Annotated in this window: 60 protein-coding genes (1 of these 60 running past the window's edge); 18 read left to right on the top strand and 42 right to left on the bottom strand. The window is 53.6% G+C overall.

The genetic code is table 11. The features are described from left to right. The 4 genes from HKX44_RS18680 to HKX44_RS18665 all read right to left on the bottom strand — a co-directional run. Positions 1-72, bottom strand: the beginning of a protein-coding gene (locus HKX44_RS18680; RefSeq protein ID WP_203243478.1) for a sigma-70 family RNA polymerase sigma factor. It extends 546 nt beyond the left edge of the window; only the first 72 of its 618 coding nucleotides appear in the window; the start codon lies at positions 70-72; its stop codon lies off the left edge, out of view. A 109-nt stretch (positions 73-181) separates the two neighbouring features. Then, positions 182-592, bottom strand: a complete 411-nt coding sequence (locus tag HKX44_RS18675) for a hypothetical protein (protein WP_276152862.1) — start codon at positions 590-592, stop codon at positions 182-184. Position 593: 1 nt separating this feature from the next. Next, positions 594-1,952 carry an APC family permease gene (locus HKX44_RS18670; protein ID WP_276152861.1) on the bottom strand — a complete coding sequence of 453 codons (1,359 nt, stop codon included), beginning with the start codon at positions 1,950-1,952 and terminating at the stop codon, positions 594-596. A gap of 15 nt (positions 1,953-1,967) precedes the next feature. After that, positions 1,968-4,304 carry a copper-translocating P-type ATPase gene (locus HKX44_RS18665; protein WP_276153736.1) on the bottom strand — a complete coding sequence of 779 codons (2,337 nt, stop codon included), beginning with the start codon at positions 4,302-4,304 and terminating at the stop codon, positions 1,968-1,970. A 1,250-nt stretch (positions 4,305-5,554) separates the two neighbouring features. Here HKX44_RS18665 and petA point away from each other — a divergent pair. Next, positions 5,555-6,124, top strand: a complete 570-nt coding sequence (gene petA, locus HKX44_RS18660; RefSeq protein ID WP_188678671.1) for a ubiquinol-cytochrome c reductase iron-sulfur subunit — start codon at positions 5,555-5,557, stop codon at positions 6,122-6,124. Positions 6,125-6,372: 248 nt separating this feature from the next. On the opposite strand, the gene HKX44_RS18655 is transcribed toward petA, so the two are convergent. From HKX44_RS18655 to HKX44_RS18645, 3 genes are read right to left on the bottom strand one after another with little or no spacing between them, the layout of a single operon-like run. Beyond that, positions 6,373-6,912, bottom strand: coding sequence for a TlpA disulfide reductase family protein (locus HKX44_RS18655; protein ID WP_203243483.1), 540 nt, complete (start codon positions 6,910-6,912; stop codon positions 6,373-6,375). Continuing rightward, positions 6,909-8,189: a sialidase family protein gene (locus HKX44_RS18650; protein WP_276152859.1), complete on the bottom strand. Its 1,281-nt coding sequence runs from the start codon at positions 8,187-8,189 to the stop codon at positions 6,909-6,911. The genes HKX44_RS18655 and HKX44_RS18650 overlap by 4 nt, the downstream gene beginning before the upstream one ends. A 43-nt stretch (positions 8,190-8,232) precedes the next feature. Then, positions 8,233-8,682: a c-type cytochrome gene (locus HKX44_RS18645; RefSeq protein WP_203243485.1), complete on the bottom strand. Its 450-nt coding sequence runs from the start codon at positions 8,680-8,682 to the stop codon at positions 8,233-8,235. A gap of 135 nt (positions 8,683-8,817) precedes the next feature. On the opposite strand from HKX44_RS18645, the gene HKX44_RS18640 reads away from it, so the two are divergent. Beyond that, the gene (locus tag HKX44_RS18640; RefSeq protein WP_346348191.1) at positions 8,818-9,033 is read left to right on the top strand and encodes a cation transporter; all 216 of its coding nucleotides are present in this window, start codon (positions 8,818-8,820) and stop codon (positions 9,031-9,033) included. 74 nt (positions 9,034-9,107) lie between these two features. On the opposite strand, the gene HKX44_RS18635 is transcribed toward HKX44_RS18640, so the two are convergent. The 14 genes from HKX44_RS18635 to HKX44_RS18570 all read right to left on the bottom strand — a co-directional run bounded on the left by HKX44_RS18635 (position 9,108) and on the right by HKX44_RS18570 (position 22,302). Beyond that, positions 9,108-9,548, bottom strand: a complete 441-nt coding sequence (locus HKX44_RS18635) for a cytochrome c (protein WP_203243487.1) — start codon at positions 9,546-9,548, stop codon at positions 9,108-9,110. A 34-nt stretch (positions 9,549-9,582) separates the two neighbouring features. Continuing rightward, complete coding sequence (locus HKX44_RS18630; protein ID WP_238937158.1) at positions 9,583-10,794, bottom strand: ABC transporter ATP-binding protein; 1,212 nt, start codon at positions 10,792-10,794, stop codon at positions 9,583-9,585. Between the two features lie 36 nt (positions 10,795-10,830). Next, a complete protein-coding gene (locus tag HKX44_RS18625; RefSeq protein ID WP_238937147.1) occupies positions 10,831-11,409 on the bottom strand; it encodes a plastocyanin/azurin family copper-binding protein in 579 nt (192 codons plus the stop codon). Between the two features lie 72 nt (positions 11,410-11,481). Beyond that, positions 11,482-12,198: a copper-binding protein gene (locus tag HKX44_RS18620; RefSeq protein ID WP_203243488.1), complete on the bottom strand. Its 717-nt coding sequence runs from the start codon at positions 12,196-12,198 to the stop codon at positions 11,482-11,484. Between the two features lie 46 nt (positions 12,199-12,244). Beyond that, on the bottom strand, positions 12,245-13,603 hold the full coding sequence (locus HKX44_RS18615; RefSeq protein WP_203243489.1) for a copper oxidase: 1,359 nt from the start codon (positions 13,601-13,603) through the stop codon (positions 12,245-12,247). 11 nt (positions 13,604-13,614) lie between these two features. Continuing rightward, positions 13,615-15,078: a TolC family protein gene (locus tag HKX44_RS18610; RefSeq protein ID WP_276152856.1), complete on the bottom strand. Its 1,464-nt coding sequence runs from the start codon at positions 15,076-15,078 to the stop codon at positions 13,615-13,617. Positions 15,079-15,375: 297 nt separating this feature from the next. Next, the gene (locus tag HKX44_RS18605; protein WP_203243491.1) at positions 15,376-15,771 is read right to left on the bottom strand and encodes a hypothetical protein; all 396 of its coding nucleotides are present in this window, start codon (positions 15,769-15,771) and stop codon (positions 15,376-15,378) included. Between the two features lie 109 nt (positions 15,772-15,880). Further along, positions 15,881-16,645 (bottom strand): glutaredoxin family protein, encoded by a 765-nt coding sequence (locus HKX44_RS18600; RefSeq protein ID WP_203243492.1) that lies wholly within the window; start codon positions 16,643-16,645, stop codon positions 15,881-15,883. Positions 16,646-16,656: 11 nt separating this feature from the next. Continuing rightward, a complete protein-coding gene (locus HKX44_RS18595; RefSeq protein ID WP_203243493.1) occupies positions 16,657-17,133 on the bottom strand; it encodes a DUF305 domain-containing protein in 477 nt (158 codons plus the stop codon). A gap of 63 nt (positions 17,134-17,196) precedes the next feature. After that, positions 17,197-17,592: a Cu(I)-responsive transcriptional regulator gene (cueR, locus tag HKX44_RS18590; RefSeq protein WP_203243494.1), complete on the bottom strand. Its 396-nt coding sequence runs from the start codon at positions 17,590-17,592 to the stop codon at positions 17,197-17,199. A 10-nt stretch (positions 17,593-17,602) separates the two neighbouring features. Then, positions 17,603-20,116, bottom strand: coding sequence for a heavy metal translocating P-type ATPase (locus HKX44_RS18585; protein WP_203243495.1), 2,514 nt, complete (start codon positions 20,114-20,116; stop codon positions 17,603-17,605). A 96-nt stretch (positions 20,117-20,212) separates the two neighbouring features. Then, the gene (locus tag HKX44_RS18580; protein ID WP_238937148.1) at positions 20,213-20,947 is read right to left on the bottom strand and encodes a DsbA family protein; all 735 of its coding nucleotides are present in this window, start codon (positions 20,945-20,947) and stop codon (positions 20,213-20,215) included. Between the two features lie 112 nt (positions 20,948-21,059). Next, on the bottom strand, positions 21,060-21,635 hold the full coding sequence (locus tag HKX44_RS18575) for a L,D-transpeptidase (protein WP_203243496.1): 576 nt from the start codon (positions 21,633-21,635) through the stop codon (positions 21,060-21,062). A 76-nt stretch (positions 21,636-21,711) separates the two neighbouring features. Continuing rightward, positions 21,712-22,302 carry a L,D-transpeptidase gene (locus HKX44_RS18570; RefSeq protein ID WP_203243497.1) on the bottom strand — a complete coding sequence of 197 codons (591 nt, stop codon included), beginning with the start codon at positions 22,300-22,302 and terminating at the stop codon, positions 21,712-21,714. A gap of 332 nt (positions 22,303-22,634) precedes the next feature. Here HKX44_RS18570 and HKX44_RS18565 point away from each other — a divergent pair, with 332 nt between their 5' ends. Then, positions 22,635-22,925: a hypothetical protein gene (locus HKX44_RS18565; RefSeq protein ID WP_203243498.1), complete on the top strand. Its 291-nt coding sequence runs from the start codon at positions 22,635-22,637 to the stop codon at positions 22,923-22,925. Between the two features lie 55 nt (positions 22,926-22,980). On the opposite strand, the gene HKX44_RS18560 is transcribed toward HKX44_RS18565, so the two are convergent. From HKX44_RS18560 to HKX44_RS18540, 5 genes are all read right to left on the bottom strand, one after another. Continuing rightward, positions 22,981-23,646, bottom strand: a complete 666-nt coding sequence (locus tag HKX44_RS18560; RefSeq protein WP_276152855.1) for a L,D-transpeptidase — start codon at positions 23,644-23,646, stop codon at positions 22,981-22,983. 184 nt (positions 23,647-23,830) lie between these two features. After that, positions 23,831-24,388 carry a methyltransferase gene (locus tag HKX44_RS18555; RefSeq protein ID WP_276152854.1) on the bottom strand — a complete coding sequence of 186 codons (558 nt, stop codon included), beginning with the start codon at positions 24,386-24,388 and terminating at the stop codon, positions 23,831-23,833. Then, positions 24,381-25,286: a cation diffusion facilitator family transporter gene (locus HKX44_RS18550; protein ID WP_276152853.1), complete on the bottom strand. Its 906-nt coding sequence runs from the start codon at positions 25,284-25,286 to the stop codon at positions 24,381-24,383. Before HKX44_RS18550 ends, HKX44_RS18555 begins: the two co-directional genes overlap by 8 nt. A 206-nt stretch (positions 25,287-25,492) precedes the next feature. Continuing rightward, positions 25,493-26,278, bottom strand: coding sequence for a transglutaminase family protein (locus tag HKX44_RS18545; protein ID WP_203243502.1), 786 nt, complete (start codon positions 26,276-26,278; stop codon positions 25,493-25,495). Between the two features lie 83 nt (positions 26,279-26,361). Then, positions 26,362-26,790 (bottom strand): helix-turn-helix domain-containing protein, encoded by a 429-nt coding sequence (locus HKX44_RS18540; protein WP_188678717.1) that lies wholly within the window; start codon positions 26,788-26,790, stop codon positions 26,362-26,364. A 177-nt stretch (positions 26,791-26,967) separates the two neighbouring features. Here HKX44_RS18540 and HKX44_RS18535 point away from each other — a divergent pair, with 177 nt between their 5' ends. From HKX44_RS18535 to lnt, 10 genes are all read left to right on the top strand, one after another. Then, positions 26,968-27,576 (top strand): SCO family protein, encoded by a 609-nt coding sequence (locus HKX44_RS18535; RefSeq protein WP_276152852.1) that lies wholly within the window; start codon positions 26,968-26,970, stop codon positions 27,574-27,576. Further along, positions 27,573-28,016, top strand: coding sequence for a disulfide bond formation protein B (locus HKX44_RS18530; protein ID WP_276152851.1), 444 nt, complete (start codon positions 27,573-27,575; stop codon positions 28,014-28,016). Before HKX44_RS18535 ends, HKX44_RS18530 begins: the two co-directional genes overlap by 4 nt. After that, on the top strand, positions 28,013-28,675 hold the full coding sequence (locus tag HKX44_RS18525; RefSeq protein ID WP_276152850.1) for a thioredoxin domain-containing protein: 663 nt from the start codon (positions 28,013-28,015) through the stop codon (positions 28,673-28,675). Before HKX44_RS18530 ends, HKX44_RS18525 begins: the two co-directional genes overlap by 4 nt. A 71-nt stretch (positions 28,676-28,746) precedes the next feature. Continuing rightward, positions 28,747-29,178 carry a copper chaperone PCu(A)C gene (locus HKX44_RS18520; RefSeq protein WP_276152849.1) on the top strand — a complete coding sequence of 144 codons (432 nt, stop codon included), beginning with the start codon at positions 28,747-28,749 and terminating at the stop codon, positions 29,176-29,178. Positions 29,179-29,185: 7 nt separating this feature from the next. Beyond that, the gene (locus HKX44_RS18515) at positions 29,186-29,809 is read left to right on the top strand and encodes an SCO family protein (RefSeq protein WP_276152848.1); all 624 of its coding nucleotides are present in this window, start codon (positions 29,186-29,188) and stop codon (positions 29,807-29,809) included. A 2-nt stretch (positions 29,810-29,811) separates the two neighbouring features. After that, positions 29,812-31,152 carry a M23 family metallopeptidase gene (locus HKX44_RS18510; protein ID WP_276152847.1) on the top strand — a complete coding sequence of 447 codons (1,341 nt, stop codon included), beginning with the start codon at positions 29,812-29,814 and terminating at the stop codon, positions 31,150-31,152. Between the two features lie 20 nt (positions 31,153-31,172). Next, positions 31,173-31,625, top strand: coding sequence for a DUF411 domain-containing protein (locus HKX44_RS18505; protein WP_203243506.1), 453 nt, complete (start codon positions 31,173-31,175; stop codon positions 31,623-31,625). A gap of 2 nt (positions 31,626-31,627) precedes the next feature. After that, a complete protein-coding gene (locus tag HKX44_RS18500) occupies positions 31,628-32,419 on the top strand; it encodes a ZIP family metal transporter (RefSeq protein ID WP_203243507.1) in 792 nt (263 codons plus the stop codon). A gap of 3 nt (positions 32,420-32,422) precedes the next feature. After that, positions 32,423-32,899 (top strand): signal peptidase II, encoded by a 477-nt coding sequence (gene lspA, locus HKX44_RS18495; RefSeq protein ID WP_203243508.1) that lies wholly within the window; start codon positions 32,423-32,425, stop codon positions 32,897-32,899. Between the two features lie 3 nt (positions 32,900-32,902). After that, positions 32,903-34,441, top strand: coding sequence for an apolipoprotein N-acyltransferase (gene lnt, locus HKX44_RS18490; protein WP_276152846.1), 1,539 nt, complete (start codon positions 32,903-32,905; stop codon positions 34,439-34,441). Positions 34,442-34,628: 187 nt separating this feature from the next. On the opposite strand, the gene HKX44_RS18485 is transcribed toward lnt, so the two are convergent. The 11 genes from HKX44_RS18485 to HKX44_RS18435 all read right to left on the bottom strand — a co-directional run bounded on the left by HKX44_RS18485 (position 34,629) and on the right by HKX44_RS18435 (position 44,425). Continuing rightward, entirely contained in the window at positions 34,629-35,132 is a 504-nt protein-coding gene (locus HKX44_RS18485; RefSeq protein ID WP_276152845.1) for a L,D-transpeptidase family protein, read from the bottom strand. 62 nt (positions 35,133-35,194) lie between these two features. Then, a complete protein-coding gene (locus tag HKX44_RS18480; RefSeq protein WP_276152844.1) occupies positions 35,195-37,516 on the bottom strand; it encodes a cation-translocating P-type ATPase in 2,322 nt (773 codons plus the stop codon). Positions 37,517-37,729: 213 nt separating this feature from the next. Further along, positions 37,730-38,467 carry a cytochrome c biogenesis protein CcdA gene (locus HKX44_RS18475; protein WP_267160160.1) on the bottom strand — a complete coding sequence of 246 codons (738 nt, stop codon included), beginning with the start codon at positions 38,465-38,467 and terminating at the stop codon, positions 37,730-37,732. A gap of 2 nt (positions 38,468-38,469) precedes the next feature. Further along, the gene (locus HKX44_RS18470) at positions 38,470-38,958 is read right to left on the bottom strand and encodes a hypothetical protein (protein WP_203243561.1); all 489 of its coding nucleotides are present in this window, start codon (positions 38,956-38,958) and stop codon (positions 38,470-38,472) included. Positions 38,959-39,313: 355 nt separating this feature from the next. Then, positions 39,314-39,826 carry a TlpA disulfide reductase family protein gene (locus tag HKX44_RS18465; RefSeq protein ID WP_203243511.1) on the bottom strand — a complete coding sequence of 171 codons (513 nt, stop codon included), beginning with the start codon at positions 39,824-39,826 and terminating at the stop codon, positions 39,314-39,316. Further along, positions 39,823-40,398 (bottom strand): DsbE family thiol:disulfide interchange protein, encoded by a 576-nt coding sequence (locus HKX44_RS18460; protein ID WP_238937152.1) that lies wholly within the window; start codon positions 40,396-40,398, stop codon positions 39,823-39,825. The genes HKX44_RS18465 and HKX44_RS18460 overlap by 4 nt, the downstream gene beginning before the upstream one ends. Before the next feature lie 17 nt (positions 40,399-40,415). Then, positions 40,416-40,841: a cytochrome c gene (locus HKX44_RS18455; RefSeq protein WP_276153155.1), complete on the bottom strand. Its 426-nt coding sequence runs from the start codon at positions 40,839-40,841 to the stop codon at positions 40,416-40,418. A gap of 151 nt (positions 40,842-40,992) precedes the next feature. Next, a complete protein-coding gene (locus HKX44_RS18450; protein ID WP_257884454.1) occupies positions 40,993-41,127 on the bottom strand; it encodes a hypothetical protein in 135 nt (44 codons plus the stop codon). Positions 41,128-41,193: 66 nt separating this feature from the next. Continuing rightward, positions 41,194-41,649, bottom strand: a complete 456-nt coding sequence (locus tag HKX44_RS18445) for a DUF411 domain-containing protein (protein WP_203243514.1) — start codon at positions 41,647-41,649, stop codon at positions 41,194-41,196. A gap of 37 nt (positions 41,650-41,686) precedes the next feature. Continuing rightward, the gene (locus tag HKX44_RS18440; protein ID WP_276152842.1) at positions 41,687-43,126 is read right to left on the bottom strand and encodes a multicopper oxidase family protein; all 1,440 of its coding nucleotides are present in this window, start codon (positions 43,124-43,126) and stop codon (positions 41,687-41,689) included. Between the two features lie 711 nt (positions 43,127-43,837). After that, positions 43,838-44,425 carry a hypothetical protein gene (locus HKX44_RS18435; protein WP_203243515.1) on the bottom strand — a complete coding sequence of 196 codons (588 nt, stop codon included), beginning with the start codon at positions 44,423-44,425 and terminating at the stop codon, positions 43,838-43,840. 56 nt (positions 44,426-44,481) lie between these two features. Here HKX44_RS18435 and HKX44_RS18430 point away from each other — a divergent pair, with 56 nt between their 5' ends. Continuing rightward, positions 44,482-45,012, top strand: a complete 531-nt coding sequence (locus HKX44_RS18430; RefSeq protein ID WP_346348192.1) for a Crp/Fnr family transcriptional regulator — start codon at positions 44,482-44,484, stop codon at positions 45,010-45,012. A gap of 54 nt (positions 45,013-45,066) precedes the next feature. On the opposite strand, the gene HKX44_RS18425 is transcribed toward HKX44_RS18430, so the two are convergent. Both HKX44_RS18425 and HKX44_RS18420 read right to left on the bottom strand, forming a co-directional pair. Continuing rightward, positions 45,067-46,020 carry an alpha/beta hydrolase gene (locus HKX44_RS18425; protein ID WP_276152840.1) on the bottom strand — a complete coding sequence of 318 codons (954 nt, stop codon included), beginning with the start codon at positions 46,018-46,020 and terminating at the stop codon, positions 45,067-45,069. A gap of 8 nt (positions 46,021-46,028) precedes the next feature. Next, on the bottom strand, positions 46,029-47,609 hold the full coding sequence (locus HKX44_RS18420; RefSeq protein WP_276152839.1) for a hypothetical protein: 1,581 nt from the start codon (positions 47,607-47,609) through the stop codon (positions 46,029-46,031). Positions 47,610-47,799: 190 nt separating this feature from the next. Here HKX44_RS18420 and HKX44_RS18415 point away from each other — a divergent pair, with 190 nt between their 5' ends. After that, complete coding sequence (locus HKX44_RS18415; RefSeq protein WP_276152838.1) at positions 47,800-48,765, top strand: dihydrodipicolinate synthase family protein; 966 nt, start codon at positions 47,800-47,802, stop codon at positions 48,763-48,765. A gap of 33 nt (positions 48,766-48,798) precedes the next feature. Here the strand turns inward: HKX44_RS18415 and traA are convergent, their stop codons facing one another. Further along, positions 48,799-52,602, bottom strand: a complete 3,804-nt coding sequence (traA, locus tag HKX44_RS18410) for a Ti-type conjugative transfer relaxase TraA (RefSeq protein WP_276152837.1) — start codon at positions 52,600-52,602, stop codon at positions 48,799-48,801. 270 nt (positions 52,603-52,872) lie between these two features. Between traA and HKX44_RS18405 the strand changes: the two genes are divergently transcribed. Genes HKX44_RS18405 through HKX44_RS18395 form a run of 3 tightly spaced genes read left to right on the top strand, consistent with a single transcriptional unit; the run spans position 52,873 to position 55,221 of the window. Next, on the top strand, positions 52,873-53,100 hold the full coding sequence (locus HKX44_RS18405; RefSeq protein ID WP_276153735.1) for a TraC family protein: 228 nt from the start codon (positions 52,873-52,875) through the stop codon (positions 53,098-53,100). A 28-nt stretch (positions 53,101-53,128) separates the two neighbouring features. Continuing rightward, positions 53,129-53,410, top strand: a complete 282-nt coding sequence (locus HKX44_RS18400; RefSeq protein WP_276152835.1) for a hypothetical protein — start codon at positions 53,129-53,131, stop codon at positions 53,408-53,410. Next, positions 53,407-55,221, top strand: coding sequence for a type IV secretion system DNA-binding domain-containing protein (locus HKX44_RS18395; RefSeq protein WP_276152834.1), 1,815 nt, complete (start codon positions 53,407-53,409; stop codon positions 55,219-55,221). Before HKX44_RS18400 ends, HKX44_RS18395 begins: the two co-directional genes overlap by 4 nt. Before the next feature lie 79 nt (positions 55,222-55,300). Here the strand turns inward: HKX44_RS18395 and HKX44_RS18390 are convergent, their stop codons facing one another. Together HKX44_RS18390 and HKX44_RS18385 are read right to left on the bottom strand one after the other, a co-directional pair. Continuing rightward, on the bottom strand, positions 55,301-55,717 hold the full coding sequence (locus tag HKX44_RS18390; protein ID WP_276152833.1) for a hypothetical protein: 417 nt from the start codon (positions 55,715-55,717) through the stop codon (positions 55,301-55,303). A gap of 299 nt (positions 55,718-56,016) precedes the next feature. Next, positions 56,017-56,376, bottom strand: a complete 360-nt coding sequence (locus tag HKX44_RS18385) for a DUF736 domain-containing protein (protein WP_276152832.1) — start codon at positions 56,374-56,376, stop codon at positions 56,017-56,019. Positions 56,377-56,698 lie beyond the last annotated feature (322 nt).

Here is a 56,698-nt window from a genome sequence, read left to right as displayed (position 1 = left end):
AACAGAAAGCGCCTCAACAGAGGGGTCAGTCGTCGGTAGGACGTCGCCGGAAAAATGATCGCCATTGCTCAATTGACCGGACCTCTCTTAAAATAGAAATGTGGCCCGTGCGCTTGTCAAAAGTGGCGGCACAAGACCCACCAAGTTGTAGTCCAAAATCAGCAGAAATGCAAATACCGCGTTAGCGCCACAGGCCCCAACTGATCGCGAGCACCGCCGCCAGTATGACATCAATTATGATGCAGAACGGGACATACCACTTCGGGACATCCTTCAGGAAATGGGATTTCCTATAGTGAAGCATGTCCCAAACCGCGTGTCCCGCCAAACCAAACGGAATGATCCAAGGCGCTATGACCAATCCACCCAAAGCAAGCACCCCAAAGGTAATGGCAACGGAGACTTCTGACACGAAAGCCTGTTCCTGGCCATGTATCACAGTAAATCCAACATATATGCCCGCAATAAACGCTAGGGTTAGGGCCGCTGCCGCAACCGACCAATCCATCGGCAAAAGCAGGTGTGGGACGCTGACCGCAAGTGCGACGATCAGACCACTCCGCATCGGATGGTTTCCAATAAACGTCAGCATGTCACATGCCCTCCATGGTATGATCTTTGTCGTCGGATGGGGCCACATACCATTGTTTCAAATATATCCGCTGGAACACAAAAACGGCCCCAATAGCGATGGCTGCAATGAAAACAATAATCGGGTCCGACCCCAGTTTCATCACGGTGAATGCTGCAAGAACAACTGCGTCAAACGCCAGTGCGCACATCAGAATGATGCCGTTCGCGCCAATTTCATGCCGCAAGTGCCGGAACACGCCCCAGTGCACCAACATATCCATGACCAGGTAAAAGAACGCCCCAAATGACGCGATCCGGCTGAGATCGAAAAAGACCGCCAAAATTGATGCCATCACCACGGTATAAACCAAGGTGTGGCTGCGAACTGGACCAGACATTCCGAAATGCCGGTGCGGGATCATTTTCATGTCCGTTAGCATCGCCAACATCCGCGAGACGGCAAAAACGCTTGCCAAAACACCTGATGCAGTCGCTACGGCGGCCAAAACAACCGTGAAATAGAACCCCGCTTGACCAAACGCAGGTGCGGCGGCTTCGGCCAGTGAATAGTCTTTGGCGGCAACGATCTGATCAATGGTCAGGTTGGATCCGACCGCCAGTGCAACCAACAAATAGATCACAACACAGATCGCGATCGAGATCATGATCGTGCGCCCTGCATTGCGGTGAGGGTCCGTGATTTCCCCGCCGCTGTTCGTGATTGTTGTGAAGCCTTTGAACGCAAGGATCGACAGCGCAACAGAGGCCACAAATCCGGTCGCGTCAAATCCGGCCCCACTGCTGCTGGCATTCGGGAAACTCAACCCGCCAACCCACAATGCGACAATGCCAAACACCGCAATGCCGCCAATTTTCACGACGGCCATGATAATCGACAGCAGGCCCACTGATCTGTTGCCCGAGACATTCACAAGAAAAGCAAACAAGATCACGCCGACGGCCAAGAGAGGAACCAACGGGCCGCTGGATATGTCAAACGGGCGCAGCACATAGGTCGCAAATGTCCGTGCCACAAGGCTTTCTGAAATCACCATTGAAAGCGCCATCAACAAGGCGGCCGCCGCAGCAATCGCACCCGGCCCGTATGCCTTTTGCAAAATCATCGCGACGCCACCTGACGACGGCCACGCATTGGACATCTTGATGTAACTGTAGGCACTTAACGATGTGATGATCGCGCCCAATACAAATGACAGCGCAAAATATGGTCCTGCCAGCTGGGCGATCTGACCAGTCAAAGCAAAGATCCCTGCCCCGATCATGACCCCCGTCCCCATGCCCACAGCGCCACTGAGACTGATCGAGCCTTTGTTCAGGTCTGTATCGTTCGTATCAGCGCCGCTGTGGTCATGTTGCATTGGATATCCTTGGGTTTAGATTTTTGCACTGCGCAGCCGTAGTGCGTTGAGCACAACGGAAATCGAAGACGCGCTCATGGCGAATGCCGCGAACATTGGGCTGATCAATATTCCGAAGAAGGGGAACAGAATGCCCGCAGCGACCGGAACACCTGCAGTGTTGTAGATCAGTGCAAAGAACAGGTTCTGGCGAATGTTGCGCATCGTCGCACTTGCCAGCTTGCGCGCACGCACGATCCCGTCAAGATTCCCTTTCAACAGGGTAATCCCTGCGCTTTCAATCGCGACATCCGCACCTGTGCCCATCGCAATACCGACGTCAGCCTGTGCCAAGGCAGGTGCATCGTTCACGCCATCACCCGCCATCGCAACTTTTGCGCCAGCTTCCTGCAATTCGCGCACGATACGCGCCTTGTCTTGCGGCAGAACGTCGGCACGGATTTCGTCAATCCCCAGACGGACACCGATTGCCTTGGCGGTGCGTTCGTTGTCGCCCGTTGCCATGATGATCCGGAAGCCCAGTTCGTGCAGCGCTTTTAGGGCCGCAGGTGTGGTTTCCTTTACAGGGTCCGCAACGCTGACCAGTCCTGCAATTTTGCCATCAAGAACGACAAACATAACTGTTTCGCCTTCGTCACGGCGCAGGTTGGCCTTGTCGATCAAATCCCCGCCTTCAAGGCCCATATCGGTGATCAACGCGCGGTTACCAAGTGCTACGCGCTTGCCATCAACAACACCTTTCACACCCTTACCAGTGATGGCTTCAAAGTCGGTTGCCGTGACCATGTCAACGCCACGTTCCTGCGCACCGCGCACGATTGCCTCGGCAAGCGGGTGTTCTGACCCGCGCTCAAGTGATGCGGCAAGGCGCAATACCTCCGCTTCATCGTGGCCAGCCTCGGGCAAGACGGCAACTAAAGTTGGCTTGCCTTCAGTCAGCGTGCCGGTCTTGTCGACAATCAAGGTATCGACCTTTTCAAACCGTTCCAGCGCCTCGGCGTTTTTGATCAGAACACCCGCTTGCGCCCCGCGACCAGTGGCTGTCATGATTGACATGGGTGTCGCCAGACCAAGCGCACAGGGGCACGCGATGATCAGCACCGCAACCGCAGAGATTAGCGCATAGGACAGTGCAGGTGCCGGACCCCAAAGCGCCCACGCAGCAAAGGCAAGAACCGCCACCAAGATCACAATCGGCACAAAGTACCCTGCAACTTGATCCGCATATTTCTGGATTGGTGCGCGGCTACGTTGCGCGTTTGATACCATTTCGACGATTTGGGACAACATCGTATCGGACCCGACCCGGGTGGCCGCAATCACAAGACTGCCCGTGCCGTTGATCGTAGCACCCGTGACGGTGTCGCCTTCGACCTTTTCGACAGGAACAGGTTCGCCTGTGATCATGCTCTCGTCGATGGACGATCGCCCTTCGGTCACTGTGCCGTCCACCGGAACCTTGTCGCCGGGGCGCACACGGACGTGGTCCCCAACAAGAACATCCTCAAGTGGGATTTCTTCTTCAGTGCCATCTTCGCGAATGACACTTGCGGTTTTGGCCGCCATATCAAGCAGTGCGCGGATCGCCTTGCCTGTGCCTTCGCGTGCGCGCAATTCCATTACCTGCCCCAACAAGACCAATGTGACAATCACGGCGGCGGCCTCGAAGTAGACGCCGACATTACCGTCGACATCACGAAAGCCGCTTGGAAAAATGGACGGCACAAGAACAGCAACGATACTGAATATCCACGCGGCCATGACGCCCATAGCAATCAACGAGAACATGTTGAGGTTCATGGTTTTGAAGGAGTTCCAGCCCCGTACAAGAAACGGCCAACCGCTGTAGAGTACGACAGGCGCGCCAAGGACCAGTTCGATCCAAAGCGTGGCGCGTTCTCCAAATATGTCGCGGACAGGCAGACCCAGATACGGGCCCATTGTCAGGATCAGCAGAGGGATTGTCAAAATTGCCCCAAACCAGAACCGGCGCGTGAAATCGACAAGCTCGTGGTTGGGTCCGTCGTCCATTGTTGCCGATTCCAACTCCAGTCCCATTCCGCAAATCGGACAGGACCCTGCATGCGGCTGGCGCACGTCTGGGTGCATCGGGCACGTGTAAACAGCGCCGTCAAATCCGGCAGGAACACCATCCAAATCACCAGCGGGCACCTTTTCGGCCCCATGATGACCGTGGACTCCATACCCTGTATGTGCAGCGGCGTCTGCCTCTGCCTTTGGCACCAGATGCATACCGCACTTGGGACAATCCCCCGGCCCGTCTTGTTGAACTTCCGGATGCATGGGACAAACGTACAAGGACGTATCAGCGGGTGAATGTGAGTGTTGCATGATGCAGACGTTCCTTAAATATGCTGTCTTTGCGACAAGACGGCTTGCCGATTTCTGTTGTGATCCAATCAAGGAAACCCAACCATTTAATGTCCCACACCCTCGACCACGACGATTTGCATGGGCTCGGTTGTCGCTTGGTCAACGTTCATTCTGCAGGAGCGGCCCACGATGATACGGCAAATTCGCCGAGCTCGAGAATACTGGGTAAATGGTAGAGTTCGAGGGCGAGCGATGCAAATATAGCCAGACCCTCGGTTTTCCATACAATATCACCCAAGGCCGCATCCTGGACCGTCAGGATTTAATCCGAACCAGCATAAGCGCACGCTGTGTCTGCGTTTTCTTCCGTTTGGAAAGTAAAAGCAGATAACCCGCTGCTATGGTCAGAAAAATCAAAGTCATTGTCGTGTTCCTTCACTCAGAGAACTGGGCTTGTTGGTCCGCAATTATTTACCGCAGCAGCTGTGGGATTGATCTTTAGTTGGGTTAGATGTGGGAGCGCCTGACAAATCGGCGGTCTTCGCACGCTGGTTATCCACGGTTGCGCTGATCGTCTTAGACGACGCACAGCAACAGCCGCCTTGTGCCGGCTGAACGGTTTTTTCGTGTGGTGTTATATCTGTTCGCATGTCTCATATCCTTTGGCCAAAACGGTGTTGTATAAAGTAGACGTTCCATCCCGTAAGGCATTACAAAATTAGTTTGAGAAAATTAGTGCGGCCTGTGATAACCGCAGCTTGTCGGTCCATCCTGCGATGGGCCGACGAACAATTCGCCGATGTGTGCGTTCAGGGTCTGTCGTCCAAACTTTAGTCGCTTAACCACTTCCGTCAAACTTATCTCTAGCCTAATTGCGACGATCAGAAGTGATATTCCTTCAAGATCAATCGCTCGGACGATTAACGCCTGATCCAATGGAAGTATCGGCAATAACAAATCCAGGCAGTCGCAAATCACGACTTTCATTTCATCGTCTAACTGTGTTTCTTGATGTATGTTCATCGCATGCTCCAGCGCGGGATCTTTGTCGAAACGTAGACGTTAACAGTGCCAATCCATTACAGGTTCGCCAGAAGTTGGAGGCCTTTGGGTGGAACTCGTAGCGCTTAGCGCATTCATTCGGTCTAAAAGATTGGGTCAAAGCGCAATCCTTGTAATGTTTTCGCCCGACATGCGTCTTCTTATCAGAAGCAACGTGTTCAGCTTTGGAAACGAAGCACGGAGTGCAAAAATTTGTGGAGAAAATCATGACTGATGCGGAAAAATCAGCCGAAAGGTGCAACCACCGCAACGGGACGACTACGATTCCAGTTCGCCGCGATTTTTTGTATTTTGCTACGGCAGGAGCGGGTGCCGTAGCCACCGGTGCTGCGGTTTGGCCACTCTTGAACTCAATGAACCCAAGTGCCGATGTCACCGCGTTGTCCACGATCGATTTAGATCTGGAGGGCATCGAAGTAGGCACACGCATTACACTAACCTGGCGTGGCAAACCGCTTTTTGTAGATCACCGCACGCAAGAACAAATTGCGTTGGCGCGGGCCGATGACGGTGCTGACCTGATTGACCCGGCACTGGACTCCGAAAGGGCACAACGCCCTGAATGGCTGGTGGTCATAGGCGTTTGTACGCATCTTGGGTGTGTGCCTCTGGGTCAGAACAGCAGTGAACCGCTTGGCGACTGGAAGGGTTGGTTTTGCCCTTGCCATGGATCACATTACGACACTGCGGGGCGGATACGCAAAGGTCCTGCCCCGCGCAACCTTGATCTGCCACCTTACGAATTCGTGACCAATTCGTGGCTACGGATTGGCTGAAACGACACCAAAATCGCAGTTTGGTTGTTGGTATCGGTAGTGGCTTAGAGCATATCGAGGACCACATAAGCGCGAGCGTATGTACCGTGAGAATGTTCCATCAGATTATTTGCCGACAAATAAGTGGAAAAAATCCCATCCGAAACTTACCGTTCTTGACCGGTATTTAGGACCATCCTTCAGCATTTATTGATAAATGACAGCGCACATCTTGTTAAAAGGCTATCAAGATTAAAGATACGGCTTTGTCACTCAAACTCAACCATCTGCTCTTCAAAAAACGAAATCGCTGAATCGCTGTCCCATTCAGCTGGCCCGGGCTTGCGACCTATTTCGCGTCCCTGAGGGTCAATCAGAAGGGTTGTCGGCATCGCAAAAATTCCAAGCCTGCGCATGGCTGATCCGGTTTGGTCTATGAATATGCTGTCCTCATCGAGACCAAGTTCTTGATAGAGGCGGAGCACGCTGGCGCGTTTTCCGGCATCGGTAGAAAGGGCAACGACCTGGAATTGTTGTCCCCCGAGTTCTTGCTGCAAACCCTGCAAGTCGGGGAGTTCCTTGCGACATGGCGGACACCACGTTGCCCAGACGTTCAGGAGAAGGTATTTTCCTTCGAAATCCTCAAGCGTAAACTGCTGCCCTTCCAAATCTTCAAACGCGATTTCCGGGATTTCTTTAGGTGTCGGATGAATGCCGAAAACGAACCTTTTTCCCTCTGCGAATGTCGTATCCGGCAAGATTGCAAGCAACATCACGAAGGGAAGAAACCGCTTTATGAACTGTTTCATTTCAACTCCTCCATTCGTGCCAACACCGTGCGTATTGTCGTCCCGCCTCTGGGTTGGGTCGCGGATGGGTTTGTGGGTTCTGTCCAGGCGATGAACACGCCCCCCTTGCCAAGTGTCATTCTGGGGAAACCGACTGTTCTCCCGCTTGGGCTGATCGCCACGATTTCGGGGCGTACGCAACCTTCTTGCGGTTTAACGGAACAGATCAGAATTGCTTCACCCTGCACTGTTTGTTTGACCCAAGTCACCAGCGCAGAGCCATCTTTCAATTGTATGACGTCGACCCTACCGGACGGTGCACTGGTGTCGATTTCCAGCGCTTTCGCAAAGGTTATGCCATCATCGCTTGAAAACGCGACTTTGACCTTGGGAATATCATTTGCCGCGGTGAACCACGCCACAGCGGAGTTGCCATCTACCGTATCAATCGCGGGGCCGTTCACGGGGCAGCCTTCGATGTTCCATCCGTCTATGCTGACTGGTTGCGGGGTGGACCATCCCTGCGATGTTTCGCGCACGATTGATATGTCCCGTATCTCTTCGAGCGACCGGTCCCTGTAGACGACAAGAAGTTCGTTATCGCCGGTTACCGCAGCGGAAGTCTGACAACATGTACAGGTACGCGCGTCGAGCAATAGATCCTCTCCCATGGAGCTATCGGCCGAAAATTTGCGCATACGCAATTGCATGGCGTTATCTGCAACATCTTGTGACGCGTAGGTGTCATAGCTCTGCCCATCCAACCAGATCACCGAAAAACCGCCGCCATCGTTTGGCAGCAGTGTCGCGAAACCGTGCTGGCGTTGTGAACGATCGTCGTGAGGAATGATTGGTGTTGACCAAGTCACACCTTCGTCCTGTGAAAAGGCGATATTGATATCGTAGAAATAGTCATCATCACCATTGGCGCGAAGCCAATGCGCAACAAGCGAGCCATCTTCCAAAGCGATAGCAGATGGAAAATCTGCCCAATTTACGAAGAGATCATTCCGCTCAACCACGGTTTGTGGCCTAGACCATTCGGTACCATCAGAAATTGCGACTTTTACTACAAAACTGTCTCCTTGAGGTTCAGTCCAACTCATCAGCACGCGACCATCGTTCATGGTGGAGAGAAATGGCTCACGTGCCCCTTTGGTCACAGGCGGAGATAGTTCCTTGATAGAAGAAAAAACTCTATTTTCAGCATTGCTATCAGAAGCGCCGAGCCACAGAACGCACAACGATGCAAGCGCAGATCTCAGAAATTGGGTGAGCTGTTGGCATTTCAGTTTCATTTGTTCACGATCACTTCCCTTGGCTTCAGCACTCTTACCGTAACTATTCCACTACTTCTGGCCCAACTGAGACAAGATATGCCCAAATGTCTCTGGCATCGTCTACTTTTTTCAGCTTGAATCCCATCTTGGATTTAGCCTGCTTGTCGTCCAGGTAAACTGCCAAAAATTTCTTTGGGTCCGCAACGTAGCTCATGAAATCAGTTTCGCTCCACGCCAAACCACTTTCACCGGCCTCAACGATGGAACTGCCGTACTTGTCGCTAAAAACTGGGTCGGTTCCCGCAATGCGATTATACAGACCATAGAGGTTCGGCCCAACGGCGCCACCTTTTTGAATCACGTCGCCACTTGTATCGATAATTGAATGGCATGCCTTGCATCTCTTAAAGACTTTCTCGCCTGCGTTGGCATCACCGGTTGCATGGCCATCAGCAAATACTGGCATCCCCAAAAATGCCAACGCAAGTGTTGTAAAAAAAACAGATTTCATTCTAGCCTCTCCTTTGATTTGTTTGGTTTGGATCTTCATCCGGATTTTGGCGGGACTCAGTTTCGATCTGATTGCACGACCACTTAATGTTTTGGTTGATCTTCCGGCGCGGGAAGCTGTTAAACACCCACTGAAATGACAGTAGCAAACATGACAAAATTTTCCGTGCCACAGATGAGTTGTGGCCATTGTAAATCGTCGATCGAGAAAGCCGTTGCATCAGTGGATGCGGATGCTGTCGTCGACGTTGATTTGACCAGTCGAGAAGTCTCAGTACGACGAGTCTCCAACACTGAGATGTTGATCGAAGCCATGAAGTCTGCAGGCTATGAAGCACATGTCCTGTCCTGATCGCGGGCGTTGCCACTGAGACCAGCTGGCCCGAGAATATCTTGCGTTTAGTAAGAAGACGCGGTTGCATGACTTCAATTGATCCCATTTTCTCTTTGAAGTGCGCGCACATAGGCCACGATATTCAGAACGTCTGCCTGTGACACATTTTCAACGGTAGGCATGTTACCAAATTTCCAATGATGAGCGCGAACACCGTTTTTCGCGGCCAGCACAAAAGCCATATCACCGTGGTGGCCAGGTTCGTAGATTCTATGAACCAAAGGCGGGGCAATACCATCCCTGCCCTGTGCATTCTTACCGTGGCAGGTAGCACAAACGGCATCATAGGCGCGCTGCCCAATCTCTTCTTGGTTTGAGAACGAAGCGGGCACCTGGACAGTGACAATCGCACCGTCCGCCAGAGTCGCGGTTCCGCGTTTTTGGGTGTCTACGTTGGGGCTTGCTGACAACGTCAAATACCATACCGCTGCAGCCAGCGCGACCAGTGCAAAGAATATTGCTCCCCGCCTCATTTTTGTTCCTCCTTCGAAAACGGGTCGTTTTGTTTCATGCGCGTACCATTGCCAGTGATGGTTCTCGAATCTTAACCACTTTTATAGGTCGTGGGTTCTTCGAGAAGAACAAAGTAATCTCGTGAAACCGGATCCGGGTGTCTTCCAAGGTTTGATAGTAGCGAAAGAGTTCTTTCAAAGGCGCCGAGAAGTCTTTGTGTGCGGCCAACACAGCAACAAGCGCTCCAAGGCTGATCCGACCCTCAATCACGAAGTAGCCACCAAGAGAATAAAACAGAAACGGTGTGATCGCTGTCAGGAAGTTGTTGAGGGCTTTGATGAAAAATTTCAAACGAAAGATTTGCCGCCTGACGACCTCTAACTCCCGAAAATTCTTGCCGGCTTGCTCAAGTCCCGAATGACTGGATTGCCCGGCGCTTAGCTGATCGCTGAGTTGCTTGCCCAGCAGTCTGACTTCTTTGATCCTCTTGCGCGAAAGTATGTTGACGCGGCGTTGAAGTCTAGGGAGCAAGATCAATTGTATGGGCAGTACGGTCAGCGCTGCAGCACCCAACACCGGATCTTGCATGAACATAAACAGGAGGATGGTCAGCAACGTACCACCCTGCAAGATTGGCAATGTGATCACATCCGCGGCAAACCCTCCAACGGGTTCGACCTCTTGTGCAAGGATCGGTATGATTTCACTTTGCTTTTGCGCTTCCACATCATTGCGCCATTGCCGATAGATCAGCAGCCGGAAACGACGCAAAAATCGTTCAGCCACATAACCCTTAAAAACGTTCAGTACATATTTGTTCAGCCCATTCAGGCTGATCGCCATCAGATAAAGGCCGGACAAGACCATCAGCAGCGTGACTTGATCAAATCCATACCCGAAAAACTCAAGCGGGAAACGCTCTGCATTCAAGGCATTATTCACAATCTGTTTAGGCAGCTCCAATGTGACATAAAGGATCGGCATCGCAACCAGACTGAGCAAAATCATTAATACCTGTTGCTTTCGAGTGTACTGCAACACCGTCTTGAAAAGACTTGTATCCAGTCCACGAACTGTTTGTGGCTGTGGAACACAGACGTTTTTCTGGCTCAATCGACGAAGGATACCGGTTATGATCAAATACAAAACAACGCTGACAAGCATCGCAGGTACCACCACAAAGATTACATGGATGAAAGGGTGGATCCAGTCGGGGGCTGTTTCATCATACTGGTAGCCGACGAATGCAGTGAAATCGTGGAGCAAATCATGATATCTGTCTAAGAGAGTCACGCTTTACCTTCAGTTCTTACGCGTGGGTGCCAAATGATCATGCACGATGATCACGCCCCACATCCCTGCCTCGCGATGGCCGGGGATCAGGCAAGCGAATTCCATGTTGGTGGCATCGGAAAACTGCCAAACAAGCTCTTCTACTTCACCGCTCCTGATTGATACAGAATTTACATACTCATGTTCCATGTCTGGAAATTTCCGCATCCATTGTTGGTGTTTTGCGATTTCGTCGAAGGAGCCCAGCATGAACTCGTGATCAAGCGCTCCAGAATTGATTATGATAAACCGAACGACCGAGCCGCTCGCTATCTGGATCGCATCAGGTTCGAAGAGCATATATCCGCTCTGCGTTTCTTTGATATTCACCTTAATTATTCTATCGACTGGAACTCCGTCGTTTGGTTTTCCCATAGGTTCATGTCCGGGCGTTTCGTAAGGTCGCTCGTGTGGCTGACCCTTCGGTGCGGCCTCAGCATTCCCAGCCCACGTAGGGAGAGCGACAGAAACAAAAGAAATGCATATCAAAGTCAGCAGCTTCATAATTTGCATCGTCCCTTGAAAAACTTGGCATTTCGCCGCGCTCATCTTGTTGACCGCCGCGTGGGTAAACTGGAAGGCTAAGGGGCACTGATCCTATCAATGCCCCTCCATGCTGCTCTATTTTAGCTGCGTGACGGTCAGCTTGCCCTTGACCCGGTCGGCAACGAACTCGATGTCTTGACCTTCCGCCATCTTGGTCATCATTGCTTCGTCGGCGCGGAACACCATAGTCATCGCGGGCATGTCAAGGTTGACCAGAGGGCCGTGGATGATTGTGACCTTGCCAGCCTTTGCGTCGATTTTCTTGATGGTCCCGCTCGTGTATTCCACGTCAGCTTGTGCCATCTGGTCACCGACTGCGACCTCACGGTGCATGCCGGATTCGTAGTGGCCGGGGATCAGGCAAGCCGCTTCGAACGTACCAGAATTCGCGAAAGTCCAGACAACCTCACCCGACGCGCCCGCATCGAGACGGATACGGTTCGGGTCGTCGTGTTCCATGTCCATCTTTGCCATTTCGATCTTGTGCTCGGCATTGCGCTCGACCGTGTCGAGGACGAACTCATGCTCCAACTCACCCTTGTTGGTGATGTTGAAGCGAATGGTTTCGCCCTCCTTGATATCCATCGGCTCACTCTCGATCAGCATCTGGCCCTCATCGTTTTCGAGCAAAGTGACGTCGATTGTGCGGTCCACCTTGGCGGCGTCACCCGGCATGCCGACCATCATTGCGGCCGGCTTGGTCTCCCCATGCCCGCCGTCGTGTGTACCTGCAGCAAACGCCGGTGCTGATAGCGCGATCGCGAAGCTTGTCGTCAAAAGAAGATTTCTCATTTTATTGTCCTGTAGGTTGGTTTGGTTGGAAATGACGAGGGGCCGCTCAGCCCTTCGAGGTTGGTTTCGGTGTGAGAATGGTCCTGGAGCTGTTATTGGAGGCAAATTCGGGTAATTCGCCGGTCCATTCGTAGGCCATCTCGCCCGGAGGATTCTCGTACCAGCCGGGATCGGAGTAATCGTCCGCGTCGATGCCATCCCGCACCTTCACGACCGAAAACATGCCGCCCATTTCAATCGGTCCATACGGCCCCCATCCTGTCATCATCGGAATGGTGTTGTCTGGAAGTGGCATGGACATTTTGGCCATGTCCCCCATTCCAGACATGCCCATAGGCATGTATTCGGGCTGGAATTGCCGGATTTTCTGGGTGAGCGGTTTTTTGTTCACGCCGATGAACGTGGGCACATCATGCCCCATCGCGTTCATTGTGTGATGTGACTTGTGACAGTGGATAGCCCAATCCCCCAGATGTTCTGCCACAAACTCGTAAGCGCGCATCGCGCCTACCGGAATGTCGATGCTAACCTCGGGCCACTGCGCTTCTGGCGGCACCCAGCCCCCGTCCGTGCAGGTGACCTTGAAGTCGTAGCCATGCATGTGGATGGGATGGTTCGTCATCGTCAGGTTACCGACGCGAACGCGCACCTTGTCACCTTTGTTCACGACGAGCGGATCGATGTCGGGGAAGATCCGGCTGTTCCAGGTCCAAAGATTGAAATCCGTCATCGTCATGATGCGGGGTACATAGGTCCCCGGATCGATGTCGAAAGCATTCAGCATGATCAGGAAATCACGATCCACCGGCATGAATGTGGGATCCTTGGGGTGGACCACGAACATGCCCATCATCCCCATCGCCATCTGGGTCATTTCGTCACCATGGGGGTGATACATGAACGTACCTGACTTGATTAAGTCAAACTCATAAATAAATGTCTTTCCCGGTGGGATACTCGGATGGCTCAGCCCTGAAACACCGTCCATGCCAGAAGGAAGAATAAGCCCATGCCAATGGACCGTAGTCCCCTCAGGCAGCTTGTTTGTAACGTATATCCGAACGCGGTCACCTTCCACCGCTTCGATGGTTGGTCCTGTCGATTGACCATTATAACCCCAAAGATGTGCGATCATACCGTCTGCTAGTTCGCGCTCGACCGGTTCCGCAACAAGGTGAAATTCCTTCACGCCGTTGTTCATGCGATGCGGTAGAGTCCATCCATTTAGTGTAACAACCGGATTATAGTCGGGCCCGGAATTGGGACGCGCCGTGATCGCCGTTGCCGCACTGTCCATTTGGGCAGCTTCCGGCAGGCCCATGTTCAAGGTTTGACCCCAGGCTTTCGAAGAAACCAGCGTTGCACCTGCCGCGCCGGCTCCGAGTAATTGACGTCTATTTAGCATGTCAGTTCCTTTCAGTGTCCTGCGCCGCCACCGGCGGCAAGTGTTGCACCCTCTCCGCCAGCACCAGCGCTGCCAGAACCGCCGCCATAGATCGCGGCAGTCAGGTCAGCTTGTGCCATGAAGAATTCGCGTTTCGCGTTTGCAGCCTCCAGCGATGCGCTCAGCTTTTCGCGCACGTCTGTCAGCAGTTCAAAAGTGTTGGTGATCATGCCGTTGTAGGAGAGCAGACCTTCTTCTTCGACGGTCACGCGCAGAGGCACCAGAATGTCACGGTAATGCCGGGCGATCTTGTAGGACGCGTGATATGAATTTTCCGCCCCGCGCGCTTCAGAGCGGACGTTTACGGCACGCTCAGCGAGCACATTTGCTGCCTGAAGATACATCAGCTCGGCTTTGCGCATCCGTGCCTTACCCGTGTCATAGATCGGAATCGCAAACTCCAACTCCACCTGTGGCGTTGTCTCGGTTTCCGTTTTACCATCTTCGGCTTCGCGCTCTGTCTCAAATCCAGCGATGATTTCGAGATCTGTTACAAGTCGGGTCTGGTCAGTAAGGCCAAATGCTGCTGCCTGCGCTTCAAGGCCCAGTTTAGCGACACGCAAATCCACGCGGTTGCGCAGCGCTTTGCCTTCGACGTTCGAAACGCGACCAACAGACCGTGGCAAAGCGGGCAACGCATCTGGCACGTAGTAGTCTACTTCAGTGCCCCAAAGTCCCATGAGCTTGGTCAGGTCTTCTTTGGCGCGGGTCGCGTTCAGCCGCGCCTGTGCCAATTGCCCGGCAAGCTCAGCATTAAAAGCGTGCTCCCGCGCTTGCCCCGCATTGTTGAGAGCACCTGTCTCACCAAGTTTGCGCGCTAGTTCAGAGCCAGCATCAGAGGTGGCTTTGGCACGCTTCAGATAGCTTGCAGCTTCAAATGCGGCGACTGCGTTGATCCAAGCCTGTCGTGTTTGATTGGCGAGAGTGAGCGAGTCGTTGACTGCTGTTAATTGCGCTGCGCGGAAGTTGACGTCTGCCAGCGCCACACGCTGTTTGCGCGTTTTGGCCTCCAAGATATTTGTTGCGATCATACCCTCAATCGCGCGGTAAACACCCAATTCTGCTGCACCAATGCCTAGAATACCAATGGATACAACTGGGTTCTCAGGGGTGGCTTGTTGCCAGGCCTCGGCGGCTGACAGGCCTACATTTGCGTAGGATGCCTGTAATCCTTTGTTGTTGAGCAAGGCGACTTGCACAGCAGTGTCCGCAGAGATCGTCTTGCGATGCACCATCCCATGGACCTGTTTCTTCAGTGCGACATTCTCGGCTTGTGTCTGGGCAAACGCTGTCCGCTTGCCAATTGCAGCAGACGTTTGGTTCGATACGTTGAAGAAGCCTGCCTTAGATTCTGTGTAGGCACCTGGTATGGCCGTAGCGCAGGCACCAAGAACCAACGGAAAACCAAGGATAAGCGGGAGTTTTGAAACACGCATCAGTTGCCCTCCGTCTGTTCTTCGTTGACTGATCGCCAGTCACGCGGGCCAGTTGGGCTGCGGTGTGTGTATCCGGCCAAGGGATCTTGATATCTAATCGGAGAAGCGACTGCTGTGTTTGTAGCTGCCTGTTGGGCTGTGACGATTGGCAAAGGCGTAGGCTCGTAAGCACATGCGCCAAGTGCAAGGGCCGAAGCCCCCAAGATTATTTGAATTTTCATGAATAGTACCTGACTGATGAACTTCGGACTTACGCACAGCCGTGCGTAAAACGAAGGCTCCGCTAAGAGCCGTAGATCAGATCAAGAACTGGGGAGGCCGTAGAAAACCCGATGATTCAATCGAGTTTGTTTGAGCATGAAGCATCAGATATTCTTCATTTGTCGCTTGGTCGACCGAAAATACATCGGTGTCCGTGATCGCAACGGAGATACAAATACCATTGCAACACTCGCTTGATGCCTGTGTCTCATCAGCCGTTTCGGTTGCAGCTACAGGCATGTCATGCAGTGTCATTGCACCGTGAACCTGAATGTCGACTTTATGATCGGAGCTTTCAGTCGCAGCATGTTGACCACCGTGCATACCAGATGCAGCATGTGACGCGGAAGGAGCAGAAAACACCAGCGCAATGGCGAACGACAAACACGTCAGTGCCTTTATCCATGCTGAAATCGTGTTTTTCACTTTCATTCCACACCTTTGGGGCACCCTTTATTCCCTGTCAATCCATCCAGCGCTGGAAGGTTTCCAACTTTTTTGTGAGAGTGGCGTAGAACCGCTGACCTTACTGGCACCACGTTCAAGATGAGAACATCTTACCCAGTATCCAGAAACCCATCACGAACATCATTATGTTTTCTGTAAGCGATATGAACCCCAACGGGACGTTGCTGGCCCCACCTACGCATGCACATTTAAGCTCTCGCTTGTCGATATAGACCGCCTTTATCACCGACACCGCGCCGATGCAGCCTATGAAGATGGCAACCGGAGCCGATATCCACGTCAGCGCCCCTGCGGTCATCAGGATACCCGCGATCGCCTCACCGAATGGATAGACCTTGCCGTAAGGAACCCAGCGTTGCGCCAGCAGATCGTAATTCAAAAACATGGTCGAGAATTGTTCAACGTCCTGAAGTTTTTGGACAGCCAGCAAGCACATCGAAAGTGAGATAAACCATTCAAAAGCGCGCAGGGTAAAGACAGTATCAAAGCTGTACCAAGAAAGCGCAAGCGCCATCAGAAATGCCATCCCAAATATCGCGATGATGGGTTGGTAGGTTGTTTCAGACTCTTCGTCATCGGGCTTGTCCAATCCAAAATGGATGCGCAGTGCGTCATAGCCCCCTACCCGCTCACCATCAATGAAGGTCTGGGGCGTAGTGTCTACGCCATGTTTCTTCATGAACGCGTCAGTCTCGTCACGCGTGGTCAGATGATGATCTTCGACATCGAATCCATGACGCTGCAGCAAATCCTTTGATTTCAAACCGTAAGGACAGGTATGGTCGGTCATAACCATGCGATAGAGCTTTGCGATTTTGTCGGATTGATCCTGTGGCATAGCAGTTTCCTCTATTTTCCGTCGAGTTCCGGCGTTGCAGCAGGGCCGCCTTCCAAGTCCGCGATCAACGCTTTCATCTCTGCGATCTCAAGGCGCTGTGCTTTTATGATGCCATCCGCAAGCTCGCGCACGCGCGGGTCTGAAATATTGGCCCGTTCACTTGTCAAAATCGCTATCGAATGGTGAGGGATCATCGCCCGCATCCACGATGTATCATCCACAGTCGTCTGGCTACGCACAAGGAACACAGACACAGCAAAAACGACGGCACTGCCCACGAATATCGCGATGTTTGCGCGACGGTTGCTATACATACCCAGCATGAAGGCGAGCATGATCATGGCCATTACCGCCCCCATATAGATCGCCATGTAACTGCGCGTTTCGCTAAAGAAAACGTGATCCAGCGCATAGGTGTTCAGGTACATCAAGCCAAACATCACCACTGTCGATGTGATGATCATTGCGAAAAAACGCCAGTAGGACATGCAAAGTCTCCGTAATTTTCATTTGTTATTGTGTTAACCAGATTCCAGCGCTGGAATGTTCCGTTATTGTTTTGAAATATTTTCTAGAGTCTGCAAAATAGGGCAATCTGGACGGTCATCCCCTGCGCATTCCTTCACAAGATGGGTGAGGGTCTTTCGGATATCCTGCAGGTCCGCAATCTTGCTTTCAATTTGTGTCAGATGTTCTTTTGCGATTGCCCGGACATCCGCGCTTGCCCGATCCTTATCGTCCCAGAGTGCCAAGAGATTGCGGCAGTCTTCTATCGTGAACCCCAATGCGCGGGCGCGACTCAAAAAGGCGAGCTTGTGCATGTCGCTGCCGCGAAAACTGCGATACCCGTTGGGATCACGCAATGGGGTCACCAGACCGATATCCTCATAATAGCGGATGGTTTTTGGCGGCAACCCCGCACGCTTGGATACGTCTCCGATATTCATGTTGAGATCCCTATTCTGCGGGTGCTGAAACAAGTTTACGATTTTGGCGGGCGTTTGCGGCGGACTCAGAAAGTTCAGGCGCAACCCAACGCAAGCGGAGTGCATTTGACAGCACGAACACGCTGGACAGGGCCATGGCCCCCGCCGCAAGTGCGGGTGACAGCATCAAGCCAGCGACCGGATAGAAAACGCCGGCCGCAACCGGGATCAGCAATGCGTTATATCCAAAGGCCCAAAACAGGTTTTGGCGAATATTGCGCATGGTCCGTTGGCTGACGTGCAAAGCGTTCACCACACCCTTCAAATCGCCAGACATCAACACGACATCTGCCGATTCTATCGCAACATCAGTTCCCGTGCCGATCGCAATGCCAACATCTGCGCGGGCAAGTGCCGGGGCATCGTTGATGCCGTCACCGACAAAGGCAATCTTGCTCCCACCAGTTTGCAGCCTTTCGATCGCTGCGACTTTGCCCTCTGGCAAAACTTCCGCGACCACCTCGTCGATGCCCAGTTTTGCTGCAATTGCCTGCGCTGTGGCTTCGTTGTCGCCCGTGATCATCGCAACCTTAAGTCCCAGATCGTGCAACGTGCCAATCGCCTCGGCTGTGCTGGCCTTGATCGGGTCGGACACAGCAATGACCGCAGCAAGCTGCCCGTCAATAGCCGCGAAAAGGGGTGTTTTACCCTCCTTCCCAAGGGTTTCGCCAACACTTTTAACAGCGTCCAAATCGATCCCTTCACGGGACATCAACCGATCGGCTCCGACAAAAACTTTGCGGCCCTCAATAACCGCACTGACGCCAAATCCGGTGATTGAGCTAAAATCGTCAATTGATGCGAGTGCCAGACCGTTCTGCTTTGCATGTCGGACAATGGCCGCAGCAATCGGATGCTCCGACATAGCCTCGACAGAGGCGACAAGGCGCAGCACATCGGCCTCCTCGAACCCTTTGGTGATTGTCAGATCCGTTAACTCCGGATGACCCTCGGTCAATGTTCCGGTCTTGTCTAAAGCAACGGTCGTTACATCGCTTAACGTTTGAAGCGCGTCACCGCGCCGAAACAGCACACCCAATTCGGCGGCGCGGCCAGTGCCGACCATGATCGACGTCGGCGTGGCCAAACCCATTGCGCAGGGACAGGCAATGATCAGAACCGCCACTGCCGCCACTAATGCAAAACTGAGCGCGGGGTCGGGCCCGACCAATAACCATGTCAGAAATGTCAGCGCCGCGACGCCCATCACAGCAGGCACAAACCAAAGTGTTATCCGGTTCACGAGGTCTTGGATGGGAAGTTTTGCCCCCTGTGCCTCTTCGACCATGCGAATGATTTGGGCCAGCATGGTATCGCCGCCCACCTTTGTCGCACGAAACATAAGCGCGCCGGAACCGTTGATCGTACCGCCGACAACCTCGGCGTCCGCCAATTTTTCTACCGGGATTGGTTCTCCGGTGATCATGCTTTCATCGACATAAGACGCACCTTTGACGACGACACCATCGACGGCAATCTTTTCACCTGGACGCGCTTGGATAAGGTCACCTACAACGATATCGTCCACGGGCAATTCGACCAATTGCCCGTCCCGCTCCACCTGCGCTGTCTTGGCCCGCAGACCCACCAGTTTGCGGATCGCCTGACCTGTGCGCCCTTTCGCGCGTGCCTCGAGAAAACGACCCAGCAGGATAAGCGTCACAATCACTGCGGCCGCCTCAAAATAGACGACACGCGTGCCATCCGGCAAAAGCGACGGGGCAAAAAGCGCGACTGTGGAAAACCCCCAAGCTGCCGAAGATCCTAGGGCTACAAGCGAATTCATGTCAGGCGCGCCTTTAAAGAGCGCCGGAAAACCCTTGAGATAGAATTGTCGCCCCGGCCAAGCCAGAACAACGGTGGTCAGAACAAATTGTATGCCCCAGTTGACGCCCATCCCCAGTGAATTCATGATCCAGCTGTGAAGAGCCGGGATCAAGTGGCTCCCCATTTCGAGGATAAAGACCGGCAAGGTGAATACTGCAGCAACCAGTGTCATCCGGCGCAGATGGGCCGCTTCTTCCACTTTGCGATCGTTTGTCGCGTCTGTCGCTCCGGGATCGGTGACCAATGTCGCTGGATAGCCCGCAGCGCTCGCAGTTTCGGCAATGTCCGCAGACGATACAGCAGCGCCCAAAACACGCACTGCCGCTTCTTCCTTTGCGAGATTAACCGTAACAGAAACGACGCCAGGAATCGCAGATAGCGAACGCTCGACGCGCCCCACGCACGACGCGCAAGACATGTTTTCGATGCTGAAACGATAGGCCTTCAGTTCTGCAGGATAGCCCGCCGCGTCCAGCGCGGTGATCACGTTTTGAGCATCAAACGTGCCATCGGCGGTTATTGTGGCCGTTTCAGACGCCAGATTTACATGCGCCTGAGAGACGCCCGATACCGCGCTCAATGCTTTTTCCACACGGCCGACACAGGACGCACAACTCATCTCTTTTATGCCGAACGTGAGTGACTTTTCGCTTTCCATAGTGAGACCTCTTGCTCCGGATAACTTTAGAGATAGAGGTTCCAGCAGGTGGAAGGTCAAGGCTTATAAGGTTTGGTTTTGCAATATTCGCCCAATTCACTCGGGGACGAGGACTGCTATCTTTTCAAGAAGGGCGCCGCGCTCGATAACACCGGGGATTATTTCGTCACCCAATACGAACGTCGGCGTTCCAGTTATACCCAAGGCTTCTGCCAAACGCAGAGAGGCAGCAATGTGTTCGTTCACGAGTTCTGATTGCATGTCTGTTTTCAAAACTTCGAGATCAAGACCTACATCGCCTGCAATTTTCATAACGCTTGCTTCAACGGCTTGCCCGTTCAATGCCATCATTGCCTCGTGAAACTGCTGATATTTACCTTGGTTTCTCGCGGCAAGTGACGCGCGCGCCGCAACTTCGGAACCGGGCCCTAGGATCGGGAATTCACGATAAATAATGCGGACATCCTTGCTTGCCTCCAGTACCGCTTTGACCTCTGGTGCAGCGCGGCGACAATACCCGCAGTTATAGTCAAAGAACTCGACAAGTGTGACGCTGCCATCCAAGTTCCCGAAGATCGGGGCATTCTGTTCGAAATCATCGCGCAACTCAGACAGGGCGTCAGTCTGCGCTTCGGCGAGCGCTACATTTTCACGTTCCTGAAGGATTGAAAGCGCTTCGATCAGAATTTCGGGTTTTTCCAAGATCGCTTCAAGTGCGAGACGCTTGATATCTGCTTCATTGAGTTCTTGTGCGGCCACAATAGTAACAGGAAATGCTGCTAATACTGTTGCAAGAACAATTTTCGACAGGCCGCGTCGCGCTAATAACATCTTGAATCCTTCCTAGGATTGGGGGGTATCCGGGGGTGATTGAGTTATCTTCCCCAGAAAATCTTCTGCTGAAAAGCTATCAAAAACACGCTGATCTCGCCAAGGCAGTATTCTAAGTTGCGGGATACAGGATCACACGCGTGTCCAGCGGGACTTTATCATAAAATTGGACAATCTGATCGTTCACCAATCTGGCGCACCCGTTTGAGACTGCACGGCCGATAGTACTTGGGTCATTTGTGCCATGCACACGCAAAAAGGTATCGCCGCGACCCGGTTGAAAGAGGTAGAGGGCGCGCGCACCTAGAGGGTTGCTCAAACCGCCAGGCATTCCATTCCGTAATGGCCCATATTTCTGAGGCTCACGACGCAACATGCCCGGGGTCGGTGTCCAGCTGGGCCATTCCTTCTTTGCCCCAACATAGAATTCGCCTGCCTCATGAAGACCTGGGCGACCGATCCCGACGGTGTACCGAATTGCAGTGTTATCCGGTTGGGTCCAGAACAGGGCAAACTGGCTTGGTACAACATGAATTTCGTAGGGAGCAGCGCCCGCTGGAATGCTTACTAATTGAGGCAAGTACTCCGGCGGCAAATCATACTTTGGAAGCACTACATGAGCTGAAACCGGTTGACTGCCCAAAACGCCGACAGCCCCGGCGGCAAGGAGAAATTTTCTTCGCTTCATGAGGCTATGGCTTTCGGATAGTGGACGTAGAATGAGCCCTGGTACACGAGCTCAGACTTTAACAAGTCATGCGGAATCAAAACAGTTTCACTTGTGTTCCTACTTCGGCCAAAGCGAACAATTCTTTGATATGTTCGTTGTAAAGACCGATGCATCCGTTCGACGATTGGCGGCCAATCTTCCGCGTGTCCCCCGTTCCGTGGACGCGATAATATTGCCATGAAAGGTAGAGCGCATGCGTGCCCAAGGGGTTGTCTGGACCGGGTGGAAAATAATCCGGCCAATCAGGGTTGCGGATTTTCATCGAAGGGGTGGGACGCCAGCTCGGCCCTTCCACTTTCTTGATAACGCTGGTGTATCCCCGTTTTGTCAGTTCTTCAGATTCTGGAACGCTGGATGGATAGAGCTTATAGACGCTTTCATCCTCTGACCAATATTGCACCGCTCGGGAATCGATGTCGCAAAGGATTGCTCCGTTGTTTAGATTGTCGAAGTGATCCCTCCAGTTTGAGGTGCTGAAAGATGAAATATTGCGGCGCACTGGTGGTGAAGCAAGAGGTGCTGTGGTTTGCGCGGTTGCAACGCCTGTTCCTAGGAACACCCCACTTGCGGCCGCACCGAGCAGTGCCCCACGACGTGAAATAGAGGAGTCTTTAACTAGCTTCATGATGAATCCTTCGCTCTTGCCTGTTTTCGTTGGTTTACAACCTTCACCCACTGGAGCTTCAAACAACTTGTAATCACAAAAGCGTGAGGGGAATGATGGGGGGGCGCAGGTCAGCCAATCACATTTGTCTTATGCCCCATTATCTTGGAGGTTACACAAGCACGTCCGTGGCTATAGGATGCAGTGGTCAAAGCTTATAGTGCGATCATTCGCGCTATGATGGCTTGCATAGGTTGATCTGGTCCTAAATGAGCTGTTCAATGATGAAAGAGGGAATGCAGCTTTCGCTCGCGTTTCCAAGGAACACTACGACATCAAAAGGAACGGTAAGAATGAAATTTAGCACGAGTGGTCTTGGTTTTGCGATACTGGCGCTTGGAGGGTGCGCTGATTTTGACGGCCAAGCAGGCACCTCAACCGACGGATTCATCAAAGAATTGCCAGAAGGTGTTCTTGAAATAGCCGCGCCGTTCCAAGATTTGAACGCCGTTCAGATTGAGCCGACAGACGGATGCTTCGTTTATCGTTATGTCGGTCCCGTTGAGACAACCTATTTGCCGTTGAGATCGAAAAGGGGCAACCCAATTTGTACCAGGCCGCAAGGGGTGCCCGCGACTGGTTGATACAGCCGCAGGCATGAATTATCTCGATAATATTAGGTGCAGACCGGCTGCATGCTTAGCTCTGTGCGGTGATTCTATCTTCAGGCGGATACAAGAACGCTGTCGATCCAGTGGATACCTGATCATAAAGCCCATTGATGTGAGCCATAACCATACGCACACATCCTGAACTTGCGCGTCCTCCAATCGATTTTGGACTGGGTGTGCCGTGGATGCGCAAATACGTATCGCGATTGCCAACAAAAAGGTAAAGCGCCCGGGAACCCAGCGGATTGGTAGGCCCTCCATCCACCCCGTCGGCGACAGGACCGTAAACCGACGGTTCCCGCTCGATCATCGCAGGTGTAGGCGTCCACGTTGGCCACTGGGTTTTTCGCCGGATCAAATATGTGCCTGGCTCGTATAGATTGCCCTTAGCAATCGCAACGCCATATCTCATCGCTGTTCCGTCGTTGCGGATATGATAGATATAGCGTGCGACGGCATCGACATGGATGTCACCCGGCGTAAGGCCATCGTTTGCCTGCACGAGCTGAGGAAGAAAACGCGGGTGAAAGCCCCACGGATTGGACGTAGAAGGATCATAGTTTGCAGGCGTTACCTGAGCATCCCAAGCCGCCCACTTCGATCTGTCAGATGTTGGAGCGGCCAGCACTGCTTGAGGGATTGGTGCCGAAAACAATGCGGCGGTTGAAAGGACAAAGTGGCGTCTGGTTAACATAACAATGCAACCTCCTAGTAAATGTGTTTGGAAAACATATGCCAGTGACCTTATGAAATTCCAAGTGAAACCAATCACATGTTCGTGCAAAGGCTATGGTTGCAACGTCCTGTTTCCTGTTTAACGCTCCTTGGAGATGCGCCCAAAGGGTCCGATGTACCACCTGCCCCACTTGCGTTTTTCATTAGAAGAACCTTCTGGTCGCCATCAGATATTCTGCATAGGCGTCACCGTATTTTTCCAACAACCAAGGCTCTTCCGAAAAGGGTGCCAGAGCAAGCGCCACAATGCCTGTGAAGATCACCGGCCAAGACATAATCGAAGCAGATAGGATTCCAATCCCAACAAGGATCGCGATATCTGCCAGATATTGAGGGTTTCGGGAATACCTATAAAGGCCGGTGGTTCGCAGAGATCCTTTTGCTCCGCTCGTCGCCGCGAAGCCAAGATGAAGTACGCCAGCCCACACCACGACATTACCAAAAATGAGCAGGACCAGCCCCAATCCCCACCGCAAGAATGCAGGGACATCCAAAATGCCCCATTCGACAAAGCCTATGAAAATTGCTGAACCGAAGCCGATACAAGTGAGAGTCCAAACCGCGATCCGATGCATCGCTGTCGACTGTTCGGGCGGCCAAACACGCTGTTTTGGTCGGTAAATTGACCATGCCAAACCAAGGATCAATAAACTGTTGGCAAGGCACCCAAGTATTGCTGCAAGCACTGTGAACTCATTCATGGCCATACCGTGTGGCCTCTTCGTGCTTGTCGCATGATCGCTCGAATTCCAGTGTCGAATGAGAAATACCGAAATCCTCTTCCAGGCGGGCTTTGATTTTCTTCTTCAGAGTCTCCACATCGTCCCAGCGTGCGTCCTCGATCACCACATGGGTGTCGAGCGCCGCTTGATGTTCCTGCATTTGCCAGAAATGCGCGTGATGCAGTTCTTCGACGCCGTCGATGTCCTCAATGGCCGTAATCACTGCGTCGGTGTCCATATCCGGTGGACTGCCGAGCATAAGTGTCCGGATAGGTCCGCCGATTTCGGTAAAGGCGAGCCAAAGGATGTATGCAGCGATACCGATGGTGATGGCCGGATCAACCCAACGGATATCGTAGATCAGGATCAATACGCCGCCCACGATTACGGCGACAGAGGCCAGTGCATCACTGAGGTTGTGCAAGAACAACGCACGGATGTTCACGCTACCCTTTTGCATGGAATACGTGAGCATCGCGGTGAGCGTGTCGACCGCTAAAGCGACGCAACCAAGAATTACGACTGTCCAGCCCTCGATTTGCGGTGGATCCGCGAAGCGCATTGCACCCTCGTAGACAAGATACATCCCAATGATAATCAGCGACGTGTAGTTGATCAGCGCTGCAACGATTTCGATCCTGCCATAGCCAAAGGTCATCTTTGCATCTGCCGGGCGGCGGGCGATTTTGCGCGCGCCAAAGGCGATGACGAGTGAGGCCATATCCGAGAAGTTATGTATGGCATCGGCGATCAACGCGAGGCTTCCCGAAAGAATTCCGCCAATGATTTGAGCAACGGTCAGCAGACCGTTCGCCCAAATGGCGACTCCAACGCGACGGTCTCCCGACTGCGGGTCTATTCCGTGATCATGAGGCATCCAGTGCCCTTCTCTCAATATTCAGGACCATCCCATTGCCCCTCCCTTCGAAAACAAACTTAGGCACCTAACAAAAAGGTCGCTGGTCATGGCCAGAAGCCCCTCGGTCGCGAGTAAAATTGCGGAAACAATTGTTAGCGGAACAGCGATGATGACATGAAACATTGGAATTGCAGTTATTACCGACAAATGGACCCAACCAGCGGTCATGGCGATCCAACCCCGCCTTCACGAACAAACTGTACAGAATTGGTTTCAGCCATCGGGATCACTGGAACAACCCCACTGCGTATTCGTCGCACGCGGGCATTCATCCAGTGACGGATCAGATATCGATAAAGCAGCCCACGAAGACCTCCAAAGGATTGTTGATGCTGCGCATAAAAGTCGTCTGGCGTGTCGAACAGACCAAGATCGGCGTTAATGCCGGTTTTTTGGATGAAGGTATCTGTTCCGCTCCATTCGATGGATGGTGAAGAAAGGCGGTCTGTTCCGACCCCATAGGCACACAGACTGTCGTTATCGCGAACAAATCTGTCCTGAAGAGCAGACAAGACCGCGTCGTCCAAAATAAAGCCTTCCAGATTGATCCAACGCCCTCGATGCAAGATTTCCACCCAGCTATGAAGGATGCTCTCAGGCGCAATCGGATAGATGAGTTCTGGTACGATCCCACGCTGCAAGGATTTATGGATTGTGAAGCCGTGCAATCGACAAGGGATGTCGACCGCACGCAACAAAGCCATCAATAGCGTGGCCTTGGTGTTGCATTGACCATATCCGTCACGCAGTACTGATGAGGCTGGCATGTCGTCTGCAGCATTGTAGCCAAAAACGATTTCGTTGCGCACGTAGTCGTAGGCAGCACCAATCCGGTGGAATTCGTCCAAAGACAACCAGCTGCGCTCGCGGATCAGATTTGCGATGGCGTCCCCATCGAAATCGAGTAATGGCGAAACGCCCAGATGGGTCTTGTTGTCTTCATTCTTCATAGCTCTATCCGACGCATTGTTTGCGATATTCGAAAGATAGGAGCTACAGTGCCTAGAGGTTCAAGAACTTTCTTCCATTGTTATCACGCTCCGATTTCATCATGATTTGTTAGACATTCAGAGTGATCTCGCAGCACTTCAAGAACCTTGCATTCGGCAACGCTTTCGCCATCACACTCGGCAACCATCCGTTTCAACTCCTTCTTGAGGGCCTGAAGGCGTTTGATCCGCTGCTCAACCTGGCGAAGTTGTCGCCGCGCGATAGAATCCGCCTCTGCACAGGATTGAGACGGGTTGTCCGACAGGTCCAGAAGTTCGCGGATTGAGTCGAGCGAAAAACCAAGTTGACGCGAGTGTCGAATAAAGGCGAGGCGATCGAGATCTTTTTCATAATATCGCCGTTGCCCACCTGACGTCCGTCCGGCCTCGTTCATCAATCCAATCTGTTCGTAGTAGCGGATTGTTTGAACCTTGGTCCCAGTCTTCCGCGAGAGCGTACCAATTGCCAGCATGTGCATTCCTTTATCTAAAGTCACTGTAGCTTATCAAAGTTCTAACTCCCTTGAAAAGCCAAAGGTTTCACAAAGTCGTGACATGATATCCTACCAAGCATCTTTTTGCTTGAACCTCTATCAGCTGTAGCTTGTATCCCACCCGAGAGGTGACTTGTTTTAAGGGCGAAGCTGGCAATGACAAAAGTGCGGATAATTCTCTGGTCCATAGTAGCGGTGGCGATCGCCATTGTTGGTGGTTTTTGGATATCAGAGCGTGGCCAGCTACCGGTTGCAGCCACTCGCCTGCCTGCAGCGGAGACTGTTTTGGCTGATTTTGAATTGACCGATCACAATGGCATGGTGCAGACCGACGAAGATTTCCGTGGGCGATGGATGCTCGTCTTCTTTGGGTTCACCAACTGTCCGGACGTCTGCCCCATGGGCCTGGCAACAATCGCACAGGTAATGGACGATCTGGGCGCAGAAGGTGAAGCGGTACAGCCCCTTTTCATCACAGTTGACCCGGACCGGGACACGCCCAGTGTTCTGGCCAACTATATCCCACAATTTGGCCCCAGCATCCTCGGGCTAAGCGGCCCGCAGGAACAGACCCAACAAACTGCCAAAGCTTTCAAAGTCTATTATCAGCGCAATGAGGATGAATCTGCACCCGATGGATACACCATGGGCCATACTTCATCTTTTCTTTTGTTCGATCCGCAAGGCGAATTTGTCCGAATATACGAGTACGATTTGGATCCTTCTCAGATCGCCTCTGACCTTCAACAAAGGATTGGATCGTGACAGCGGCTTCCGATCCATCAACGCCAGACAGTCGGTCAGTAACGTTCCTGTTCGCGGCTTGGTTTCTCGCCTTGGCCGCTTCACTTTCCGTTCTGTTCATCGGTGAGGTATTGGGCCAGACCCCGTGTCATCTTTGTTGGTTGCAGCGCGCCTTCATGTTCCCACTCGCCGTCATCCTTGGTATTGCGGCATGGCGTTCCGATCTGTCCATCTGGCGATATGCGGTGCCGCTCGCCGTTATAGGCGGTGCTATCGCGCTCTATCATTGGCTGCTATATGCTGGGGTCTTGCCCGAGCCGATTACGCCCTGCACCGCCTCCGGGCCATCTTGCACGGATGACGCAATGCTGATCCTTGGCCTGCCAATTCCCGCTCTCTCCTTTTTGACCTTCGGGGTAATATCTGCCCTGCTCCTCCAACTTCGACGGATTGCCTCATGACACGCAAAACCCTTGTTCTCGTAACCCTGACCGCTGTACTGGCGCTTTTCGCCATCGGTGCCTGGTTTGTCTCTCGTCCTAACGTGACCCCGACTGCGACAGCCGCTCCTGTTGAGCAGCAAGACCAACTCGTTCGCGCCTACTCGCCTGTTTTGGGCCGCAAAGACGCTCCAGTGACGATTGTGGAATTTTTTGACCCAGCCTGCGAGGCGTGCCGCGCGTTTCACCCGATTGTGAAACAGATACTGGCGGATAATCCCGATGATGTTCGTGTGGTCATGCGCTACACGCCATTCCACGGGGAAGGGTCTGAGCTGGCAATCAAGATCTTGGAAGCAGCAAGATTACAGGATGTCTTCATGCCCGTGCTTGAAGCGCTGCTGGAAAATCAACCGGCTTGGGCATCTCATGGTGCGCCAGCCGCAGAACAGATTATCCAGATCGCGGCGACAGCAGGTTTGGACGTAAATGCCGCCGCGACCCAGATCAAATCCCCAAGTATCGTCGGTATCCTCAATCAGGATCGGGCCGATGTTAAGGCCGTCGGGATCGAGGGCACGCCGACCTTTTTCGTCAACGGAAAGCGATTGACCGACTTCGGTCCAGATCAACTGATCGCGCTTGTACAGGCAGAAGTCCAAGCTACTGCAAACAACTAACATCAGATTGGATAACCCTGACAGTGAGACATATTACAAATACCTTGCGCTGCCTGTCCTTCGGTCTACTGATGGGACTTTCCACAGTTTCTGCAGCGCAAGAAAACGCAGGCGATATCAAGATCGTTGTTGAACAGCCATGGGCGCGTGCCAGCATTGGAACTTCACGCCCCGGTGGCGCGTATCTGGCGCTTCGGAACGAAGGAGATGTACCAGTTTACTTGGTAGGATTGCGGGCCGATATCTCGGCGATGGCTTCCATCCATGAAACCCAGACGAACGACGATGGGATCAGCCGCATGTTGCCTGCAGGTGACATCGAAATCCCAGCTGGAGGAACGCTGGCACTCGAACCGGGTAGCTATCATATCATGTTGATGAAATTGCAGTCGCCACTCGTGGAAGGCGAGACTTTCCCGATGACCCTACTCTTTTCGGATGGGTTGGAGATGGAAGTTGTAGTGCCTGTCCTGCGTATCGGCGCACGCGGCCCCGAAGGCTGACGCCAACATGAAACAGATTGGTAAAATCTTGATTGCCTGCGGCTTGGCGATATTAGCCGTTCTTTTCATCGGATGGTGGCAGGTTGATGGGCCGGGTGCGGTGTCGGTGCCGGGAAAACGTTCCCTACCGCTGACAGAAATGGACTTTGAATTGACCAATCAGACCGGTGAAGCTGTCGGCCCGAAAACGCTCATTGGCCAGCCAAGTCTTGTCTTCTTTGGCTTCACCTATTGTCCGGACGTCTGTCCAACGACGCTTTCGGACATTTCCGCGTGGCTCGACGAGATTGGTCCGGACGCAGAGGCCCTTAACACCATCCTCATTTCCGTGGATCCAGACCGAGATACCGTCGAAGTGATGGCCGAATATGTCTCCTACTTTCATCCACAGATTCAAGGTTGGACCGGTTCAGATGTCCAAGTCGCCTCTGCTGCGGCAGGATTTCGCGCAGTCTATGAAAAGGTGATGCGTGAAGACGGCGACTATACGATGAACCACACAGCAGGGGTTTTCCTGTTCGACGCGACAGGTCGCTTCGTTACAACGATCGATTATCACGAACCGCGCGAATTCGCCGTGCCTAAGATCAGGCGGGCAATGCAAAGCCAAGACGAGAGGCCAGAAACTTGAGATTGAAATATTTCGTGCTGGGAACAGCTGTCAGCGCAGCTGCTATGGCGTCGCTGACCGCCAGAACCATGATGACACCGAACGCGCCAGCTCCGGAAGTGATGGTTCGGGCTGCAGAGCTTTCGCAACCACCAGCAGAACCCTTTTCTTTGGATTTTTCCAATACCTTCGCAACAGAGGTGGTTAACAGTAATGTTACTCTGGCCCCATTGCTTCATTCGTCCGATTTCACTCGGCCTGATGAGCTGATGGCAGTTACACAAGCTCTTGCTATCCCTGTTTGGGAAGCGACGGTAACTGATGGAGATACGCTTGATTCAATCCTAACCCGTGCAGACATGGACGCACCGCTGCGGGCCGAAGTAGCTCTTGCCATTGCCGCAGAATACGACTTGCGCAGATTAAGACCCGGCCATGAGCTGCGCGTCAATTTTCAGCCCAACGGGTCCCCCTCATTCGTCGCTTTAACAGTCGATGAAGGTGTCCAAATCGAAGTCACACTCGATGGTAAGGTCTTTGGTCGCACTAGACCCCCCGTCCTTACGTCTGTCGAGCAAGCAGGTCAGCTTGTCGTCAGCGGATCCATTTATACTTCCTTGGATACAGCCGGCATTCCTGCTCGTTTTGCGGTCGATCTGGCCGAAACTTTAAGTGATACAATCGATTTTAGGCGAGATCTTAAAGGCGGCGAGAAACTCAACATCCAATGGGCACAATCGGTCCTTGCTGACGGGTCGAAAGTTGGGCAACCGAAGCTAACCTACGCAGCCCTTGATTTAGCGAAGGATATGTTTGAAATCGTTTGGTCTGACGAGGATAGCGGCAAGGCTACTATTTACTTGAATGGAGAGGTCCTGCGAAGAATAGCACCACCTGTAGAGGGCGCGCGGCTATCTTCGGTTTTTGGCCGACGCAAACATCCAATTTACGGCAACGTTCGAATGCACACAGGTGTCGATTACGCAGCCGCCAAAGGGACGCCAATTAGCGCGACCGCACCGGGCCGGGTTTCCTTTATTGGGTGGCAGAACGGCTATGGCCAAGTGGTAGAAATATCTCACGGCTCCAACACGATGACCCGGTATGCCCATTTGAGCGCCGTACCCAATGGACTGAAAACCGGAAACCGCGTTCTTGCCGGAGAAGTGATTGGTCAGGTCGGCAAGACAGGTACGGCGACAGCTCCTAACTTGCACTACGAAGTGCATGTAGACGGGCGTCCGATCGACCCGCTTGGAAAGGAACTGATAGCCTCGGTCGAAAATTCTGATACCGCGGGTGCGTCAGCGCTCCTTGTGAAAACACGCGCGCTATTTACAGCGACGCTCAGCGACAAAATATGAACAATCGAGTAGGATAACGCATGTTCCCCAAAATTGAACTGATCTTTGGCGCTGTGCTGCTGGCGACCGTGTCAACGGCCGCCGCTGCCCAGACGGCCATTCAAGTCGCCAAGACGCGCGGCTGCGGCTGCTGCGTGGCATGGATGGACAGACTTTCAGACGCTGGTTTCTTACCGGAGGGCGAAAATATTGGGGGAGCACTGATCCGTTTAAAAATGGATCGGGGTATCCCTGTTGCAATGTTTTCATGCCACACCGCAACAGTCGAGGGCTACACGATAGAAGGGCATGTGCCACCTGCCGACATCACGCGTCTTCTTGAGGAACGCCCGGATGCGATCGGTCTTGCGGTGCCCGGTATGCCAATCGGCTCACCCGGCATGGATTTTGGGGAAACTTCCGACGCCTACGATGTCTTTTTGGTGAAAAAGGACGGTAGCACCGAGATATTCTCTTCCTATCCGGCAAGTTGAACATGGAGGCGCTCACGACCCTATCTCCCATCGCCTTGGGCTTTTATGGAAGCCTTGCAGCTGGTCTTATGACGTCCGTCGGTGCCGTTCCGGTTCTCTTTGGCAGCACGCCCTCGCGAAAATGGCGCGACATCTCTCTTGGCTTTGCCGCAGGGGTGATGCTGGCGGCTTCGTTCTTCTCGTTGATCATTCCAGCGCTCGATGCAGCCGAACTACGATATGGGGATGGGGCGATCCCGGCACTTATCGTCTGTATAGCGATCTTGCTTGGGATGGGGGCAGTTGCCATTATGAATGAAGTGATCCCGCATGAGCATTTCAGTTCAGGGCGCGAAGGTCCTGAGGCCGCATCTCTGCGTCGAGTTTGGTTATTTATCATAGCAATCACCATTCACAACGCCCCAGAGGGTCTGGCCGTTGGGGTCGCGTTCGGCGCGGACGGGTTTGCGGGGGGATTTCCAGTTGCATTGGGTATCGGATTGCAGAACGCGCCAGAAGGACTGGCGGTCGCGGTTGCATTGCTTGGTGAGCGATACTCTGCAAAACGGGCCTTTAGCATCGCAGCTCTCACTGGCTTGGTTGAGCCTGTCACCGGCTTTCTTGGTGCTGCAGTTATCGTGGTTGCTCAACCCCTTTTGCCTTGGGGTCTCGCCTTCGCGGCGGGCGCTATGCTCTACGTCATCAGTCACGAGATCATCCCCGAAACCCACCGCAGTGGACATCAGAAACAAGCAACGACCGGGTTAGCAATCGGTCTGGTTGTCATGCTGTTCCTCGACGTTTGGTTAGGCTGAAACATGGCAATCCGTTCTCTGGGAATTTGTGCAGCCGTCATTGCATTTGCTGCCGACCAAGCGTCGAAAGCATTCGTGCTTGTAAATGCAGAAACGTTAGCCGCTGGCGTTAATGTCGCGCCCAGTTTCAACTTGGTTTTTCACCGTAACACCGGCGTTACCTTTGGTCTTCTACAGGGCACGCCATGGTGGGCGTTAGCTATCGTTGCGACCGCTGTTGTCCTGTTTCTGGCCATTTCGCTGGTACGGGCGACTGCAATAAGTGAAGCCGTTGCCTATGGTGTGGTTATTGGTGGCGCTCTTGGAAATATTCTGGATCGCATCCGCTTCGGCGGCGTAACTGATTTTCTGGATTTCTATATTGGAACGACACACTGGCCTGCATTCAATTTGGCAGACGTGTTTGTGGTTTGTGGCGTTGGTCTTCTGCTGATCACTGCTGGTCGGGAACATGCCGCCATAAAAAAAGCGCCTGAATAGAGAGTGAGACCCTCAATTAGCATTTCCAGTCTTGGTCCAAGGTTTAGGACGAACATAGTCCCGCTTATCGTTGCTGTCGTTCTCGGAGTCAGTGTTGTTTTTGCACTACCGCCGTTCTCAACTCCGTTTGTATTGCCCATCGGTTTTGGTGGGCTGTTTTACCTCACCGCCAACAAGGGTCGAACAAGAGCGTTTCTTACCGGATGGGCTTTCGGCTTCGGCTTTTTCCTGTTCGGACTGTCATGGATTGCGGAAAGCTTTTTTGTTGATGCTGAACGTTTCGGTTGGATGGCCGCCCCTGCCGTGATCGGGCTGGCAGGGGCGCTTGCGCTCTTTCCAGCGGCGGCGATGGCGGTTTTCGCCGCAACCAAGACGACAGGGGTGTCAGGCACCCTTGTCTTTGCTGCGTGCTGGTCTGGATCCGAATGGCTGCGCGGCACCGTTCTTACTGGGTTTCCCTGGAACCTGATTGCTTACGCATGGGTCGATTACGATGTCCCGCGCCAGATGGCAGCGCTTTTCGGCAGTTATGGCCTAGGTTTGCTCACTGTGCTGCTCTCTACCTTGCCCACGGTGATTTTCAGGCGAGATCGTTGGCAGAGCGGGCTTGCAACCACGATGTTTGTCATATTGGTCGCGGGTATATGGATTAATGGCGAAGCGCATCTGACCGGTGAAGATCAGCAAACCGCGGTCAATGTTAGAATTGTTCAGGGTAACATCCCACAGCGGCAAAAGTGGGATCCAGCGTTTCGAGAGCGCAACATCGCCCGTTATCTGGATTTGTCTGCACGGCCGGGCCAGTTTGACATCCTGCTTTGGCCTGAGAGTGCATTTCCTGGATACCTCGATGAAGATCAGTGGATGCTGGGAGAGATCGCGAAGCTTTTGACTGATAATGCCGTCCTGCTAACGGGGGCGCAAACGCGCGAAAACGTTGACGGTGAACAGCAATACAAAAATGCGGTTCTCGCAATCGACTCAACAGCTCAAATCATAAACCGCTACGCAAAGCATCACCTCGTCCCGTTCGGCGAATACGTGCCCCTTCGAGACCTCCTGCCGCTTAGGCGGTTAACTGCTGGATTGGGTGACTTCGCACCAGGGTCCGGGCCGGAGACGTTTCGCATGCCGCAACTGCCCGGCGTCGGTCTATCAATCTGTTATGAAGCAATCTTCCCCGGAAAAATCATAAATTCGAAAGATCGGCCTGAATGGATTTTTAACGCTACAAACGACGCTTGGTTCGGCGCATCAATTGGCCCAAGCCAGCATCTGGCATCTTCAAGAATGCGCGCCGTCGAAGAGGGGCTTCCCTTTGTCCGCGCAGCCAATACCGGCATATCAGCCATCATAGATGGTAATGGTCGCCTGATCTCACATCTCGGTTTGGGCGAGACCAATATACTGGACGGCGCTCTGCCTGCGGCGCTCTCACCAACACCATTCTCGAGTTATGGACAGGTGATGTTCTGGTTGGTCTTTGCAGTGAACCTGACGATGGCGGCAATACTAAATTTTAGAAAGGACAGCGTATCATGATGACGATCTTAGCAGCTTTGGCAGGAGCCATATGGGGTGCGTATCTTGCGAAGAAGCGCGGTGGTAACAAGAAAGACATTGCTCAATACGCAGTGAGTTCCGCACTCGTATTTGGCCTTTTCGCAATGGTTGTCTCAATCATTCTCTTAAGGTTCATTTGAACAAAATTGGCGATCTCTACGAAAACCTAGGCGAAGATGTCAATTGGCGTCCCGTCACGAACCATTGCGTAGATGTCTTCTATCTCGCGATCTGACACTGCAATGCACCCTGCTGTCCAGTCGGGTTTGATCGGGTCAATACCCGCTCGCGGCCCGCCATGTATAAAGATATCTCCACCAGGACTGCGGCCCTGTGCGGCTGCATAAGCAATATCCGCTTCATTCGGATAGGATATCCCGACAGACAGATGGAACATGCTGTTTGGATTGCGCTTGTCGACAGTATAAGAGCCTTCCGGTGTTTTTCCGTCACCTTCAAACTGCTTGGGACCCGCGGGTGCAAAGCCGAGGTCAAATTTATACGTCTTCAGGACCTTTGAACTGTTGTAAAGGAAGAGGGTTCGATCGCCCTTGAACATCTGCAAGCGCGTGACCTCTGGACCGTTATAAGTACGAAACTTGTTCGCGCAGCCAGCCAAAGTAAGAGCCAACCCACCCAGAACGGCGAAACGGCGTGTTGTACGTATCATTTTTTGCTCGACCTCTTTTTCTTATTGGCTCAGTTAATATTTGCACAAAGGGGTTTTTGAAATCAATGCCCATGCACCAAGGCACCCTGTGCCATCGTTTCTCCAATTTTCTCGCCCCCTGATGGGTCGGACCGATCCTTCTTGGCCCGAAGCAGCCTCAGCGCGTTGGCTACGACCAGCAGGGAAACGCCGACATCCGCAGCGATAGCACCCCACATCGTTGCCATCCCGAAAGCTGTTAAGCCGACGAACAGCGCCTTGGTCGCCAGTGCGATGCCAATATTCTGATGAATGATATTCATTGTTCGACGTGAATGACCGACGAGCCACGGTACCTTGCCAATATCGTCCGTCATCAGCGCGATATCGGCTGTCTCAATCGCTGCGTCAGACCCGACTGCACCCATTGCAATTGCGAAGTGTGCCCGCGCCATGGCCGGTGCATCGTTCACACCGTCGCCGATCATCGCCACGACATCGTAGTTGGCAACCAACTCCTCAATCGCCGTCACTTTGTCCTCGGGCAGCAGCTCTGCGCGAACTTCGTCAATGCCGACCTCTGCCGCGACGGCGCGCGCTGTGCGCTCGTTGTCACCCGTTAACATGATGATCTTTTTCACCCCTTGGGCATGGAGGCGTGCCACCACTCCCTTTGCATCCGGTCGGATGCGGTCGCGCAATTCGATTAGACCCAGCAAACGATCCCCGGACCCGACGGCAACAAGCGTACTTCCAGCTCCCTCAATCCGTTCCAATAGGTCACGGGGAATGGTATCACCCAGTCCTTTTTCGGTGGCAAAGCGGTCGGAACCAAGCCACACAGATTGCCCTTCCCATGATCCCTCTACGCCGCGACCCGGCACAGTTTTCGTGTCCGTAGCCACCGATTGCTTCAATCCGTCGCGTTCACCGCGCGCAAGGATAGCGCGTGCCAGCGGGTGGGATGAGCGGGCTTCCAGCGCAACAGCGGCACTCAAGAGGTCACGCTCGGCAGTGCCACCCAAGGGATGCAGACCCGCGACTTCCGGTTCACCCATGGTGATCGTTCCGGTCTTGTCCATCGCCAGTGCGGTCAGGCGTGAGGGGGCTTCGACATAGGCGCCGCCCTTGATCAGCACGCCGTTGCGTGCCGACGCCGCGAGAGATGCAACGATGGAAACAGGCGTGGAGATCACAAGCGCACAAGGGCAAGCGATCACAAGCAGCACAAGCGCGTTATAGAACCAATAGTTCCACGCCCCTGCAAAGAGAAGCGGCGGGACAACGGCGATTAGAACCGCCAGCACCATGACGATAGGCGTGTAGATGCGCGCAAACTTCGTGACCCATTGTTCGACCTCGGCTCGGCGCGAATGCGCATCTCCTACCATGCGGATAATCTTCGACAGAACGGTATCGCCTGCGGCTTTCGTCGCCCTAACCGTCATTGTTCCGTCACCGTTGATCGTACCGGCATAAACCTCATCGCCGGTTTCTTTGGCGACCAGCGCGCTTTCACCAGTGATCGGGGCCTGATCGACATCACCGCGACCCTCGGTCACTTCGCCATCAAGCGGAATTCGATCCCCGCCCCGCACAACAAAGCGATCTCCAATGGCAACCTCTGCTGCAAGAACATCGGCCTCAGACCCATCTGCACGAATGACCCGCGCCGTCGGTGGTGCCAGATCAAGCAAGGCCGAAACCGCATTGCGGGCCCGCCCGACACTCCAAGACTCTAGCGTGAGAGATAGCGCAAAGAAGAAGGCGACCGTCGCAGCTTCAAAGAATTCACCCAGTCCGATCGCACCGGCCACAGCGACGATCATCAATAGGTTCATGTCCGGCGACAACCGGCGCGCAGCCGACCAGGCTTTGGGCGCGACCAGCCAGGCACCGAACACGACTGCCAGCAAAAACAGACCCATCTCGATCAGAGGCATTGAGGTTTCGCCATGACCAGAAAACAGCCGTAACGCACCCCCTGCCCCGGTCTCGACGATATGGTAGAGGAATCCCGCCGCCCACAAACCGCCGCTCAGACCTGTGAACAGACGCTGGCGGGCGAAATGCTCCGCCTGATCCGCTTCGGCGCTTTCGGCGTTCCACATTTTCGCGCTCATTCCGGTCGAGCCAACGATCTTGATAATTTTGTCATCGCTAAGCGGCTTGGCGCCTTCGAGGATGGTCATACGCCCATTGATCACGTCGAAAGCCAGATGCTCACTCCCTCCAACCTCCGGCCCGACAACCTTGCTCAGGATCGCAACTTCGTCCGCGCAGTCGAGCCCATTTACGCGAAAACTGCGGCCTGAATTTGGCGGCGGCGCTGGCTGCGCCAATGTATCCGCGGATGCGCCGCAGCAAGTATCTTCTTCGTGATCGTGAGCGGCATCATGTGGCATCTTGGCGTCCTTTAACACTTTTCCTTTCCGGTGTAGGAGCTTCAGTAACTAGAGGTGCAAGTCAAAAGTTTGTATATCTTGAAAGGTGAACGCGACCGCGCCTGATCTTCGAAAAGACCCCTGTTGCAAGAATTTTGGCGCAAGTTCCATGGGTGAACGCGCTTCCCAGCAGATAATCCCTAAAAACTCAGGATCGGCACCGCTCACTCAGATCTATCCGATCGTCGAAAGAATGGGAAAGGTGCCAAGCAGCCAATACGCAAACCGTGAAAGCTGCCCAGTGATGACTGCAACGCCCATAACGACCATGGCAATCCCCGCTCCCATGTAAAGCCAGCGTCCCGCTTTGCTGATCCCCCGGATGCGCGCTGCAATAGCATCGGTAAAAAGCGCGGCAAGCAAAAACGGGATACCAAGCCCTGCCGAGTAAATTGCGAGCAACGAGATACCGTCAGACATCCCGCCTGAGGTCGAACTCAGCGTCAGGATCGCTCCGAGTATGGGACCAATGCAGGGTGTCCAACCAAAGGCGAATGCAAGACCCAGCACGTAAGCCCCGAATGGACGTCCCCCCGGAATGTTGAGGTTCAACCTGGTATCACGCGACAATGCCGGAATGCGGAACACGCCCAGCATAACCAAACCAAACAGTATGATGATCCCACCACCAAGATAATTGAGTTCAGCCCGCCATGTCAGCAAAAGCGATCCGAGCGCGCTGGCACCGGCCCCAAGGGCGATAAAGACCGTCGAGAACCCCAGAACGAAACAGGCGCTTAACCCCAAAGCTCCGGCCCGTGCCCGCATCCCAACCTGACGGGTCGTGCGCAGACCGGGCTGACCGGCGATGAAAGAGACATAGCCAGGCACCAAGGGAAGAACGCAGGGTGACAGAAACGATATGGCCCCCGCCAAAAAGGCCGCAAGGATACCAATACCAGAAATATCCATCGCTATAACTCATCTGCATTGAAAGGACGCGAAGCCCACCAAAAGGCGGCTATCGGGATAAAGATCCATTGCAAGACAGGCGACAGTCCCGCATCGAGAATAGGAATAATTGGCATGAGATCCGAATAGGCCCAAGCCGCCCGGATCACAATATTCAGCCATTCACTGAACAGCGTGTAAGCTAGGCCGAATGCAACAGTGAGAACAGTCACCTGCTGGCGTGTCTGTCGGGCGAAGGGCCAGCCTTGACCGGCCAGCATCAACGCCAGCATGAGCGCACTCATCGCGATTAGAATGTCTCCCCCTGTACAATGAAGCGCCGCGAAAACAATCTCGCCCCAGCTGCCCTCATTCCAGATCGTATAGAGCGGCATGTGCGCGAATTCCCAGATCAGGTTTGCGGGGATGATCACTGAAAAATAGCGGCGCAGGGCACGCAGTGAAATCTGTGCCCCGTGCCTGCCAATTGACCGGGTGGACGCAAGGCTCATCGAAAAATACCACTCAGCCGGCTCGACCAACTTGTGCCAGTCCCGCCCTTCATACAAAGCCCCAGTCCGCACATCACGCCACAGGGTGCAAGCGATACAAGGATCGGCGCAAGCCCTGCTGCGGTCAGCCATCCCCAATTCAGGGCCAATCCGCTCCCGATCATAATGATTACACTAACAAGCAGTAAGCGCCTGCGCGTCATCCATTGCGGCCGACGGCCAATGACTGACGCATCCTCGCTGCCAGTGTCATGCTGTGAAATTTGAACCATCTGGTTGCTGCCTTTTGATGTTGGGCGTTCGATCATTCCAGTTGCTGTAGGGTCAAGGTGCCGTGATGAAATTCCCATAGTATTCATTCGATAAACCCCCTCAGGAACGCTATCATCTCAGGATCATCCCATTCTGCCGGTCCGACAAGCCGCCCTAGTTCCTGACCTTGTCTATTGATCAGGATTGTCGTTGGTAAACCGACCGTGCGTAAGGCAGTGGCTGACAACATGGTCTTATCGACATACGTTTTCAGATGTTTCACACCGATTTCATCATAGAACTTCCGCACAACCGGCGGACCGGCGCGGTCGATAGAGAGGGCAACAACCTCAAAATTGTCGCCGCCGAGCGTCGCCTGCAATGCGTCTAACGTCGGCATTTCTTCGCGACACGGAATGCACCAGGTGGCCCAGACGTTTACCAAAAGCACCTTGCCTTGCAGCGATTCCATATCTTTGCGTGTGCCGTCCTCAAGCAAGAAGCGCACGTTGATTACGGGTTGCGGTTCATCATGAAGCGCAAAGCCTTGTGGCGCTGCAATTGCCCCGCCGACCCAAACGAGGAAAAGAACGACTGTCAGTTTCAGCGAAGTCATTGTGCTACCTTCTCAGGGGCTGAAGATTTCAGTTCGCGAACGATCGGCATGATTGTTTCTTTCAAAACTTTGCGTGTGATAGGCCCGACATGGCGATAGGCGATGGTTCCATCGGCGGCGATGACGTATGTTTCCGGGACACCGTAGACACCCCATTCGATGCCGACGCGGCCATCTCTGTCCGCGCCGATGCGGGTATAGGGGTCACCCAGTTCATCCAACCATGCCCGTGCCTGTTCGGGCGGGTCCTTATAGTTGATACCATAAAGCGGTACCTCGCCAATTTCGGCAAGCTCGATGAACAGCGGATGTTCCGCGCGACATGGAACACACCAGGATGCAAACACGTTCACCATTGAAACATGCCCGGCCAGGTCTTGTGTCGATAATCCGTCGTCCCTGCCAAGGACGGGGGGGAGCGAGAATTCGGGTACGGACTTATCAAGCATCGCCGAGGGCAGCGCCTCGTCGCGGTTGAACAACCCCCAAGCGAAAAACGCCATCAGTACAAAAGTGACAGCAGGCGCCACGACAAGACCTGAGACGCGATACCGTGGCCGTTTTTGCTGCATTGATTTGTCCGCACCTCTCATTGCTGCGCCTCGATGTCGGCACGCGTTATATCTTCTTGCGCCGCCCTTTCACGATCGGGCCATGTGCTCTTGATGTAGTCGAGGATCGCTTCGATATCTTCGCTCGAAAGTGTGTCCCCAAATCCTGGCATGTCGCTTTCGTACCCGTTCCCTACAATCGCCGCCGTTCCCCGTGTGATGATGTCTGTCAACACGCGGTCGGCATGATGCCAGGTATGTCCCGAAGCATCGTGAGGCGGTGCTGGTAGCCTTCCGTTTGGCAGCCGTGAGCGCCAGTCGGGCTGGCCCTCCAGATTTGCGCCATGACAGCTGGCACAGTTTTCCTGATAGAGTATTTCACCCTCTAAAAGTTCACTATCTTGCGCTTCCGCCGTGCCAGCCGCCGCCAATGTGAGAACCCATAAACCAAGCCACTTTATCATTTTTTCACCCACCTTTTTCGGAGCCAGATGCAGAATAGCGCAATCGCGGCGAGCCCGATCAGTATCAGCAAGACACAAAATGCCCAGATCAACCCCATCGACAGCAAGCTGTCGCCACTGGCAGCGCCGCTACTACGCATCGTGCAGCATTTTATTTACTGTCATCAGAGCGGATATATTTTACCAATGCGATTGCCGCGAGCACGAGCACCACTATGAATAGCAACCACACGAGACCCATACCGATCATCATGCCGCCGCCCATCGTTCCACCATCCATCATCATACTCTTCATCCTTCGCGTTTCTAAAAATTGTATCCGGCACGGTTTCGCGCCGGACAATTGGTTTGCCTATTCGACCGCATAAACCGTCGGGACCACGCCTTCTTCAATGGCGTAAACTTTGAATGGCTCTTGCTTTGCGCCGCCCATACCGGGTGATCCCATCGGCATCCCGGGAAGCGTGACGCCGACGATGTCGGGTTTTTCAGACATGACCTTGTTGACCACATCAATGGGCACATGACCACTGATCACATAATCCCCGATAAAGGACGTATGGCATCCCTGAAAGTCTTCCGGAATACCGGCATCACTGCTGATCTGCACAAGATCATGGGTTGGTTTGACGTCTACCTCAAAGCCATTTTCACGCAGGTAATCAGCATAGCTTTCGCAACAACCGCACTGTGGGTTTTTGTAGAGCGTGACCGTTTCAGCAGCCAAGGGTGCCGCATTCAGGCTCATTGCCAATAGGGCAACACTTCCTGCAGCAGCCAGACTGGTAGATCCGAACAGTTTTTTCATAATCTTCTTCCTTTTCTTCCGTTAATTCTGCGTATTTTTAAGATTTTGTCGCATCCAATTCGACGCGGATAACCCCCATCATACCTGCGGCCTGATGCTCCATGATGTGGCAGTGAAACATCCAGTCTCCGGGGTTGTCGGCCACAAAGGCGATGTCGACCTTTTCGCGTGGTGCCATCATGACGGTATCCTGCCACTCAAGGTGCCGTGTTGGCTGCCCGTTTCGAGCAATCACGCGGAAAGTATGGCCGTGAAGATGGATCGGGTGCGGCCAAGCGGTCCGGTTTTCCATCTCGAAGATGTGCGACGTCCCCAGCGGCAGCGTCAGCAGCGGGTCCATAATGGGTCCATTCGCGGCCTTGCCATTGATGAACCAGATATTGCCTTGGCGCATTTGAACCATCATCGACCCCATGCCGCCACCCATCATCATCTGCCCCATCATTCCGCCATTGAAGACAATCTGATGTCGGGTCGCGTTTTTGATGTCGGGATCAGCCAACGGGTTAGGCGCAAGGACCATTGACCAGTCCGGCACCGTTTGCCGCAAAGCATCAGAGCCATAGGCAAAATCAACCAGCCGGAATTCGAGGTCTTTGTAATAGACGTCATTCACGCTCAGAAGATCGCCGGGCTTTCCAGTAAAATCGATCACAACATCAACGCGCATAGCGGGTCCAATGACGATAATCCCGTCATCTGGTGCGTGCGGCACAACGGGCTGGCCGTCCATCGCGATTACCACAGGATCAAGATCGCCAAAATCCAACCCGAATATCCGGGCATTTGCCGCATTGATCAGGCGCAGGCGAATACGTTCACCAGCCTGAACCGCCATGCGATCAGGTATTTGGCCATTTATCGTGACAGTGTTTCCGATCCGACCGCCATGCATAGCATCGCCTTGATTGCCGAAATCATTCGAGAGCTGACCGTCGTTTGTCATCCGCCAGTCATCCAGCATCCAGGTCACATCACGGTCCACGCGGATCGGTTCAGCCTCTTCGACAATCAGCGGACCATAAAGGCCGCGACCCAACTGTTCGAAACTGCGTTGATGCGGGTGGTACCAGAATGTTCCCGCATCCAGAGCGTCGAACTCATATTGGAAATCACCATTAACCGGGATCGGGTCTTGTGTAAGAAACGCCACCCCATCCATCGCATTTGGCGTACGAATGCCATGCCAATGAATGGTCGTCCCCTCCTGCAGACGGTTTTCAGCCAGAACGCGTATCCGGTCGCCTTGACGGACCCTGATTTCCGAACCGGGAACGGCACCGTTATAACTCCAGACGTCAGTCAAGCCGTATGGTGCAGGGCGGAGTCCGGCCTTCGAGGGTGCGGCGCGCAAACGAAGCGGCTCGTCGGATTGCTGCGCCACCGCTGCCCGCATCGGCGACATAAGCGATATTGAAGCGAACGCCGCACCGGTGCAAAGCACGCCTCTTCGTGTCATTGGAACTTGTTTGCTCATCGAGACTTTCCTGATCTAAATTGGGCTGCGCTCAGCCACACAGGGGCGATGCACCGCTCAGTCTCCCTGCAGATTGCAAGGCCGAGAATGTATTAGATCGGAAGTTTCGGGGGGAAAGGATCGAGTGCCGGTGCTGTCCCTATTGGGAGCAACAGATCAATGCTCGACCGCATGAGACCGAATGGCTTAGGAAATTGTGTTGAAGATTTCTGCGGCGCAATCATTGCAGATGAACCGCCCAGGCCGCAGGGCACAGTACATCCACTGTCACAGATAATGCCCGCACCATCAGTTGACGGGCATCCCGCACAAGTCTGATCCTGACCGTCCATCTGCATTGCCATGCTGGGTTCTTTCGCCGAACCATATTCAGGCGCAAATACGACGCCAATAGTCAGGACAAGAATCAGGAAAAGGTGCAGTATTGATCTCATGAAAGCACTTATGCAGCCTTCCAGTTGGTGGAGGTCAAGTGCATTTTGGTAACTTGAGCGTGACTATGTGAAATGAACGTCGAAAGATCAAAGGCATCAAGACTCAAATTGACCTCGCTTCATCCATTCCACTGTTTTGTTACGTTTGACGCTGAACCAGCAGCCCTCTTGCTATGTAGTGCGGGCGCGACTACCAGAAAGTTGCATTTTTAAAAGGTTATCCGTAAACGACATGCTTGTCGTGAGATTGCGGCACCAGAAAAGCAGTGTTTGCGTTTCAGTTTCGGTGGGCGTTTTCACCACGCACCATCATCATATGATGTTCTTTGTGGTGATCCTGACTTGCCATCAGCCCAAAGAACCCAAGACCTCTGATCCGCGCAATGACCGCACTATCAGCACTGGTTACTGTCAGCTCCAGACCTTCAGGACTTTCGTTGACTTCGACATTCCAGCGACCATCCTTAGCAAGTTCGGCGGCGTGGGCTGGCACCATGCGGCGAAGAGTTGCGATCGTATCAGCATCACCGCTTGCTAATACACGAACGCCGTTGGTCAACTCCAGCTCTTTGACTGTTGTATGGGTCACAAGGCGATCCATATCCACAAGGTGGTCGCGCAAGGCACCCAGATTGACTTGCGACCAATCCGTTTCCGGATCAGCTTCAAGCACCATGATGATCTCCGACAAGGCCGCAAACGCGCCTTGACCCGGTTCTGTAAGAAGGGAAATAGCAGAGCTGTCATCGTTCATATGTGTGCCATGATCCATCGTTTGCGAATGATCATTTTTTGCTGTCTGAGCAGAGATGTAAGTTGCGCCTCCCAACAGGATTGCAAGAGCTATGGTAAGTGCAGGTTTCATGGCCGTCTCCATCAATAATTTTCGTTTGGGTCTACGCCTTTTCACCTGAACCCTGTATGATATCTATCATGTTAGGATGGCAAAAAATCTTTGATGGGGGATTGGGGCGCAGTCTCAAAGCGGGTGCAACTTTGTTCCGTCGCGAGGATCCTGTGGAATTTATGTATCTTGTGCGGTCCGGCCAAATTGCGTTGGAACGCCCCATGACAGATGGGTCGGCATTAACATTACATATCGCTTCGGAAGGCATGGCGCTTGCGGAAGCTTCGCTATTTGCGGACGCTTACCATTGCGATGCAATCGTCCGCCAACCCGCAATTGTTGCCTACCTGCCCAAGGCTGCCTTTCTGGCGGAACTCCAAAAATCACCCAAAGCGGCTCTCGGTCTGATCGAAACCAGCGCCCGTGAGGTTCAGGCCCAACGCGCCCGCATTGAAATACTCAGACTCCGGCGCGTCTCAGACCGATTGGACGCCTGGTTGGACCTATTCGGTAAACCAGCGAAAGGGGGATGGGTGTGTGTTGCTGATGGCATAGGGGTGTCCCAGCCCGCCCTTTATAGAGAGCTTGCCCGGAGGCGTCAGTAAGTTAGCAGATCGCTTAACTGATGGAAGGACACATTCTAAATTGGGCGGCGTGTTTTAAGCGTTCCCCACTGTCTTTGTGCTGCTGAACAGTTCGACTATCTGATGCATCACCTCTCCACCGATTTCAGGAATTTCCGTCAACACATCGTGCTTTGCATTTTTGATCACCTCGAACGTCCCATTTGGCCATCTTTCCATACGATCTTTTATCGCGAGGTTGTCGACCAATTCGTCCAATTCACCACAAAACGTAATGCAGGGGATATCAGGTGAACGCATTTTCGAAAGGTTTCGACATTCAGAGAGACCTTGATAGAGCCACGCCATGCTCGGTCCACCAATTTGCAAATCAGGGACGGCCCGAGCCTGGTCGACCCAGTATTGATACATGACTGGATTGCGGGTCAGATTATTTTTTTCGAAAGGCGTCGTTAACATATAAATTTCGCCACTCTCACCGGGAACATAGATGTGGCCTTTGCCAATCTTCTGCGCCGCCCATGAGAGGGGCCAAGCTGCAATTCGCTGTAACGGTGACATTTTTATGCCGAACATAGGGGAGATAAAGGCAGTCGCTGCAACAGGTAAACCTTCTAGCATTGCCCGTAGGCCGATACAGGCTCCCATCGAAATTCCGACCAGGTACCAAGGCTTCGGCAGTTCAAGTTCTTCGGCCGCTTTGACCATTGCCGCAACATCTTTCTGGTAATCTGAAAAACGATGAACATGGCCCGTGTGCCGGTCATCGGCCATCCGATCGGAGAGCCCTTGGCTCCGCCAATCGATCACAACCGTCGAAAATCCATTTTTGTCAAAATCCTTGGCAACCCGCCCATACCTTTCGATGTACCCAAAGCGTCCCAGGAATAGCAAGATGGTCCCTTTGCGATCCTTGTCAGCTCCATAAGTGCCTACACGCAGGCGCACGTTATCATTTGTGTGAACCCAATAGGCCGCGCCCTGAGAGGGCCCGTCCGCAATTTCTGAGTAGAATTTTGCCTGTTCCATGTATCCACCTACGATTGATTAAGACTTGGCCTGCGAACCACGTAGAACGTGGCAATGACACTTAGAGCTACAAGAAGTGAGAAGCCTTCAAATCGACCTACCAAAAGTAAATTTGCAGACAATAAGATGATCACAGCGCTCATCCTGACAATGAGGTCTCTAACTTGCCCTGAGCGGTCTTTGTCATCGTCAAAAGGCAATCCTGCATAGGCCTCATGAACTTTCGCAAAGCAGAAGCCGAAGGTGGCAACTGTGACGGCCATCATAAGAAAGGTCGTAAAATGGCTTACAGAACTGTTGTCCAGCCAACCGTTTTGAGTTGCTATCAAGCCCAGGGCAGCCTGCGCATCCCAACTTAACCAACTCACGAAATCTTTTGCATCCGACGACAAGTAAACGATTTGAAGCTTAACAAGCGTTGCGATCCACAAACCAAGGGCAGCTATCCTAAAGCTCCCCCAGATAATTCTGTTTCCAGCTTCTCGGATTGTCAAACCTGTCGTCGCGAGAGTCTGTTGTGTCGAATGACCGCAAGTTTCTCGGTAGTCGAGAGCGATAATAACCAGAAATAGCAGGCCCAACAAAAAGATGGCTATGTAAGAGGCAGTGTAGAGGTAGCCGACCCCTGACAGTATCATAGCCTGTTGAATTGATATCACTTCGGGGCGCGACAGTGCCACAAGATATCGGTCGACTTGAACACCGCCGGTGTCGCCTGACATGTAGGCTGGTAGATAAATACCTGCCCATTGGAACCCGAAAACTAAGAAGAGGCTGAATAGCGCTATCGCCCAAAATGAGAAGGAGAACGACTTCACCTTCAACATCCAACCATCCGCGCTTGTTGAAAAGTCAGTGTTTTGTTCACTTACGGCGCATTGAGATCGCGCTCCGTTTTTCCAAAATGATATCAGGTCGTTGACAGACAATATGTAAAGTGGAAGCACGACTAACGGTAAGATTGTCAGCGTCGGTGCCCAAATGAAGCCCACTTGCTTGTTCAAGCCGTCTTCGGGGCTGTAGGTGACGCTGAGTGTGCCCAAAGCGTAATTCATCAGCCCTAACGCGCCAAAAACTAACCAATATGAGACAAGCAAATTCATTGATGCTTCGCCACTAAGCAACCACTCACATTTTTCGGCTAAGCCCTTGCGAACGCGTTTCGTTTGCCTTGTCGCGTCGTCAATGGTTGGTCCCTTGGCATCGCTGTTTTCCGCTCTCTTCCTCTCTCGTCTCTTCACCGTCAGCCGTGATTGCGCGTTACTTAGCTCCATCTGCCATTCACTGATAGCAACCGGATCACCACACCCAAAAACCCTCGCCAACCAACGAATGTTCTCGGAGCTAATCCCGGTGTCATTGCACTCAAACCATCGCTGGACCGTTCGTAATTCGACGCCCGAACGATTGGCATCAATGCGTGAAATCGCATCCGTAAGGAGTTCTGCTGTCCAAGGGCCCTCAGGAATCCCTTTGTCGTCTACGGGCCGTCCCGCACCCACCCTCGCCATCTGATGAAAAACCACTTTGAAGTCGCTTTCATCATCAGGTGGCGGAATAAAAAACCTATTGTTCTTTATCAGTGACATAGAACCCTTCTCGACGTTGCGTGTCGTTCCATGTCGTATCGTATCGTGCATTTGCAAGTGATAGAATTTCTACTTCTGCGAGCACCTGACTTAAGCATAAACGCGCCAGTTTTGCGTGAAACTAAACCGGTCTGCGCTCACGGCCTCATATTTTTTCTCTGAGACCAGACTTTTAGGAAGGAAAAGCAAGATGTGCTCTGTAAGACGAATCATTACTCATGAAGACCTTATTGGAGGCATCATTGCCTCCACGTTGACGCCTTTCGATGAGGCGGGCGACGTCATGTGCAAGTCTATCACCGATCAGGCCCGAAGGCTGTCACAGATCGATGGCGTGATCGGCATTGCCGTGAACACGAGCCTGCGCGAACGCCCGACACTGACCCCCGAGGAACGCCTTGAAGTTATCCGCTGCACTCGGAAAGGCCTCAAGAACGGTCAGATCCTCGTCTCCTGTGTTGGAGAATTATCCGAGGCGATTTTCGAGGAGGTGATCGCTTGCAAAACAGCCGGTGCGGACGCGATCATCAGCTTCCTACCTAAATGGCAAAAAGGCTGTGATGGACAGGCGCTTGGGGAACGGATCACACGCATAGTTGCGCTCACTGATTGCCTTGCCCTGCCCGTCATCCTCGATTTGGGTATTGGCGAGGACCGTTGGACCGATACACCCGCAGAAATCGCGCTTCTGGCCAGTATGGGACGTCAAATCCTTGGCTTCGACATGCGCCATGGTGACAATGTGCTGCACTACGATCAGGATTACTATGCGCTCAAAACTGCAGACCGACCGTTGGCATTGCTAACTTCCTCTGAAGGGGCACTCTTCCATAATCTCAACACCGGCGTCGACGGTGTTCTGTCATCCTTCGCATACATTGTTCCGCACGAGGTAGCAGCGCTATACAATGCATCGCGCAATAGCCGTTTTCCAGACGCGCAGGCGATCCACAACAAGCTCGTGCCCCTGACAACTTTGCTCAATGGTCATGATGCCGACACGCGCGAGATGGTCTTTCGTGAGGTGGCCCACGCGCGCGGCCTGCTGGCCTCGCCGTTATGCCGCAGACCTATCAAACCGCTTTGCCCACACCTCACAGAAAATCTCCACAGCACACTCGATAATATCGCGCTTGAACCCGTTAGCTGGGTCTGACGATCAGACGCGCTATTTCCGCTTGGTCACGGCTCATCGTTCGATCCCGCGAGACTGATCCCTTCCGCGATCCGGTGTGCGATCCAGCCGTTGGATCTGCTCCCGCATCTGGCTGATGACGGGGATCGCATGGGCGACAACATCGGCTCGGTCCTGAATGCGTTTGCGCTCTGAAGCTGATCGCGATTTCAATGCTGGGTCCTGATCAATACCGTTCCGGATGGCTTCATCCCCCTTGCCGAAGCGCTCGGTGAGACCTTGGCGGAAACGGATGACTTCTTGAACCGACGCTGTGTCTGCAACCAATAGTCTGGTTCGATCCTCCTTTTCCGGCCCTGACGGCATCTTATGGACTTGGGTCATTCGCTCCATGTAAGCGATCGCTTCAGGCGACAGATCGGAGATTGGTTTGCGCATGGCGACCTGTCGCACTTCATGTGCTGCGACAATGTCGAGTTTGATCTCGTCCAATACGGTGAGGTGCTCATCCATTTTTCGGGCCATACTTGGCGTCAGTTCAAGTGCCGAGCGGCGATCTCCGTTTGCGATTCCAAGTCGCGTCTTGCCTTGTATATCGCCAAAGTATTCCGGCGACCGTTCGATTTCGGAAACCAATGCCCTGGTGTCTCCTTGCTCGATGTACTGCGCCACCATTCGGGCAACGGCCTTTTTCGGTTCGACATAGATCCGGAACGCCGCATCATTTGCCATGGCCAGGCTCGGGCGCGCATCTATGTGTTCGGCGGCACGAACGCGCAGCTCTTGATCCTGCAACGGCGGCAGATCAAGAACGGCATTGATCAATGGTTTTTCTGGCGGCATGTTGGACCTCACTTTATCTCTTGTTTGATCTGCTGAATGGTTTCGGGTTATGTTGAGCACCTTCGATGGTGACCGATTTGTCCCATCGGTGAACGCCGTTGCACGTGCGACATCCCATGGCCGGATCCGCTCGATTAGCGGTTGTAGTGTCGCTTGCGTTTCAGCCCACTGGGCGGCAAACACCTCGGCCCAGTTCTCGTGGGCGAACTGCTGCCAGACGTCGGGCAAACCGCACAGAACCGGCGCGTCGTCGTTTGGCGTGTGCGAGCCGTGATTCAAGATCGTATCTTTGGGAAACACCGACCGGAGGTCTGCGTTGAACGACCGCAGCTCTTCCGCTGACAGGGCCAGGTTCAGCTCATAATGCGCCCGGCGCGCAAAGCCCCGTTCTTTGCGGCCACGGATCGTCTCCGATGCCAGAGTGTGTGACAGTCGGTGCAAGGACTTCTGCAGATGTACCGACATCTCGGGCGGCCGGACGGCAACGTGAACGCGCAACGTAACGTCCCTGCCCTCTTCCCTTTCCGGAAGAAGGATCGAATTGTCTGGCGTGTTTTGACGCTCCGGTGCCGGGTGACACAATTTGTCGAACCGCGCAGCCAAGTGATCGAGCCGCTCGCGCAGGTACTGGACATTGGCTTTGACGAAATCGGTGATGACACGTGTGGTCGTGAACCCGCGCCGTTCGGCAAAGCCGCGTACGACGTCTTTGTAATCCACCCCGTCACGATAGAGGGCCGTTGAATCCTGCAGCCGGTCGCGGATCATCATTTCCACCAACTCGCCTTTGCTGCGATAATCCTCTCGTGAGGCGTAGAGGGACACGTCATCACGGTGCCGGGTGAGCGCCACGTAAGAGAGCTGCGCGTCCATTGTCGGAGACAGATAGACAAAGGAGCGGTCGACCGTGTTGCCCTGCTCCTTGTGGATCGTGCGCGCATACCCATAGTCGATATGATTGTACTCGTTAGCCCGCAGCGTGATTGGATCGACCTGTCCTTCGACCAAGACCTTGAGCAGGTTCTTATCGGCTTCAACGACAGATCCTGTCGATCCATTGAACACACCGAGGCTGCGTTCGTTCTTCAGAAATAGGATTTGATCTCCCGCTGCGAACGGCTTTTTGCCACGCTCCGATGCAAACGCATGCTCCTCACCAAGCGCGCCTTGGGACTTCAGCATCTCCCGCGCCGCGACGTTAAGCGAGATCACATCCTTGTTGCGATGCGCCATGATGGTGATGTCGGCTGATGCCTGATGATATGGCAACCAGTCCCGGATAAGATCGGCCCGCGCATCTTCATTGCTTTCAGACCAGCCGAGCTTTCCATGCTCAAGATAGGCCGCAACCCCCTCATGCGCCCTGCCCGATCCGAACGCGATTGCCGCATCGCGCATCCACGGCTCATGCTGGCGCACGACGCTGTCGAGCTCCGCGTATCCCGTCACATCGACAAAGGCGCGGAACGCGGCACCAGCCTGGATCGGCTGGAGCTGCCGCGCATCGCCAAGCACGATCATCCGCGCTCCGACCTCGTTCAGGGTGCGCGTGATGCTCTCCATCTGGCGGGACGACACCATGCCCGCCTCGTCCATCACGAACACTGTTTTTGCGTTCGGCAGCATATCCCCTTTGGCCCATTGGTACTCCCAAGAGGCCAAGGTTCGACTTTCAATGCCAGCTTCCGACCGCAGATTATCGGCCGCAATACCGGCCAATGCGCCACCGACCACCGTGTGGCCTTGGGCCTCAAAGGCAATCCGTGTCGCCTCGGTTGCCGTTGATTTCCCTGCGCCCGCATATCCCACCAAAGCCGCCGCGCCTGTCTCCCGCGTCAGATGCCGGACCACCATCTTCTGTTGATAAGTCAGATCAAACCCACGCTTCGCTTCGAACAACTTGTAGGCTTTGTCGAGATCACGATCAGCGATTTGAGCCGATATGCGGCTTGCAAGACCATCAATGTTTTGCACCATCTGATGTTCCAGCTCGACCATCGTCCGGGTTGAGAACATCGCCTCGCTTGTGGCATCTCCTGTGAATGGATCGAAGGCAGGTGCGGCCACTGGCACCAATTCTTCATGCGCGCCAACTTGATAGAAGAGTGACTGGAACTCAGACGCTGAACATTCGGTTCTGTGGATTTCACGAGCGATGTCATGGCGTGTGAATACAGCCTTCTGCGTGGTGATCTTTTTGAGAACAAGCGTCGGATCATCGGCATAGCGCAGATAGTTTTCCCGCGCCGCAAGTTTGGCTTTCTCGGCCAGTTCCGACACATCGCCTCGCGCATCCATGTTGTCCGAGGCGGGTCCGCGATGTTTACTCGGGACCGCATCAATCCCTAGCTCTTCAAAGGACCGATGATCAACCCGGATGTCGTGACCATGTTTGGCAAGATGATGGTTCTGCGTTTCTGCCCAGGCCGCGCGCATCTCACGCAATCGCTCTAGTCCGCCGGTGAATTGCTCATAACGGATCTTGCCGTCCTTACCCCGGACAGGTGCGCCATCATCACCCAAGACCGGCACACGCTTGGCCCCGAACCCTTCTTCTGTCAGTGGACGCAATGACGTCATCAAATGCACATGCGGGTTGTTGGGCATGTCGTGATAGGCCCAGTCCGCGACGATCCCATGCGCAGACAATTCTCGCGCAACGAAGTCCCGTACTAGCTCAATGTTCTGCTCTGTCGTCAATTCGACGGGAAGTGCCAGGACGAATTCGCGCGCTAACTGCGCGTCTTTGCGCCCCTCGTTGGCTTCCACCGCATTCCAGAAATGAGCACTCGCTTCAGGCGCTGTATGATCTGCCGCAAACTCTGCAATCCACGCTGGCGCATCCTTTGGCAGCGCAAATTCCGAATGCGCGTTGCCGCCTTTACGGGAATAGTCGATCTCTTCGGCGGTCTCTTCGCGTTCCATCTTGGCGCAATGCCGATAGGCAGCAGCTGCCACAGCAGACCGCCCGCCCCCTTTGCCGATGATCTGCGCGGAAAGATGGTAGATCGCCAAGTCCCGTCTCCTTTCCGGCTCACCTCTGTCGCTCTAAATCGCTGTTAGTCGCCCTGTCCGGCCACTAAACGCCGACACAGCAGCTTCGGTGCTTCTTTATGCGGCCCTGCGTGGCCGCACCCGTCGCTTGCGACGTATAAGTGCGCCGTTATCTTCAATTTTCTACCTCATATTTACCATTATGTCTATCGTTATATATAGCGATGTGGTTTGAATTGATGTACTGTGATTTCACACACCCGCAACACCTCAGAATGGAGACCAAACCCCATGGCCAGAAAGCCCAAATCCGTGATCGACATCGACAAAGAGATCGAAGCGCTGAAGGCACAACGCGTCGCCTCCCTTGAGGCACGCGCTGACCAGATTGGGAAGATCGCCGCCAAAGCTAATTTGACAACGTTGGAAATTTCAGACGCGGAGTTGCTGAAGGAGTTTCAGGCGATAGCGGAGCGATTTCGCCGCAAGACCGCCGCTCCCCACGCTCCGAAAACTTGACGCTCAGATCGCAAAAGGAAAACAACAGATGCAACGCGCCAAACATGCAGACAGAAAGCAAGAGACGCGGGCGAAGATTATGATCGGTGAGGCTGCGATGCGCGTCGGCGCGTCTCATTTGCCGGTGGAAGAGATCGAGGCTGTGCTCGCGCATTATATCGAAACAGGCGGTAGCAAAAAGCTTCAGGCGTTCGTCATGCAACGCACCAACTCACTGATCAAACAATCAGCCAATGGCGGAAGCGAAGCGAACCGCCGAAGCGGCGCCAAGATTGAGACAATTGATCGTGCCAAAAGTGTCCTGCAATGATCTATAAACCGGAGGTCGCGCCCTATCGTTGGCTCATCATCGGCACTCTGATCTGCGCCTTGTGTGCCGGTCTCGCGTACTGGTATTTTTTCCAACATCTCGCCTATGGCGCGCCAGGCGGAGCATCGATACCGATGAAGTGGGACTATGTGAAAGCCTGTCTAAATCCATTCGATCAGGACTATTGCCGTCAGGTCAAGGCGGCGATGTCGCCGGAGTCTGAAGAGCAGTTTTACCTCGGTACGACCACCTTCGCCGCCTTCTTCGTGATGGCCATCGGCTGTTTCGGGTACTTGGTTTGGGAATGGGGGCTTCGTGTAAAGCCACTGATCATCAAGGCGGGGTTTACCGTCGCAGGTGCAAAGGAACTTGCGGCTGCGTCCAATCATGAGATCAAACGCGACGCGAAAGGACTGCATTGGTTTGGTGATTTCTTCATCAGCCGGTTGCGCGAAGTGAACCACTTCTTGGTCTTTGGCGCCATCGGTGGCGGCAAGACACAAACGATCCTCCCGCTCCTTCGATCGGTCATGGAGCGCGGCGACAAAGTCATCGTGTTCGATTTTAAAGGTGACTACACCCGTATGGCGCTTTCCAAACCAAAGGGTGCAGCCGACCCACAAGATCCGCTCTTGCTCGCACCCCATGATGACCGCTCGGTGATCTGGGATATCGCCAACGACCTTTTGGTCGAAGAGGATGCGATCGAGGTGGCGAACCGGATCATACCGGAAACAAAAGACCGGTTCTTCTCGGACTCTTCCCGTACGGTATTGGCGCTCTGCATCATCACACTGATGAAAACCAAGCCACAGAAGTGGACGTGGTGGGAGTTGATGGAGACCACGCAATTGCCGCTCGAGCAGTTGCAAGCATTTGCCAAAAAGTACCATCGCGACGCGATGATCTATCTGAACGCAGACTACCGTCAAGTGTCTGCGACAATCTCCACGATGGCCGCAGGGCTAGGTGCGGTTCGGATGCTTGCCTATGGCTGGCGGTCGAGTGCGGGAAAACGGAAAACGTTTTCGCTGCGCAAATGGTTGCTCGACGAGGACACCAGAGATCGCACGCTTGTGTTGCAGCGCTCGGGTCGGTTTCAGGATCAGTCCGAGGGTTGGATATCGGCGTTTCTCACCGTGATGTCATCGAACGTTTCCGACGTTTCGTTTGGCGACAGCACCGACCGCCGCGTTTGGCTTTTCGTGGATGAGTTCGCGCAATTACCAAAGGTGCATCGGTTTGAAAGTATGCTGGAAACCGGGCGTTCAAAAGGGCTAGCTGTCGTGCTCGGCATCCAGGGTGTCGAGCAACTTGTCGCCAAATACTCGCAGCAGGTCGCAGACCAGATCGAGTCCTTGGTCGGCACGAAAGTGATCGCAAAGATCAATGTCGGGCAAACGGCCAGAAGACTTGAAGAGCAGTTCGGCAATACGATCATGATCACCCATAGGCGGGCCACCGATGGCGGCGGGCGGCTCAAATGGATGCGCGAAGAAAAGCGTGAACCTGTCGTCCACCGTACAGACTTCCAGACGGAGCTGGGACCGCTGCTCCATAAGAAAGGCGTGTACGTCTTGGTTAGCGGCATCGGCAAACACGTCTATCGTGTGCTGGTGCCCTACTCGAAATCCAAAGACATGCGTCCGGCTGAGGAGCCCGCGACATGGACGATGAAGTTGCGCGAAATTTTCGAGGACAAGGCGGAAATCGCCCGTCAGGAAGACATCACCGCACAAGAAGAGATGCGGTTTGGGGAGCGAGAACCGGAGCATTCAATTGAACCAGACGACCATGGAAAGACCCGATGAACTGATCTTGGCGGATCCCTTATTGGCTGCGGCGGAACTGCGTGACCAACCACCCACACAACGCGACCTCATGCCGATCTCAAAACTTGAAGATCGCTTTCTTATCAGATGTTGGTTTGATGGCGGCACCGTCTGCATCCATGCGGATGGCTACTTTCGGATCGACTGAATAGAGCCCGTTGCGGTTCTGTCGCTTCAGCAATCCGGTGTCTGCAAAACGGGATCGCCAACGTTGCACTGTGACGACTGTGGTCGACAAACGCGCGGCACTGTCGTCCATGCGCCCGAGATAGCCGCTGTCCCGAATGTCCTGACAAATATCTGCAAGCACTCTACAGGCGATATTCTCTTTAGCTTTGTTATAGTGGTTCTTGACCTGCCGGAAGAGGTCAATGTTCACGCCAAGGTCGCCCGGCTTTAACGCAGTCGCGTCAGGAGGACCTTCGAAGAACGTGACAGGGGTCGCGCCAAACAATGCCTTTTCTTCAGTCAACATACACCCGTCTATTCCGCATGGTTCCATCTCTATCGTTTCTGACGCGCCACTTTTTCGAGGATGGCCGTTTTACAGTCATGTCGAACCGTATAGCACTTCGGGAAAAACTTGTATCACCAATACCCTGCCGCGCAATGCGCTCTCGGGATTTTGGCGATACATGAAGTTTCAGGTATTTCCCGAAATGCTTTAGTGGAAGGGAAGACCCGTGTCACCTCGATCCGAATACCGCATTGAGTTGAGAAGGGAAGATCAATCGGCCCCGGTGGTGGGAGGATCCACCGGGGCCGACCTCTGGGTCAGGCGGCCATCTGGTTGTTGGCGGCCTGGGGTTCGCGGGCGGACCAGAGCATCAGGTGGGTGACGCCGTCATCACCGATCTCATCTAGCGCGATCACGTTGGCGTAGATCGCCATGGCGCCCAGCTCGGGGGCGGCCATTTTCACCGACAGGTAGTCGTTGCCGGTGGTGTCGGAGGTCTTCTTCCAGGCGGCACCGATCTCATAAGTGCCATTGGCGAAGACGCGGTAGTCTGGCTGGTCGCTGTGGGCCTTTGCGTTGGGGACGATCGTGATCTTCGAGCGAACGGCCATTGTGGCAAGTGTGCCGGAGAAGATGTCTTTTTCGTTCTTGGTGAGAGATGCGAGTTTATTGCTCATTGTATTTTCCTCTTGAAGTTGTCAGGAACCATTTCCTGATGACACTGGACCAGCATGGGTGAAGCCGAGAAAACGCACCGAGAAAACCCGAGTGGTGCGGCTCGCAGCCGGACAAGCGCAGCGCCAGCAAGCGTCAGGCCGGCGAGAACTCGGTCGGGCTTTTCGACATTGCGTTTTGGAGCGCCCATGCCCAGTGGCGGTCAATCAGGTACTGGTCCCTGACAGCCGGTTGAAGCGAGGAAATCTTCTGAGCAATTTGCACCTCCACCCTTTGAGAACGAGGATGATGAAGCACACCCCTGCCCCAAACCCGGCCTGCGCA

Origin of the sequence: Sulfitobacter sp. M05 (assembly GCF_029285175.1) — a bacterium.
GTDB lineage: Bacteria > Pseudomonadota > Alphaproteobacteria > Rhodobacterales > Rhodobacteraceae > Sulfitobacter.
The sequence above is the reverse complement of the archived record's forward strand: the minus strand, read 5'-3'. Positions and strand labels throughout refer to the sequence as shown.

Bases quoted from the DNA above. Each gene is read 5' to 3' on its own strand.
- HKX44_RS18675 (WP_276152862.1), bottom strand. From the start codon at position 592: ATGCTGACGTTTATTGGAAACCATCCGATGCGGAGTGGTCTGATCGTC.
- HKX44_RS18670 (WP_276152861.1), bottom strand. From the start codon at position 1,952: ATGCAACATGACCACAGCGGCGCTGATACGAACGATACAGACCTGAAC.
- HKX44_RS18665 (WP_276153736.1), bottom strand. From the start codon at position 4,304: ATGCAACACTCACATTCACCCGCTGATACGTCCTTGTACGTTTGTCCC.
- petA (WP_188678671.1), top strand. From the start codon at position 5,555: ATGACTGATGCGGAAAAATCAGCCGAAAGGTGCAACCACCGCAACGGG.
- HKX44_RS18655 (WP_203243483.1), bottom strand. From the start codon at position 6,912: ATGAAACAGTTCATAAAGCGGTTTCTTCCCTTCGTGATGTTGCTTGCA.
- HKX44_RS18650 (WP_276152859.1), bottom strand. From the start codon at position 8,189: ATGAAACTGAAATGCCAACAGCTCACCCAATTTCTGAGATCTGCGCTT.
- HKX44_RS18645 (WP_203243485.1), bottom strand. From the start codon at position 8,682: ATGAAATCTGTTTTTTTTACAACACTTGCGTTGGCATTTTTGGGGATG.
- HKX44_RS18640 (WP_346348191.1), top strand. From the start codon at position 8,818: ATGACAGTAGCAAACATGACAAAATTTTCCGTGCCACAGATGAGTTGT.
- HKX44_RS18635 (WP_203243487.1), bottom strand. From the start codon at position 9,548: ATGAGGCGGGGAGCAATATTCTTTGCACTGGTCGCGCTGGCTGCAGCG.
- HKX44_RS18625 (WP_238937147.1), bottom strand. From the start codon at position 11,409: ATGAGCGCGGCGAAATGCCAAGTTTTTCAAGGGACGATGCAAATTATG.
- HKX44_RS18620 (WP_203243488.1), bottom strand. From the start codon at position 12,198: ATGAGAAATCTTCTTTTGACGACAAGCTTCGCGATCGCGCTATCAGCA.
- HKX44_RS18615 (WP_203243489.1), bottom strand. From the start codon at position 13,603: ATGCTAAATAGACGTCAATTACTCGGAGCCGGCGCGGCAGGTGCAACG.
- HKX44_RS18610 (WP_276152856.1), bottom strand. From the start codon at position 15,078: ATGCGTGTTTCAAAACTCCCGCTTATCCTTGGTTTTCCGTTGGTTCTT.
- HKX44_RS18605 (WP_203243491.1), bottom strand. From the start codon at position 15,771: ATGAAAGTGAAAAACACGATTTCAGCATGGATAAAGGCACTGACGTGT.
- HKX44_RS18600 (WP_203243492.1), bottom strand. From the start codon at position 16,645: ATGCCACAGGATCAATCCGACAAAATCGCAAAGCTCTATCGCATGGTT.
- HKX44_RS18595 (WP_203243493.1), bottom strand. From the start codon at position 17,133: ATGTCCTACTGGCGTTTTTTCGCAATGATCATCACATCGACAGTGGTG.
- cueR (WP_203243494.1), bottom strand. From the start codon at position 17,592: ATGAATATCGGAGACGTATCCAAGCGTGCGGGGTTGCCGCCAAAAACC.
- HKX44_RS18585 (WP_203243495.1), bottom strand. From the start codon at position 20,116: ATGGAAAGCGAAAAGTCACTCACGTTCGGCATAAAAGAGATGAGTTGT.
- HKX44_RS18580 (WP_238937148.1), bottom strand. From the start codon at position 20,947: ATGTTATTAGCGCGACGCGGCCTGTCGAAAATTGTTCTTGCAACAGTA.
- HKX44_RS18575 (WP_203243496.1), bottom strand. From the start codon at position 21,635: ATGAAGCGAAGAAAATTTCTCCTTGCCGCCGGGGCTGTCGGCGTTTTG.
- HKX44_RS18570 (WP_203243497.1), bottom strand. From the start codon at position 22,302: ATGAAGCTAGTTAAAGACTCCTCTATTTCACGTCGTGGGGCACTGCTC.
- HKX44_RS18565 (WP_203243498.1), top strand. From the start codon at position 22,635: ATGAAATTTAGCACGAGTGGTCTTGGTTTTGCGATACTGGCGCTTGGA.
- HKX44_RS18560 (WP_276152855.1), bottom strand. From the start codon at position 23,646: ATGTTAACCAGACGCCACTTTGTCCTTTCAACCGCCGCATTGTTTTCG.
- HKX44_RS18555 (WP_276152854.1), bottom strand. From the start codon at position 24,388: ATGAATGAGTTCACAGTGCTTGCAGCAATACTTGGGTGCCTTGCCAAC.
- HKX44_RS18550 (WP_276152853.1), bottom strand. From the start codon at position 25,286: ATGCCTCATGATCACGGAATAGACCCGCAGTCGGGAGACCGTCGCGTT.
- HKX44_RS18545 (WP_203243502.1), bottom strand. From the start codon at position 26,278: ATGAAGAATGAAGACAACAAGACCCATCTGGGCGTTTCGCCATTACTC.
- HKX44_RS18540 (WP_188678717.1), bottom strand. From the start codon at position 26,790: ATGCTGGCAATTGGTACGCTCTCGCGGAAGACTGGGACCAAGGTTCAA.
- HKX44_RS18535 (WP_276152852.1), top strand. From the start codon at position 26,968: ATGACAAAAGTGCGGATAATTCTCTGGTCCATAGTAGCGGTGGCGATC.
- HKX44_RS18525 (WP_276152850.1), top strand. From the start codon at position 28,013: ATGACACGCAAAACCCTTGTTCTCGTAACCCTGACCGCTGTACTGGCG.
- HKX44_RS18520 (WP_276152849.1), top strand. From the start codon at position 28,747: ATGGGACTTTCCACAGTTTCTGCAGCGCAAGAAAACGCAGGCGATATC.
- HKX44_RS18515 (WP_276152848.1), top strand. From the start codon at position 29,186: ATGAAACAGATTGGTAAAATCTTGATTGCCTGCGGCTTGGCGATATTA.
- HKX44_RS18505 (WP_203243506.1), top strand. From the start codon at position 31,173: ATGTTCCCCAAAATTGAACTGATCTTTGGCGCTGTGCTGCTGGCGACC.
- HKX44_RS18500 (WP_203243507.1), top strand. From the start codon at position 31,628: ATGGAGGCGCTCACGACCCTATCTCCCATCGCCTTGGGCTTTTATGGA.
- lspA (WP_203243508.1), top strand. From the start codon at position 32,423: ATGGCAATCCGTTCTCTGGGAATTTGTGCAGCCGTCATTGCATTTGCT.
- HKX44_RS18485 (WP_276152845.1), bottom strand. From the start codon at position 35,132: ATGATACGTACAACACGCCGTTTCGCCGTTCTGGGTGGGTTGGCTCTT.
- HKX44_RS18480 (WP_276152844.1), bottom strand. From the start codon at position 37,516: ATGCCACATGATGCCGCTCACGATCACGAAGAAGATACTTGCTGCGGC.
- HKX44_RS18475 (WP_267160160.1), bottom strand. From the start codon at position 38,467: ATGGATATTTCTGGTATTGGTATCCTTGCGGCCTTTTTGGCGGGGGCC.
- HKX44_RS18470 (WP_203243561.1), bottom strand. From the start codon at position 38,958: ATGAGCCTTGCGTCCACCCGGTCAATTGGCAGGCACGGGGCACAGATT.
- HKX44_RS18465 (WP_203243511.1), bottom strand. From the start codon at position 39,826: ATGACTTCGCTGAAACTGACAGTCGTTCTTTTCCTCGTTTGGGTCGGC.
- HKX44_RS18460 (WP_238937152.1), bottom strand. From the start codon at position 40,398: ATGCAGCAAAAACGGCCACGGTATCGCGTCTCAGGTCTTGTCGTGGCG.
- HKX44_RS18455 (WP_276153155.1), bottom strand. From the start codon at position 40,841: ATGATAAAGTGGCTTGGTTTATGGGTTCTCACATTGGCGGCGGCTGGC.
- HKX44_RS18450 (WP_257884454.1), bottom strand. From the start codon at position 41,127: ATGATGATGGATGGTGGAACGATGGGCGGCGGCATGATGATCGGTATG.
- HKX44_RS18445 (WP_203243514.1), bottom strand. From the start codon at position 41,649: ATGAAAAAACTGTTCGGATCTACCAGTCTGGCTGCTGCAGGAAGTGTT.
- HKX44_RS18440 (WP_276152842.1), bottom strand. From the start codon at position 43,126: ATGAGCAAACAAGTTCCAATGACACGAAGAGGCGTGCTTTGCACCGGT.
- HKX44_RS18435 (WP_203243515.1), bottom strand. From the start codon at position 44,425: ATGAAACCTGCACTTACCATAGCTCTTGCAATCCTGTTGGGAGGCGCA.
- HKX44_RS18430 (WP_346348192.1), top strand. From the start codon at position 44,482: ATGATATCTATCATGTTAGGATGGCAAAAAATCTTTGATGGGGGATTG.
- HKX44_RS18425 (WP_276152840.1), bottom strand. From the start codon at position 46,020: ATGGAACAGGCAAAATTCTACTCAGAAATTGCGGACGGGCCCTCTCAG.
- HKX44_RS18420 (WP_276152839.1), bottom strand. From the start codon at position 47,609: ATGTCACTGATAAAGAACAATAGGTTTTTTATTCCGCCACCTGATGAT.
- HKX44_RS18415 (WP_276152838.1), top strand. From the start codon at position 47,800: ATGTGCTCTGTAAGACGAATCATTACTCATGAAGACCTTATTGGAGGC.
- HKX44_RS18405 (WP_276153735.1), top strand. From the start codon at position 52,873: ATGGCCAGAAAGCCCAAATCCGTGATCGACATCGACAAAGAGATCGAA.
- HKX44_RS18400 (WP_276152835.1), top strand. From the start codon at position 53,129: ATGCAACGCGCCAAACATGCAGACAGAAAGCAAGAGACGCGGGCGAAG.
- HKX44_RS18395 (WP_276152834.1), top strand. From the start codon at position 53,407: ATGATCTATAAACCGGAGGTCGCGCCCTATCGTTGGCTCATCATCGGC.
- HKX44_RS18390 (WP_276152833.1), bottom strand. From the start codon at position 55,717: ATGTTGACTGAAGAAAAGGCATTGTTTGGCGCGACCCCTGTCACGTTC.
- HKX44_RS18385 (WP_276152832.1), bottom strand. From the start codon at position 56,376: ATGAGCAATAAACTCGCATCTCTCACCAAGAACGAAAAAGACATCTTC.